The sequence below is a fragment of the Solihabitans fulvus genome (assembly GCF_008386585.1).
Lineage (GTDB): Bacteria > Actinomycetota > Actinomycetes > Mycobacteriales > Pseudonocardiaceae > Solihabitans > Solihabitans fulvus.
This window is the reverse complement of record NZ_VUOB01000016.1, coordinates 1-53,076: the sequence shown is the minus strand read 5'-3', so window position 1 is coordinate 53,076 and position 53,076 is coordinate 1. Positions and strand designations below refer to the sequence as shown.

Genomic DNA, 53,076 nt, shown 5'->3' with positions numbered 1-53,076 from the left:
GGGTGGGGGGTGTGGGTGGCGCCGGCTGGCCCTGGGGGGGCCGGGGGGGGGAGGGGGAGAAGCGGATTCCCCGGGCAAGCCGAGGGGGCCGACTTGAGGCGAACGCCCCGGCCGAGCGAAGCGAGGCCCAAAAAACACAGGTAGCTCAGAAACCGGGCAGCGAGCGAAGCGAGTCGCCGGCCGGGGCGTCGTCCTCACCTATCAAACAGCCCTACAGCGTGAACCGCAGCCGCTGACCAGGCCGAGCCTGCGCCGCACGGTCGATGTCCCGGTCGGCGAGGACGGCGATCACCGGGTAACCGCCAGTAAGAGGATGGTCGGCGAGGAACAGCGTCGGCTGCCCGGACGGCGGCACCTGGAGCGCGCCGCGCACCATGCCCTCGCTGGGCAGCTCGCCGGTGCGGGCGCGCTCCAGCGGCGGCCCGGCCAGCCGCATGCCGACCCGGTCGATCTCCGCGGTCACCTCGTACGGCTCGGTCAGCAGCCGCTTGACCGCCGCCGCCGTGAACCAGTCGTCCCTCGGCCCGAGCAGCACCCGCAGCCGCAGGTCCCCGCTCGGCGGCGGCGCGACGGGCGCGAAATCGATGCCGGGCAGCGTGCCGACCGACGGGCCGACCGGCAGCACGTCGCCTGCCCGCAGCACGGGCGGTCCGGTGCCGGCGAGCGTGTCGGTGGCGCGCGCGCCGAGCACCGGGGCGACCGCGATGCCGCCGCGGACCGCAAGATAGCTACGCAATCCTCTGGCCGGCGTGCCGAGCCGCAGTTCCTCGCCCTCGGCGAGTCGGAGCAGCGTGTTGGTCGGCTCGGGTCGGCCGTGCACGGTGATTGGGCAGGGCGCGCCCGTCACCGCGACCAGCAGCGCGGTCCCGGCCCGCACGGCGAGCCCGCCGAAGGTCACCTCGATGCCCGCGTGGCTGTCCAGGTTGCCAACCAGCCGGTTCGCCAACGCCAGCGCGGGCCGGTCCGCGGCCCCCGAGCTGCCGACCCCCATCTCGGCCAGCCCCGGACGGCCGGCGTCCTGCACGGTCGCCAACATCCCGCTGGCCAGCACTTCCAGCTGCCTTGTGGACGCCTCTGTGGACGCCTGGCCTCCGGGCACCTGACCGGCGGACGCCCGTCCGGCGGACTCCTGGCTGGCAGGCAGCTGGCCGGCGGGCAGCTGGCCGGCGGGCACCTGGCCGGCGGGCACCTGGTTTGCGGACGCCTGGCCTGCGGACATCTGGCTTGCGGTCACCTGACCGGCAGACACCTGGCCCGAGGACGCCCGTCCGGCGGACTCCTGGTCGGCGGACTCCTGGTCGGCGGACTCCTGGTCGGCGGACTCCTGACCGGCAGACGCCTCGCCTGCGGACTCCTGACCGGCGGACACCCGGCCGGCAGGCACCCGGTTTGCGGACGCCTGGTTTGCGGACGCCTGGTTTGCGGACATCTGGCCTGTGGACGCCTGACCTGCGGACACCTGGCCAGCAGGCACCTGGTCAACGGGCACCTGACTGGCCGCGCCGGCGCTAGCGCCGGCGTCCCTAGCCGCCGCGGGCTTCACGCCGTCTCCCTGAAACGCACCGTGACACCGGGGCGCAGCAGCGCGGGCGGCTGCCGCGCGGCATCCCACAGCACGGCGTCAGTCCGGCCGATCAGCTGCCAACCTCCCGGCGAACTGCTCGGATAGACCCCCGTGAACTGGTCGGCCAGCGCCACCGAACCCGCCGGCACCCGCACCCGCGAGGTGCTGCGCCTGGCCACCCGCAGCCGAGGGTCGCCGCCGACCAGGTAGCCGAACCCCGGCACGAACCCGCAGAACGCGACCCGCCACGGCGTGCCGGTGTGCGCGTCGACGACCTCGCGCTCGGTGAGCCCGGTCAGCGCGGCGACCTCGGCGAGGTCCTCGCCGTCGTACCGCACGTCGATCTCGACCACCTGGCCCTCGGTCCGCCCGCGCGGCACCCCGGCGGACGTCGCGACGGCCTCTGCGACCGAGGCGCGCCTGGCGGCCCCGCAGCCCGGCACGAGCTTGACCAGCAGCGTGCGCGCGGCCGGCACCAGGTCGGCGATCCCGGCGGGCTGGTCCTGCCGCAGCCCGTCGTACAGCGCGAGCACCGCGTCGAGGTCGGCGACCTCGACCAGCAGCGCGTGTTCGCCGCTCGGCAGGATCCTCACGGCGTCTGTCCGAACGCGGTCCGCCCGAACGCGCGCGGCTCGTGGCCCGCCTCGGTCAGCGCGGCGCGGACGGCCCGCGCCATGTCGACCGCGCCGGGGCTGTCGCCGTGCACGCAGATCGAGTTGGGCGTGACGCGGACCGGCTCGCCGTCCACGGCCGGCACCCAGCCGTCCACGGCCATCAGCACGCAGCGGGCGGCGACCTCGGCCGGGTCGTGCAGCACGGCGTCGGGCCGCGACCTGGGCACCAGCGTGCCGTCGGCGAGGTAGTTGCGGTCAGCGAACGCCTCGTGCCGGACCGGCAGCCCGGCCTCGCGGGCGCGGTCCAGCCACACCGCGCCGGGCAGCCCGAGCACCGGCAGCTCCCGGTCGAACAGCAGCACCCCGGCGACGACGGCCTCGGCCTGCGCCTCGTGCCGCACGATCGTGTTGTAGAGCGCGCCGTGCGGCTTCACGTAGCCGACGCGAGTGCCGGCGGCCCGCGCGCAGGCGTCCAGGGCGCCGAGTTGGTAGAGCACCTCGGCGGTCAGCGTGGCCGGTTCGACGTCGAGGAACCGGCGACCGAAGCCGGCGAGGTCCCGGTAGCCGACGTGCGCGCCGACGGCGACGCCGCGCGCCGCGGCGAGCCGGCAGGTGCGCAGCATCGTCTCCGCGTCGCCGGCGTGGAAGCCGCAGGCCACGTTCGCGCTGGTCACGACGTCGAGCAGGGCTTCGTCATCCCCCATCGCCCATCGTCCGAAACCCTCGCCAAGGTCGGCGTTGAGGTCCATCACTCACCCCCGGTGCTCGGTTGCTCGCCCTGACGATAGTGACCGTAGAGATTGTTCAACAATCCTTCAATACTCCGATCCGACGTTTCTTCGGTTCGATCACTAGACTCGGGGCCCACGCGGCACGGCATCGATGAGGTGGGCATGACGACCGCACGACCCGACGACTGGCTGACCTCGTTGGCAGGCGACCGACCCGATCTCGGCCGGTCGAGCACGGCAGAGCGGGTCGCCGAGGTGCTGCGCACCCGGGTGCTCGAGGGCGACCTGGCGCCCGGCCTGCGGCTGTCCGAGGAGGCCATCGGCGGTGCGCTCCGGGTCTCCCGCAACACGCTGCGCGAGGCGTTTCGGCTGCTCACCCACGAGCGCCTGCTGGTGCACGAGTACAGCAGGGGCGTGTTCGTCCGCGTGCCGACCGCGCAGGACGTCACCGACCTCTACCGGGCGCGCCGGATCATCGAGTGCGGGGCGCTGCGGCGGTGGCCGCACGCTTCGAACGTGGCCCACGCGGCGCTCGCCGACGCGGTGCGGGAGAGCGAGGAGGCCGCGGCGAGGGACCAGTGGCCGCAGGTCGGCACGGCGAACCTGAAGTTCCACCGGGCGATGGCCGGGCTGGCCGGCAGCCCACGGGTGGACGAGGCCGTCGGCCGGCTGCTCGCCGAGCTGCGCCTGGTCTTCCACGTGATGGGCGAGCACCGCGAGTTCTACGAGGCATACGTGCCGTGGCGCCGGCAGATCATCGACCTGCTAGAACGGAACGAGCTGGACGAGGCCGAGCGCACCCTGCGCGAGTACTTCGACGCCGCCGAACGCCAGCTGGTCGACGCATTCGCCAGGCTGCCAACCACCTGAGGACTCATCCCAGCAGCCCTAGGTGTGCGCGAGCAGCCCGGTAAGCACCGACAGGGTCAGCACCGAGCCAAGCGTGGAGAACACCACGGCGGCCGCGGCCTGCTGCACAGCCACCTTCGACTGCTGCGCCAGCACATAGGCCGTGACCGCGTTGGGCAGGCCGCACAGCACCACCGTGGTGTAGGCCCAGATCGGCGGCAGGTGGATCACGAAGGTCACCAGCAGCAGCGCGAGCAGCGGCATCGCCACGAGCTTCACGCCGACGGTGAGGCCGACCTCGCTGACCCGCACGCTGCCGTCCCGGAACGCGGCGACGGCCCTGCGCAGCGTCAGCCCGAGGGTGAACAGCGCGCCGGGCGCGGCGGCCCCGCCGAGCAGCTGGGTGGTGTGCGCGAGCGGACCTGGCAGGCCGATCCGCAGGATCGCGAACACGAGCCCGGCGGCCACCGACAGCGTCACCGGGTTGAGGACGACGCTGCGGGTGATGTCGCGTGTCAGTGTGGTCGTCCTGGCGGCGCCGGGACCCGCGGCTCTGGCCGACAGCACCGCGGCGACGGCGGGGTAGGAGATCATGAACGACAGGTTGTGGATGAGCTGGCCGAGCGCGACGGGCAGCGCCGCGGCGGCCCCCTGCGTGCCGACCAGCAGCGGCACGCCGAGGTAGGCGACGTTGCCGTAGCCGGCGAGCATGCCGGTGACCAGCCCGGTCGGCGCGTCGCGCCGGAAGGCCGCGCGGGAGAACAGGAACCCGAACACGTAGATCACGGCGATGGCCAGCAGGTTGGCCAGCACGAACGACCACGGAATCCCGGCGGACAGGTCGGCGGTGGCCACCGAGCTGAACAGCAGCGCGGGCAGCGCGACCCAGAACACGAAGTTGTTGATCGCCTGCGAGGTCGCGACGCTCTCGAAGGCGGGGAAATAACTTGCCGCGTATCCGACAAGCACCAGCGCGAACAGGGGAATGACGGTCCCGAGGATCGACCCGTTGCCCATTGCGTGCCCAATTCCTCTTGGTGCGGATGTCCTCTTGGTGCGGATGCGGGAGTGGGTCGTGCGGACACGCTCCCGCCCGGTTCGGCCCCGGCCCGGTTCGACGGCCGAACCGCCGAACCGGGCCGTCAGTCCTGGCTCGTTACCGTGCTCGTGACCGTTCCTCCGCCGTCACCGTTCCTCCGCCGTCCGCGCGGTCTCGCGGCTGCCGACCGCCGACCGGAGTGCCTTGTCCTGCAACACTTCCAGCGCCGTGGTCTGCACGTCCTCCAGCCGCACGATCCCGGTGTAGAAGTCCGTGACCTGCCGCAGCAGCTCGTCGAACTTGGCCCGCTTCTCCCAGTAGAGCTCGTGTTCCATCCTGGTCACCAGGCGGTTGGTCACCGCGGCGAGGAACTCCTCGTCGGCCAGGTACTCGCTCGGCAGCCCGGTGTTGGCCAGGATCTGCCCGACGGTGTCGGGGAACAGGCCGATCGGGTTGAGGAAGTAGTCGACCGGGCGGCTCACGCCGAGATAGTCGGGCACGTTCACGATGCCCGCGTTCTCGTTCTCCACCAGCATTCCGCTGACCGGGCGGTAGACGTTGGGCAACACCATGAAGACGTCTTCGGCCAGCGCCGCGGCCTTCGACAGCTTCGCGGTGTCCAACGGCGCGCCGGCCACCGTGATGCCGCGTTCGGCGAATATCTGGCTCAGCACCTCGACATTGGCCAGCCCGGCCCGGTTGCCGAAGCCGCCGACCCCGCCCTCGACCATCGCGAAGCCGTGGAAGATCGAGGCGAGGGAATTGGCGAGGCCGAGCCCCCGGTCGTCGTGCGAGTGCAGGTAGAAGGTGATGTCGGGGTTGTCGCGCACGAGGTTCGCGGCGAGCACGGCGGTGGCGTCCGGGTAGAGCGTGCCGATCGAGTCGTTGACCCTGACCAGGTCGATACCGCGCTGGCGGACCCTGGCGATCTGCTTGTTGATGAACTCGTAGCGGTCGTCGTCGATCTCGTGCGCGAAGGCGTTGAGAATGCTCGCCCGGAACGAGCCGACCCCGATGGACAGCAGCTTGTCGTGCGCCCGTTCCAGCAGGTTCTCGTCCGACCTGTACTCGACCATACCCAGGCTGACCTGGATCTTTTCCAGGTACTCGCGCGGGATCACGCGCAGCGCCTCGGACAGCGGCTCCCACGTCTTCAGCGTCAGGTTGAACACGAACTGCGTGTCGGCCGGGATGCGGCCGAGCAACTTCTGCGAGTCGAGGCAGCGCAGCAGGAACGCCGGCTCGGTGAGTCCGGAGCCGAGGTCGATATCGCGGATCCCGGCGTCGGCGAGCGCCTCGATGAGCCGCAGTTTGCGGCTGTCGTCCGCGCCGAAGAGGGCGCGTTCGCCGCCCTCCCGCATGGTCTCGTCGGACAGTCCGACCAGCTCGAAGTTCGTGTAACGAGGTTGGTGACCAGAAGGAAACGCAAGCGCCATGACGATGTCCTTAGGTTAATGGCCCCCATGGTGGCCGAATTGGTCTTTCACCGTCCAGAACGAACTCGTGCAGCGGCGAACCCCTCGGTCGCGCGGCGCGGCCGAGGCGAAGGTGTGCGTTGGTTGTCCCCAGTAATGTCGACCCCAGTTACGAGGGCAGTCTGGGAGAGCGGGCCGGTTGCTAACCACCCAGATCGGCCGTCACCGTAGACAAACCCTATCTCGAATAATTGCGACGGCTCCGGTTAGGGCATACCGCCGGACGGGTGAGTCGGCCGGTTCTGTGCGATTACTCTGTCGCCAAGAACTTCATGGGCGAGAGCATCGTTGGACAGACGTCGTACCGGTGCGCCGACTGGGCCGTTTCCCGTTGGCCAAGTTTCACTATGCGGAAAAAATATCACGATTTGACCATGACCATCGGGCGTAACCGACTCGAAACGGTGACGACATCCCTCCCACGGCCTAGCATCCGCTCACGCCTCGTCAACGGGGCTGTCCAGGGCCGCACGGAGGACACAATGCCGCCTGCTCAACCGCCTCGGGCCGGGAGCCATGACCACGGCTCCGGCCTCCGCTGGAACGCGTGGAATCTGGTGCTGTTGGCACCACTGCTGATGCTCGTCACGCCGTGGTTCAACTTCGACGGCCCCAGGCTGGTCGGGCTGCCGTTCTTCTACTGGTACCAGCTCGCGTTCGTGCCGGTCAGCGCGATCTGCGTGGCGATCGTGTACGTCAAGACCAAGGACGAGCCCACCTCCGCGACCGACCACTCCGGCCGGCCGACCGTCGACGACCTCGACAGCAGCACCTCGGACAGGAGGAAGCGCTGATGCAGTGGACCGAGCTCGTGGTGTTCTCGGCCTTGTTCCTGCTCGTGACCGTGCTCGGCTTCGTGGCCTCGCGGTGGAAGAACGCGGGCTCCAGCCTCGACCACCTCGACGAATGGGGGCTGGGCGGCAGGAAGTTCGGCTCCTGGATCACCTGGTTCATGGTCGGCGGCGACCTCTACACCGCCTACACCTTCGTCGCGGTGCCCGCGCTGATCTTCGGGGCCGGCGCGCTCGGCTTCTACGCGCTGCCCTACACGGTGATCGTCTACCCGCTGGTGTTCCTGCCGCTGCTGCGGATGTGGTCGGTCTCCAGGGTGCACGGCTACGTGACCACCGCCGACTTCGTGCGCGGCCGCTACGGCTCGCGCACGCTGGCGTTCCTGGTCGCCATCACCGGCATCGTCGCCACCATGCCCTACATCGCGCTCCAGCTGGTCGGCCTCGAGGCGGTGCTGCGCACCATGGGCCTCAACGCCGGTGGCCTGCTCGGCCACCTGCCGCTGCTGATCGCCTTCCTGATCCTCGCGCTGTACACCTACCAGTCCGGGCTGCGCGCGCCCGCGCTGATCGCGTTCGTCAAGGACGGCCTGATCTATGTGGTCATCCTCGTCGCGGCGATCTACCTGCCGAGCAAGTTCGGCGGCTGGGGCCACATCTTCGACTCCGCGTCGGACGCGCTGGCCAAGCCGGGCGCGAACGGCAAGCCGAAGGGCTCGATCTTCCTGACCGGCAGCAACCAGCTCCAGTACGCCACGCTTGCGCTCGGCTCCGCGCTCGCGCTGTTCCTCTACCCGCACATGCAGACGGGCATCCTGGCGTCCAAGAGCCGCAAGGTGATCAAGAAGAACATGATGGCGCTGCCGATCTACTCGGTGCTGCTCGGCGTGCTCGCCATGCTCGGCTACATCGCGCTGACCTCCGGCGCGAAGCCGATCGTCAACCACGCCACCGGGAAGCCCGACTCGAACACGATCTTCCCCGTCCTGTTCGACCAGCAGTTCCCGTCCTGGTTCGCCGGCATCGCCTTCGCCGCGATCGGCATCGGCGCGCTGGTGCCGGCCGCGATTATGTCCATCGGCGCGGCGAACCTGTGGACCCGCAACATCTACAAGGAGTACGTCAACCGGGGCGCCACCCCGGCGCAGGAGGCCAAGCAGGCCAAGCTCGCCTCGCTGGTGGTGAAGTTCGGCGCGGTCGCGTTCATCCTGTTCATCGACCCGCAGTTCTCCATCGACCTCCAGCTCATCGGCGGCGTGATGATCCTCCAGACGCTGCCGGCGGTCGCCGTCGCGCTCTACACGCGCTGGCTGCACATCCGGGGCCTGGTCATCGGCTGGTTCGTCGGCATGGGCTGGGGCCTGTACCTGCTGTACACGATCCCCAACCCGGCGACGAACCACGCGCACTTCGGCGGTTCGGCGCTGACCCTGGAGAAGCTGTCGCTCCTCGGCTGGCACCCGTTCGGCGGCTCGCAGACGCAGATCTACGTCGGCGTGGTCGCCCTGGCCGCGAACGCCGTGGTCGCCGTCGTGGTGACGGTGATCGCGCACGCGTTCAAGGTGTCCAACGGCCTTGACCGCACCCACCCGGCCGACTACCACGCCGAGGACGGCAGCCCCAACGTCAAGCCCATCGCCGTCCACTGACCCACCGCGGTCACGAAGGGACCCTTCAGGACACCAATGTCCTGAAGGGTCCCTTCATGTCACCCAACGTCCTGACGGAGTCCCTCAGGTCACCAGCCGGGCCGCGCCGACCAGGCCCGCGTCGCCGCCGAGGGTGGCCGGGACGACGGTGAGGCCGGCCAGGTAGGACAGCCCGGCGTGCGTGGCCAGCGTCCGCCGCACCGGCCCGAACAGCAGCTCCCCGGCCTGCGCCACGCCGCCGCCGATCACCGCGAGGTCGAGGTCGCACACCGCGGCGGTCGCGGCGATGGCCAGCCCGACCGCGCGGCCGGCCCGCTCGAACGCCGCCAGCGGGATCTCCTCGCCCGCCCGCGCCTGCTCGGCGAGTTCGGCGGCGTCCCGCGCCTGCCAGCCCTGCGCGCGCGCCCACCGAACCAGGTTCGGGCCGCCAGCCACCGTCTCAACGCAGCCCCGGCCGCCGCAGGTGCACGGCAGCCCGTCCGGCTCGACCACCACGTGGCCGAGGTGCCCGGCGTTCCCGGACCGCCCGCCGTAGGGCTTCCCGTCCAGCACGAGGCCGCCGCCGACACCCGTCGACACCACCAGGCCCACCACGAACCTGCTCTCCCGCGCCGCGCCGAGCCAGTGCTCGCCGAGCGCCATGCAGACGCCGTCGCCTGCCAGCTCCACCCGCACGCCGGGCAGCTCGTCGGCCACCCGGTCGCGCAGCGGAAAGTCCTGCCACCGCTCGATGTTGATCGGGCTGACCGTGCCGTCTCCGGTGTGCACCGGGCCAGCGCAGGCGATGCCGACCCCGGCGACGACCTCGCCGGCCAGCGCCTCCGTGATGACCGCGCGGACCTCCTGCCAGGTGCGCTCCGCGTCGTCGACGGGGGTCGGCCGCCGCGCCGACCGCCGCACCCGGCCGTCCCGGTCCACCAGCGCGCCGGCGATCTTCGTGCCGCCGACATCCAGTGCCAGCACCAGGTCCGTCACGTTCCGATCCTCCCGATTCGTCACTACCGGAACGAGCGTATAGCGGCACCCGTGACCAGGCGGAATTGGACCAAAACAGGTTCTTCACATCGTCCGAACGGGTTCTTGAAATCTCCTGATCATGCTTGAAGTCGTTGCCGGAGAACGGCTTCACCGCAGTCGATGAATTGAGGAGCTCCTGTGAAGTACGGACGCATGCTTCTGGTCGCCGGCGCGCTCGGCCTGGCCACCCTGGCGACGGCTGCCCCCTCCGCCCTCGCCGACAACGCCCCGACGATCTCCCCGCCTGCCTCGACGGTGACGCAGGCCCCGACGGACAAGGCCGGCCCGTCCTCGACCGTCACGCAGGCCCCGGACAAGCCCACGGCGGGGGTCCAGGTGCCGGACCGGCCCAAGGGCGCCCCGCAGACCGGCGGCGGCCCGGTCGAGCAGTCCGGCGTGAACGCGCCGCTGCTCGGCGGCGTCGGCGCGCTGGCCGCGGTCGCCGGCCTCGGCGCGTTCGTGCTGCGCCGCCGCCGCGCCACGGACGCGAGCTGACGTTGCGCGCCACGCCAACCGCGCGCACCGGACCAACCTCCAGGCAGGGTGGTCGCCGTCTCGGGGCGGCGGCCGCTCTGCTGGCGGTGGTGCTCGGGGTGTCCGGTTGCGGCAGCTCGGCCGCCTCCGGAGGCGCGGCCCCGACCGGCGCGGCCCCCACCGGCGGGCAGTCGGCCACGGCCGGCAACACGCAGGCCGCGACCCCGCCGACGCAGCAGCGGGTCCAGCCCGCCGGCGTCGAGGTGCCGCGCATCGGCGCGAAGTCGACGCTGGTGCCGTTGGGTCTCAACGCGGACAAGACCGTGCAGGTGCCGCCGGTCGAACAACAGATGCAGGCCGGTTGGTACACCGGCGGCCCCAATCCCGGCGAGGTCGGGCCGTCGGTGATCCTCGGGCACGTCGACGGGGCGGGCAAGCCCGGCATCTTCAACCGGCTGCACGAGGTCAAGGCCGGCGACGAGGTGCTGGTCACCCGCACCGACGGCAAGGTGCTGCGGTTCGTGGTGTCGCGCACCGAGCAGGTGGCCAAGTCGGGGTTCCCCTCCGACGCGGTCTACGGCGACACCACCAAGCCGGAGCTGCGGCTGATCACCTGCGGCGGGTCCTTCGACGGCGCCGCGCACAGCTACCGCGACAACATCATCGTGTACGCGGCGCTGGCCAGCTGACCGCACTGACCCTCGCCGTGGCGAGGAACGACGGCGGGCACCCGTCGTTCCCCCTGGCGAGGGTCAGCGCGACGCCGGCAGGGCGATCGTGAACGCGCTGCCCTCGCCGGGTGTGCTGCGCACGGTGACCGCGCCGCCGTGCGCCTCGACCAGGTGCCGGGTGATCGCCAGCCCGAGTCCACTGCCGCCGGTCTGCCGGTTGCGGGACTTCTCCGCCCGCCAGAACCGGTCGAACACGTGCGGCAGCTCCTCGGCGTCGATCCCGATCCCGGTGTCCCGCACGGTGATCAGCACCCGGTCGCGCACCGAGGCCGCCGTCACCTCGACGCTCCCGCCCGCCGGGGTGTAGCGCAGCGCGTTGGTCACCAGGTTGCCCAACGCCTGCCGCAGCCTGGTCGGGTCGCCGGTGATCTCCAGGTCCGGCTCGGCGGTCACGGACAGCGCGAGGCCGGCCGCCTCGGCGCGGGCCCGGTGCGCGGCGACCACCTGCTCGACCAGGTCGCCGACGGCGAGCGGCTCGGTGTGCAGCCGCAGCCTGCCGGCGTCGGCGAGCGCGAGGTCCTGTAGGTCGTCCACGAGGTGTTGCAGCAGCAGGGTTTCCTCCAGCAGCGAGGACACCAGCTCGTCGTCCAGCTCGGCCACGTCGTCCTGGGCCGCCTCCAGCCAGCCGCGAATGTTCGCCAGCGGCGCGCGCAGCTCGTGCGCCACGTCGCTGACCATCGCCCTGCGCTGGTCCTCGGTGCGCGCCAACTGCTCCGACATGGTGTTGAACGCCGTGGCCAGCTCGCCGATCTCGCCCCGGCCCCTGGTGCGCACCCTGGCCGAGCGGTCGCCGCCGCCCATCCTGCGGGTTGCCGACGTCAGCGCGTTGATCGGGCGGACCAGCCGGGACGCGGCCAGCATGGCCACGCCGACCGTGAGGACCAGCACGATCGCCGCCGTGCCGGCCAGCCGCCTGGTGCCGACGGTGGACAGCCCCGTCGGGGTCGCCTCACCGGTGACCTCGTTGGTGACGAACAACAGCGCGGGCGGCGAGACGAACGGCCGCAGCTGCTGGTCGCGGGCCGTGGTCACGCACGCCTTCGCCTCGGGATGGGTGTCCGCCCAGTCCTGGAGGTCCGCGACGAAGGTCGGGCTGGTCCGGTTGAGCTGCTGGTCCTTCTGTTCCTTCGCGGACGGCTTCGCGTTCGGATCCGACTGGTCGACGCCGAGCTTGGGGTCGACGACCAGTCCTGGGTGGCTGTCCCGCTTGAGGCAGTCGTTGACGTAGCCGATCAGCTGGTCGGTCGCGTGCTGCTCGGTCGCCGTGTTGGTGGTCAGGGCCTGGTCGTCGCACGACCCGATCACCCCGGGCGACTTCGTCGAGGTGGGCTTGTCCGGCGCCTGCGTCACCGTCGAACGCGGCGGCGCGACCACCTGCACGGACGCCGAGGTCGGCGCCCCGGTCGAGCTGGTCACCTGGAGGATCGGCCGCCCGTTCGGCGCGTGCGTGACGGTGCCGTTGCCGCCGTCCTTCTGGAGGCAGCCGACGGCGGCGCTGGCCGCTCGTTCGAGGCCGTCCCGCTCGTCGCTGGTGAGCTGGAACGGGCCGACCGCCCTGCTGTCGATGCCGTCCTTCGCCGCGGCGGGCTTGAACGCCGCGTTCACCGACATCGGGTCGAGCGTGGTCGTCGGGTTGGTCGGCAGGGGGCGGCCGGTAGGCCCCGCGGAGTCCAGGACGGGCGCCTTGGTCTGGCTGGTCAGCGCGATCCGCCTGCCGTACTGCGCGGCCAGCGCGCGCACCAGGTCCTGCGCGCCCGCCCACTCGTGGTGCGTCGCGGCGTACTCCATCAGCTTGTCGTAGATGCTGGTGTCGGTGTCCAGGGCCTCGCCGTACTCCTGGCGGATCGAGCCGGACGTGCTCTGCGAGGCCAGCCACGCGGTCGCCGCGATCGAGCAGCCCGCCACCACGATCGACATGGCGAGCAGCCGGATCAGCAGGCTATGCCGGCGTGCCATCGGGCCGCTCCCCCAACAGCTTGTAGCCGATGCCGTACACCGTGACCAGGCTGGCCGGTCTGCGCGGATCCGGCTCGATCTTCTTGCGCAGGTTCATCACGTGCACATCCACCGTCCGCTCGGTGATGAAGCGGTCGAGGCCGTAGGCCTGTTCCAGCAGCTGTCCCCTGGTGAACGCGCGGCCCGGCTCGGCGGCGAGCGCCGCCAGGACGCGGAACTCGGCCGGCGTGCACTCGACCGGCTCGCCGCGCACCGTCACCTCGTGCCGGACCGGGTCGACGGTCAGGTCGCCGACCTGGAGCGACCGCGCACCCGAGGCGCCGCTGCGCCTCGCCCTGCGCAACACCGTGCGGATCCTGGCGACGAGCTGGCGCGGGCTGTAGGGCTTGGTCACGTAGTCGTCCGCGCCGAGGTCGAGGCCGAGCAGCACGTCGTCCTCGGTCGAGCGGGCCGTGAGCAGCACGATCGGGATGTCGGACTCGGCCCGCAGCACCCGGCACACGTCGAGGCCGTCGACCCTGGGCATCATCACGTCGAGCACCAGCAGGTCGGGCTGGCGGCGGCGGGCCTCGTCGATGGCCGCGCGGCCGTCACCGACCAGCACCACGGCGTGTCCCTCGCGTTCGAGGTACCTGCGGAGCAGCTCGGCCTGCTTCGGATCGTCCTCGGCCACCAGCACATGCGCGCACACCCGGTCCATTGTGGCCGGTCAGGACCGGCGGGGGCGGTCGGCGCGGCAAACCCTCATAGGTTCTTCACACCGGTCACCGGTCAGTGGTCGGCGAGCCAGTTGCCGTGGAAGCCCTGCGGCACCCTGCCGGGCAGGTGGACGGTCGCGACCGGCGGGGCGGCCAGGTCGTCCGCGTCGAGGATCACCAGGTCGCTGCGGTCGGTGGCCGCGTCGTGCACGTAGGTCAGCAGCCAGCCCGCGCCGCCGGCCACCTCGTCGGCCGGCGCGAACGCGGCCTCGCCGGGGGTGCGGCCCGGCCCGAAGTCGTGCGTGCTGACCCGGCCGGTGCGCAGGTCGTGCCGGCGCAGGGTGCCGCCGGCCGTGGTGTGCCCGTGCCTCGCGGGCAGGCCGGTGAGCCGGTCGTCGACACGCGGGAACTCGGCGGGCCGGTCGTCGAGCTGCTCCTCGCGGACCGTGCCGGTGCGCAGGTCGATGGTCCAGCGCCACAGCGTCGCGTCGGTCTTCGCGGTCGCGCCGTGCTCGTCCCGCCGCCACAGCTCGGGGTAGCGCATGACGTGCAGGACGATGCGGTCGCCGTCGTCGTGCGCGTTGAGCGTGTGGAAGACGTAGCAGGGGTCGACGGGGAACCAGCGGACCAGGCCGTGTGGGTCGTCGCGGCGCAGCACGCCGAGGCGGGCGCCGTGGCCGTCGTCCCAGCGGTAGGGCATGGTGCCGCTGCCGGCCAGCGCCCGGTCGAACACGACGGGCAGGTCCATGAAGACGACGTGGGCGGCCGTGAGGTTGAAGTCGTGCGCCATGGTCGCGGCCGGCACCTCGACGGCCCGGCTGATCACCAGGTTCCCGTCGGCGTCGGCGCGGTGGTAGGTCAGGTAGGGCTCGTCGGCCATGCCGTAGCCGAAGAAGTGCAGCTCGCCGGTGGTCGGGCAGGTCTTGGGGTGCGCGGTCATCGCGGTGGTGAGCCGACCGCCGAAGTCGTGCGGGCCGACGGTGTCCAGGGCGTGCTCGCCGGCGAGGGTCAGCTCGTAGGGGTAGGAGGACTCGACGAGCGCGAGCGTGCGGCCGGCGTGCCGGATCACGTGGGTGTTGGCCGAGCCCGCGGTGAGGTCGAGGTTGCCGCGCTCGTCGCGGAGGCTGGCTCCGTCGGTGAAGGTGCGGGTGCGGATCCAGCGGTTGCGGTAGGAGACGGCCCTGCCGGCCTCCAGCCGAACGCCGTGGATCATGCCGTCGCCGAAGAACCAGTGGCCGGAGGCCGCGTCCTGCGGGTTGGGGCCGTTGCGCAGGTACCAGCCGGTGAGCGCGGCGGGGACCTGGCCGGTGACGGGCAGGTCGGTCGCGGTCAGCTCCTCGGTCACCGGGGCGTAGTTGCCGGCGAGGTGCGGGGCGGTGGTCATGTGCTGTCCTCTGTTCTGGCTCGGCCGTGCGGTTCCTGTGGCGGGTCAGCGGGTGAGCTTGGCGGCCCTGGCCCGGACGGCGGCGCTGTAGCGGATGGTGAACACCATCGGCAGGACGAACCCGGCGAGCTGCACGGCGATGGCGACGGCGGAGCCCGCGCCGCCTGCGTGGGTGATCAGGCCGAGCGCGACGGCGCTGGCGACGAAGGCCGCTGTCCACACGGACGTGATGATCACGTTGGCGCGGACGAACAGCGGCTGCGTCCAGAACTCGCGCGGCACGGACTGCTTGGCGATGCCGAGGGTGAAGGGCCTGCGGATGGCGAGCGAGACGCCGGCGATGAGCCCGAGCGTGGCGGCGGAGATCGCCGGCGAGTAGGGGTGGATGGCCGAGTCGGGGTTGGTGAACGCGATCACCGTCAGCACGGCGAAGAAGGCGGCCGAGCCGAGCTCGATGATCAGCGCGTCGGCGGAGCGGCCGGTCCGCAGCTGCCTGGCGATCACGCCGACGGCCACGACGAGGGCGGCGAGCGCGCCCCACTGCCAGTGGTCGGTCGGCACGACGGCGTAGACGATCCAGGGGAGGAAGGTGAGCAGGTAGGACATCGGGCGCTCCTCGTTCAACCTGTCTGTTCTGACATGTCAAAACTAGAACGTGCGGTGGCGACATGTCAATAGTGGAAGGTAAGGTAGGTGGCATGAGCCTGCGACACGCGTTGCTCGGACTGCTGTCGGACCATCCCGCGAGCGGCTACGACCTGCTCAAACTGTTCGACACCTCGCTCGCCAACGTCTGGCCCGCCACGCAGAGCCAGATCTACACCGAGCTGACCAAGCTCGCCGACGCCGGCCTGATCACCGTGTCCACCGAGGGGCCGAGGGGCCGCAAGGAGTACGCGCTCACCGACGGGGGCCTCGCCGAGCTGCGCCACTGGCTGGTCGAGACCCCGCCCCAGCGCACCACCCGCAGCGACGTCCTGCTGCGGGTGTTCTTCCTCAGCGTGCTCACGCCGGCGCAGGGGCACGCCTACCTCGCCGGCCTCGCCGCCATGTCCGCCGAGGAGCACGACGCGCTGCGCGCGCTGCACGACTCGATCGACTGGGACGACGGCGGGCTGTCCGTCCACGGCAGGATCGCGCTCGAGTACGGGCTGCGGTTCAACACCATGCGGCGCGAATGGGCCGAGTGGGCGGCCGAGCAGATCAAGCCCGGCTGACCGACTCCCGCTTGGGCTTGGGCCTGGGCTCCGACTCGGGCTTTGGCGACCGCCCGCGCTAGTGCCGGTGCGTGTTGTCCGGCTGGCTCGGATCCCCTGGATGCTCCCAGCCCGGCGCCAGCCGCACGTCCTCGTCGCGGCGGCGGTCCAGCCACGCGGCGAACTCCCGCAGCCTGGCCGCGCCGGTCAGCCTGCGGTCGATCTCGCCGCGCACCGCCGACAGCGGGGCCGGGCCACCGTCGTCGGACGCCAGCACGCGCAGCGCGTGCCAGCCGAGCGCGTCGCGCACCGGGCCGACCACGCCGCCGGGCTCCGCCGCGAACACCGCGTCCTCGACCGGCCCGACCAGCTCGCCGCGCCGCAGCGTCCGGACCGGCCGGCCGTCCAGGTCGTCGGGCACGCGGGGTTCGGCCAGCAGCGCGTGCCGAACGAGCCGGGACGCCGGCCGGGCGAACAGCTCGGGGTTGGCCAGGTAGAACCGCTCGATCGCCGCCGCCCCGGCCGTCACGTGCCCGGTGACCGCGCGGAACACCGCCCGCGCCGCCGGATCGTCCCGCAGCACCGCGGCGGCCACGCTGCCCACGCGCAACAGCGCGGCCCGGCTCGGCGCCAGCTCGGCCAGCGGCGGCGCGGCGCGGACGTCCAGGCCGACGGACTCCCGTGCCACCAACCGTTCCGCGACCAACACCTGCACCAGCCAGCGGCGGAACTGCCGGCCCTCGCTGGTGTCCCTGGCCGGCAGCACGGCCGCCGAGGTCGACGATCGCAGCGCGGCCTCCCGGTCGTCGACCTCGCGCAGCGGCACGGGTTCGCCCGCGACCCACGCCGCGATCAGGTGCCCATCCGCGCCGACGGCACGCGGTGTGGTTCGGCTGTCGTGGTCGGCTCGTTGCGCTGCCGTCATCGGGTCACCTCGACCGACACAGTGCCTGAGGACCGCCGGTCCGCGCAGTCACCGTGCGCTGTGGTTCGGCTGTCGCGATGGGCTCGTTGGGCAGCCGTCATCGGGTCACCTCGACCGACACGGTTTCCGAGTACAGCAGCCGACCCGCGCCGATCACCTTGACCAACGCCCACCAGCGGCCGGGCGGGGTGCCGTGCGGCGGGGCCACCAGGAAGGACAGCCGCGCGTGCCCCCGCGCCGGAAGCTCGGCGCCGATCGACCACGGGCCGGCGAACCCCCACGTGCCCCACGGGCTGATCAGTTGCGCCTCCACCGCGACCGGCGCGTGTGCCGGCGTGGCAACGGTGACCGCCAGCTCGGCGCTGTCGCCGGCGGCGACGCGCACCGCGGCCGGCTGGTCGCGGATCCACATCAGCGCCTCGGCGCCCTCCTCCGACGTGCCGATGAGGTCCAGCCCGAACGGGCCGCTGTCGTCGTCCGGCAGCACCAGCACGGCGACGTCCTCGACGACCTGCCGCCAGCTCGGCGGCAGCCCCTCACCGACGAGTTCCACCTGCGCGCGCACCGGATGCGAGCCGTCCGCGACCACCCTCGGCGCGACCACCAGCACCTTCGACGTGACGTGACCGCCGGCCGGCAGCCCGAACGGCAGCTCGTCCGGCTCGGCCAGCCAGCCGGGCGGCAGCCGCAGCCGCAGCCTGCCGTGCAGCTCCCCGTCGGTCCGGTCGGACACCACGGTCGCGTCGAGCCACAGCCGCCCGCCCGGCTCGACCGCGGCCGTCATCGGCTCCAGCCGCACCGACACCGGCAGCCCGCCGAGCGGCGCGGGCCCCCGGTTGTGCAGCCAGTACCGCGCGTACAGCGGCTGGGCGGGCTCCGCCTCCGGCGCGAGCGCCCGTTCGTCCACAGTGGACTCGACGGTGAGTTCGGGCCGCGCGAGCACCGTGCTCGTCTCGAACGCACACAGCGGCACGGCCACCTCGTCGGCGTCCGGCAGCGGATCGCCCCGCCGTTCCAGCAGGTCTGCGCCGGCCGCATCGGCGAACCGCAGCACCGGCGAGCTGACCACGGCCGTCACCGCCCGGCCGCCGGTGGCCGCCAGCCGCAGCGCGACGGCCAGTGCTGGCTCGGCGGGCTCGGCGGAGCCCCTGGTCAGCGGGTTGCCCGCGGCCTTGAGCGCGCCAAGCGTCACCGCGTCAGCCGGTTCGATCCGCAGCAGCGAACCCCGCGACGGCAGCGTGCTTGCGGCGGCCGAGCCGTTGGGCAGCACCGGCAGCAGCGGATGGCTGAACTCCGCGCTGGACCGCCCGACCCCGGCCGCCCGCCAGTCGCCCCGGCCCGACGCGATCGCGTAGTCGAACTCGTGCGTCCAGTGCTGCTGCTGGAAGTTCGAGCCGTCCGGCACCGTGCGGCGCGGCGGGTTGATCCACGTCCCGGACGGCCATCCCGTGCAGGATCGCAGCAGCGAAGCGTGCAGGGTGCCCTCGACGTCCACGGCGAAGCCGGGAAAGCCCCGGTTGCACAGCGCCACCGTCCGGTCCTCGTACCCGACCTGCCCGAGCCCTTCGGCACTTATGCGCGCCCCTGCGAGCGGGTCTTCGGTATCCATACTCGATTCCGCAGCGATCACGTGGTCCGCGAGGTCGGCGACCACCGCCTCGACGGCCGAGGCGAGGTCCGTGCCGCCGATCAGCAGCACCGGCAGCATGCCGGCGTCGCGCAGGTCCGCGCCGGGCACCCACACCTCGGCCAGCGGCCGCGTCGGCTCGATCCACCGGACCACGGACTCCTGTCGCGCCAACCGTTTCCGCAGCGAGCCGTCCCCGTCGACGCTGTCGAGCACCTCGGCGGTGAACGAGTTCTCCTCGGGGCCGCCGACCGAGATCCGCACGTCCGGCAGGTTCGAGTCGACGGCCAGGTTCCCGTAGCGCGGGCCGGCCGCGCCGCTGACCGTCGCGGTCACCCCGCACCGCGCCAACGCCACCACCAGCCCCCGCACCAGCGGCCCGGCCGTCGTCCGGTCCGGCACCACGATCTCGGCGACGCCGATGGCCCGCCGCGTCCCGCCGACCGCGACCGACGCGGCGGCCGACAGCCCGAACCAGGTGTGCGCCGGGTTGTCCAGCGTCCACGGATGCCGGCCGGAGTCGACGTCGATCAGGCCGAAACCCCGGCCAACCACGGCGTTTCCGACCTCGCTCACCGGCAGCGCGCCGCGCACCGGGCACGGCCAGCGCACCCGCAGCAGCTGGTCGGCCCCGGTGAAGTCCTCGACCCGCGTCGCGCACTCCACCCGGTCGACGCCGTGCCACAGCGTGATCGTCTGGGTGTAGCGCACCGGGCCGACCGCGCCGCGCGCCTCGATCCGCTCGCCGACCGCGCTGCGCAGCACCCGCACGGTCGCCGGGCGCGCGGCCGAGGTGCGCACCGGCCCCTTCGGCAGCAGATGCCACGGCCCCTCGCCGAATCCGGGGTGCTGCGAGTACTCCTCGTACACCGCGAGCTCATTGCCGACCCGCCCGTCCGCGATCAGCTGCCGCCCGCTCGCGCGCTCGACCAGCGAGGACACCCCGCCGCCCCTGGCCGCGTCCACCGTCAGCTCGTAGTGCTCGTTGGCGATCGCGGTGCCGCCGCCCGTGTCGTGCCACCGCGTGACATCCTCGGTCGGCCGCAGCCAGAACGTGCGCCAGCCGAGCGAGGGCACCCGGTCCGCGCGGAAGGTGACCGACCCGTTCTCCGCGACGGCGGGCAGCCGCTCGCCCGCCTCGTCGACCACCTGAACCGGCACCGGGCCGCAGCGCACCGTCACCATGCCGGACCGTTCGACGGTGAGCGGGTTCCACACCACCACGGGCCGTTCCCCGCCGGCAGTGTCCACAATGGACGTCAGTGCCGCGAGCGCGCCGTTCCGCCCTGTGGTGCCCAGCTCGTACGCCTCGCGCCAGCCCGCCAGCAGGTCGACGTACACCTGGTCGGACTCCGAGCCGGTGATGCCGTCGTGGTGCGCGCCGTAGGCCAGCTGCACCCAGGCCTTGGCGAACGCGGCGTCCGGATAGCGCGCGCCCGTCAGCAGGTTCGCGAACACCGCGAACTTCTCGGCGTCCAGCAGCGCGTGCTCGGCCGCCCGGTGCGCCTGCTTGGTGTCGATGTAGGAGACGTCCTTGCCGGTGTAGATCGGGTTCATGTCCCTGGTCTGTGGGCTGGGCTGCTGGCCGCGCTCGGCCAGGTCGGCGCGCACCCCGGCGAAGAAGTCCCTCGGCAGCGAGCAGACGAACCTCGGCCAGACGTACCGGGAGTTCCAGTCGTGGTGGATCGCGGTGACCCACTTGTTCGGCGGCGCGTAGTCGGTGCCGACGGGCAGCAGCACGTGCCGGGTCGTCGCGACCTTCTTCAGGCCCTGAAACAACTCGAGCGCGCCGCGCTCCGCGTCGGCGAGCGAGCCGGCCGAGTCCAGCCGCCAGCCCGCCGAGTAGTGGCCGGTCATATACGAGGTGAGCAGCCCGCGCCCGGACGGCGACAGCCACTCGAACTCGCTGTCGAACTGCATCCTGGTTGGGTCGCCGCCGTTGTCCATCGGCCCCCACTGGTGGAACGGGCCGCGCGCCCACGAGCTGGACGTCAGCCCGGCGTCGGCGGCCAGGCCGGGGAACGCGGGGTCGTGCCCGAAGACGTCGAGCTGCCAGGCGGTTGCCGGGTCCGAGCCGAGCACGTGCCGCTGGAAACCGTTGCCGTGCACGAAGTTCCGGATCGTCGTCTCGGGATGGGTGAGGTTGGTGTTCGGCTCGTTGTACGCGCCGCCCATGATCTCCACCCGACCCTCGGCGAGCAGCCTGCGCAGCACCGCCCGGTCGGCGGGATGGCTGTCCCAGTAGGGCTTGAGGTAGTCGACCTCGGCCAGCACGAAGCGGTAGTCCTCGTCGGCGAGCGCGAGGTCGAGGTGCGCGCGCACCAGGTCGAACCCGGCGAGCTGCCGCGCGCCCCTCGGCGAGCCGGCGAAGTCCACCTCGTCCCACCGGCTCGTGTAGGCGGCCTGGGTGTTCCACCACACCGGGTCGTAGTGGAAGTGGTTGACCAAATGCATGGTCCAGCCGGGCTCGGCGACGGTCAGCGTGAACTCCGCGGTGGCGCGCTCGGCCCCGGCCTCGACGACGGCCAGCGCAGCCAGCGTGTCGCCCGGCGCGTGGCCCGCCACGAGGACGCCGACCTCGACGACGCCGTCCCCGGCCGCCTCGGCGGCTTCCGGCGTGTCCAGCCCGGGGCCCCGCACGGACACCAGGCACCCGGCCGACGCCCCGGCCACGGTGACCCGCACGACCTGGCGCGGGGCGTCCCGTCGGCCGACGAACAGCTCGGTGGACTCGGCTGCGACCACACTCGGTGACATGTGACCCAGCTCACCATCTGTCGGGCCGGCGCGACAGGCCCCACCCAGGGGTTTTCCCCGTGACCTCGCCCGCACGCTTGACCTTGCCCGCGCCGCGCTCCGATCCTGGCCCGATGGCACCGGACGTGTTCGACCCGAGGCGCTACGCCGACGGCATCCCGCACGAGGACTTCGCCTGGCTGCGCGAGCACGAGCCGGTGAGCTGGCAGGAGGAGCACGAGGTCGGCAACTGGCCGGCCGGGCCGGGCTTCTGGGCCGTCACCAGGCACGCCGACGTGGTGCGCGTGCTGCGGTCGCCGACCGAGTTCTCCTCCTGGCTCGGCGCCACGCAGATCCGCGACCCCGACCCCGCCGACCTGCCGTTCGTCCGCCGCATGATGCTCAACCTCGACCCGCCGGAGCACGGCAGGCTGCGGCGGATCGTGAGCCGCGCGTTCACCCCGCGGCGGATCGAGCGGTTCGCCGCCGACGTGGCCGCCCGCGCCGCCGCGCTGGTCGACGCGATCGCCGCGCGCGGCGAGTGCGACCTGCCGGCCGACCTCACCGACGACTACCCGCTGCGCAACCTCGCCGACCTGCTCGGCGTGCCGGAATCCGACCGAGGCGCGCTGCTGGCGTGGACCGACCGGGTGATCGGCTACCAGGACCCCGAGCACGCCACCGGCACGCTCGGGCCCGACGGGCGGCCCGTCAACCCCCGCTCACCGGCGATGCTCGCCGACATGTTCGCCTACGCCAAGGGGCTCGCCGCGCACAAGCGCATGCACCCGGCCGACGACGTGCTGACCGCGCTCGCGCACGCCAACCTCGGCGACGGCGAACTGGAGATGTTCTTCTTCCTGCTGACCGTGGCCGGCAACGACACCGTGCGCAGCGCCGCCCCCGGCGGGCTGCTCGCGTTCGCCGAACACCCCGACCAGCGCGCGCTGCTGCTGCGCCGCCCCGACCTGCTCGACCCGGCCGTCGAGGAGACGCTGCGCTGGCACCCGCCGGTGCTCAGCTTCCGGCGCACCGCCCTGGCGGACGTCTCCCTTGGCGGGCAACGGATCGCGCGCGGCGACAAGGTCGTCGTCTTCCACTGCTCGGCGAACTTCGACGAGCGTCGGTTCACCGCGCCCGACACCTTCGACATCACCAGGGAGCCCGACGGGCACGTGGCGTTCGGCGACGGCCCGCACGTGTGCCTCGGCGCGCACTTCGTCAGGCTCCAGCTGCGGATCCTCTACCGCGAGGTGCTGTGGCGGCTGCCCGACCTCGAACTCGCCGGGCGGCCGCGCCACCTCGTGTCCAACTTCATCAACGGCATCAAGCACCTGCCGGTCCGCTACACGCCGAACTGAGTGCTAACCCTGCCCGCAGACGATCTTCGGCGACGGGTCGTAGCGCACGGTCCTGGTGTTCCGGCTGACCTCCTTGCCGGACAGGTCCTTGATCACCTTCGTGTCGGTGACCGTGAAACCGGGCGCGCCGTTGCCGGCGTGGCAGTTCTGCGCTGGCCCCTGCTTGGTCGGCGGGTCGACGAAGTTCGTCTTCTCGCCGGTGATCGACTCGACCGAGGAGTAGCGCTTGGTGCCCCACAACACGACCTTGAGCGAGGACGGCGTCCAGATCGTCTGGATCGCCACGCCGGTCGGCGAGTCGTTGGTGAACTTCAGGTCGATGACGCTGCTGCCGTCCGGGTTCTGGAACACCGTCGCCTCGCGACCGGCCGGATAGCGGGTGATCCAGTAGCTGTGCTCCTTGTGCCCGGCGTCCTTCATGCCGGCGAAGTACGCGGCGTTGTAGAGCGTCGTGGCGAACTGCGAGATGCCGCCGCCGACCGCCCTGCCCGGCGCGCCGTTCTCGATGATGCCGGCGTCCACGTAGCCCTCACGGGTGCCGCGCGGACCGGTGAAACCGTTGAGGCTGAACGTGTCGCCCGGCTTCACGATCGCGCCGTTGACCTTCTCCGCGACGAGCCGGATGTTCACCCCGGAGTCCGCGGCGAAGCCACCGGTCTCGAACTCGCCGATGACCTCCTTGATGCCGAGCTGGTTCGCGGCATCGGTGGTGATCTTCGCGGGCTTGTGCGCGTACTCCGCCTTGACCACCCGGTTGTCGGGGCGCTTGAGCACGTCGAGCAGGCCGGCCAGGCTCTTGTCCCAGTCGACGCCGACGCCGTCCACGGACTCCTTCACGGCGGGCTTGCCGCTCTCGAAGACGATCGCGGCGTCCTTGCCGTCCTTCTCCGTGTCGGCCAGCTGCGGCTTGACCACCTCGACGACCTTGCCCTGGTCGACCTTCGGGTTCAGCGCGCCGTCGGCAGGCTCGAACGTCAGCGCCTTCGCGATGGCGTCGGGGGCCAGCGTCGCGGTCTTGCCGCCCTCGCCGGTGATCGTCACCGGCCCGGCGACCGAGGGCTTGGCGACCTGCTGCAACGCCGCGTCCACCACGGCCTTGGTGGTGCGCACGGCCGTGGTCACGACCGGCAGCTCGACCTGGCGGCCGCTGGCCCAGTCGGCCACCACCGAGGGCACCGAGTTGGCCACGTCCAGCTTCTGGCCCTGCTTGGGGTCGACCGCGACGGGGTTCAGGCCGTCGAAGCGGACCGTGCCCTCGGTGGGGTCGCGGTCGGTCCGCGCGCGCAGGCCGTCCAGCGCGGCGACCAGCCTGGTCGTGTCGGCGTGCGTGGCGACGCCGACCTCGCGGCTGGTGAAGAACGAGGTGATCCTGGTGACTGGGTTCAGCGGCTGGCTGCCAGCGCGGTCCAGCGTGCCGGCCCAGTCGAGGTTCAGGCCGGCCGAGCCCGGTTCGAGGGTGGCCTGCACGTCGCCCGCCTTGAGGCCGACCGGCCTGGCCAGCCTCGGCTCGATCTGCTCGCGCAGCTTCTGCTCGGCCGCGGTCCTGGTCATGCCGCCGACCTGCACCCCGGCCACGGTCACGCCGCGCGGGACGTTTCCGTTGCTGAACAACACATCCACGCCGTAGAGCACGCCGAGCACGGCGACGGCGGCGATGCCGACCAGGCCGGCCCGCCGCGCGGCCCGACGCCGCCGGTTCGCCCTGTCCCCGTCGTCGGTCGCGGCCGTCCCCGGGTCGGACTGCTCGATCATCACCGGGCCGAAGACCGTCGTGGTCTCGTTGTCCGGGTTCCCGCCGGGCTCGCTCGCCGCGCCCTGCTCGGCCACCAGCGGCAGCGGGAAGGCGACGGTCGGGTTCGCGTCCACGTCAGCGTCCGGCTCCGGCTCGCGCGCAGGCCAGCCGAGGTCGCCACTCAGCGGGGCGTCGGAGATCTGGGTGGTCCGCTCGGTGTCGGTCTCCCGGGGCACCGCCGGCAACGAAATCGTCCGCTCGGCGTCGCCCTCCGGGTGCGTGTGCTTGTCCGGCACTGCTTGCCCTTCTGCTGTTCGACGTCGTGGGGCGTGCACGGGCCTGACTACCCGACCCCGGTCACACAGCGGGCCCGGCTCACAGGTACAGACCCGTGCCGTGGTCGGTGAGTTCCTTGGCCACCGCGTGCACGTCGCGCTCGCGCATCACCAGGTAGGTCTGCGCCTGGACCTCGACCTCGAGCTGGTCCTCCGGGTTGAACAGCACCCGGTCGCCGACCTTGACGTGTCGGACGCCGGTGCCGACCCCGAGCACATCGCCCCAGGCGAGCCGCTTCGCCATCTGTGCCGTGGCGGGAATCACGATTCCCCCGCTGCTGCGCCGTTCCCCATCCTCCGGCGAGATTCGCACCAGAACGCGATCGTGCAGCATCTGGATCTCGAGCTTGGTGTCGGGCACATCAGGAGTCTACTTGGCGAGCTGGACGGCCCTGACCAGGTGTGCTATTGATCCACTTCATCCATGCCGCCCATCAGCAGCGGGAGTCGGCGCGGGCCACCGGGCTTCACCCGAACAGGTACGCCCCAGTCCTGACGGGTGAGCCGGCACACCGGGTGCTCCACGGTCGGGTCGTCCGTGCAGCTGGCCGCCTGGGCGACGACGTGCAGGACGCCGTCGGTGAAGCCCTCGGCGATCACCAGCCTGCGGGTCAGCTCGGTGCCGACGCCGGAGCCCTCGACGAGCAGCTCCGGCGGCGAGCTGGTCACCTCGAGGCGGGTGGACGGCCCGTACCGGTCGTCCAGCTTGGTGCCGGTCGGCGGCGTGAAGATCACCGCGAGATCCAGCTCGCCAGGCGCGACCTCCGATGGCGGGCGGCGCACCTGGTGCGCGGCACCGGCGATCAGCTCGGCGCCGACACCGGGCGCGACCGGCCGTTCGAGCCGGTGCGCGGCCGAGGCCACCACGACCAGCTCGCCGTCGACCAGCACGGCGTCGGAGGGCTCGGCGATGCCGGTGGCGAGCGTGGAGACCTCGTCGGAAACGGGGTCGTAGCGGCGAATCGCGCCGTTGTAGGTGTCGGCGACGGCGACCGAGCCGTCGGGCAGCGCGGTCACGCCGAGCGGGTGTTGCAGCAGGGCCTTGGCGGCGGGGCCGTCGCGGTGCCCGAAGTCGAACAGGCCTTCGCCGACGGCGGTGTGCACGGTGCGGTCGGGCTCGATCCAGCGCAGCGCGGAGGTTTCCGAGTCCACCAGCCACAACCGGTCCCCCGCGGCGGCGAGCCCGGAGGTCTGCGCGAAGAACGCATCCTCGGCCGGCCCGTCGTGCAGGCCCTCCACGGTCGTGCCGGCGAACCGGGAAACGGTGCCGCGCAAGGGATCGAACAGACCGAGCGTGTGGTTTCCCGCCATCGCGACCACGACACCGCCGGCCGGCTGCCACCACGCGACGTCCCACGGGCTGGTCAGCTCGACCTCGGTGGCCGGGCCGTCGGTCGCGCCGTCCCGCCACTGCTCGCCGGTGCCGGCCAACGTGGCGACCTCGCCGGTGCCCAGGTGCACGCCGCGCAGCAGGTGGTTGACGGTGTCCGCGACCACCACGTGGTAGCCGACCCGCGCGGCGATGTCCGGTGGCAGCACGGCGATCCCGGCCGGCTCGGAGAAGCTCGCGAACTCGGCCGGCCCGTCGGCGCGACCGCGCTCCCCGCTGCCGATCCGCCGCAGCACGGTCTCCCCGTCCTCGGCGAGCTCGACGAGCCGGTGATGCGCGGAGTCACTCACCAGCAGCGTGCCCGAGGCCGTCACGGCGACCTTGGCGGGAAACCGCAGCTCGGTCGCGGCCGGCGGCGGCGGCACGTACGGCCCGTCCCCCCGGTGCAGCGTGCCCTTGGCGTCGTGCACGGCGACCAGCTCGGTGATCACCTGCCGCAGCGCGTCCAGGTGCCCCTCGCCTGCGGCCACGTGCACCACGTAGCCCTCGGGGTCGACCAGCACCAGCGTCGGCCACGCGCGCACCGCGTAGGCCTGCCAGGTGGTCAGCTCGGGATCGTCCAACACGGGGTGGTGCACCTCGTACCGCTCCACCGCGGCGGCGAGCGCGTCCGGGTCGGCCTCGTGCGCGAACTTCGGCGAGTGCACTCCGACGGTGACCAGCACGTCGGCGAACTCCCGCTCCAACGGCCGCAACTCGTCCAACACGTGCAAGCAGTTGATGCAGCAAAAAGTCCAGAAGTCCAGGAGCGCGATCTTGCCCCGGAAGTCGCCGAGCCGTAGCTGCCTGCCACCGGTGTTCAGCCAGCCGCGCCCGACCAGCTCGGGGGCGCGGACACGGGCACGGGACAGCCTGGAAGTGGTCACGTGAGGATCAACGCGGGCGGGCGCGACGGGTGTTCCCGTCTCACTGCGTGGACCTGGTCGAGGCGTCACCACCACGCGCCAACGGCGCCGTCCTTCGTCGCGCCGTCCGTCTTGGCGCCGGGATGCGTCACGCTGCCGAGGTTCGCGCCGCTGAGCTTCGCGTGGGTGAGGTCCGCACCGGTGAGGTCCGCGCCGTAGAGGACCGCGCGACTGAGGTTGGCGTCGGCGAGGTCCGCGTGGGTGAGGTTGGCGCCGTCGAGGCTCGCGCCGGTGAGGTCCGCGGTGACGAGGTCCGCGCCAACGAGGCTCGCGTTCACGAGGCTCGCGTCGGTGAGGTTCGCGAAGCCGAGTTTCGCGCCGTCGAGCTTCGCGTTGTTGAGCTTCGCGTTGGTGAGGTTCGCGTTGGCGAAGAACGCGCCAACGAGGTCCGCGCCGATGAGGACGGCGCCGGTGAGATTCATCCCGCGAAGATCGGCACCGCCGAGGCAGGTGCTCTGAAGATCGGTGTTGGTGGACTGGTCCTTGTCGTGGTCGCGGCGGCCGAGGACGGTCAGGGCCGCTCGCGTGTCGAGACTGAGCGACGTCTGAGCCGGGCATCCCGCCGCGACAAAGCTCCCCTGGGTCGGTTGGGGGAGGCCGCCTCGGATGAACGCGGACAACACCTCGACGATCGTCGGCTGGTCTCGAGGCGAGTCGCGAGCGAGCCGCTCAAGGGCGTACACCCCGCCAAGCCGCGTTTGCAGGTGTTCGGGGCCCTGGGTGCCGATCTGGTCGATGGCCTTGGTGTAGCGGTCGGTGATCTGCCCCTGCTCGGCCAGCGCGACCTGGTCGCGGGTCGCGTTCAGCGACTGCGCGGTGAACACCAGCGCCCCCACCGCGGTCAGCGCGGTGATCGCCGAGGTCACCGCCGACCAGTTCAACCGCCGTGGCTCCGCGGCGCTGGCAGCCGGCGGGCGAGGTCTCAGGCGGCTCGATCGGCTCCTGACCGCCTGGACCCGTGGTCGGCGGAGCCGGAGTGGGCGCGTGCGTGGCTGTCTTGTCACGGTGAGGACGTCGCGGATCGCGCCCGGTGCGCTACCGACCCGGCCCGGCTCGCGGCCTGCCAGCTCGGTCGCCTGTTCGTTTTGTTCGTTTCGGGCTAGTCTGATGGCATGGTCGCAACGATGAGCGAACGCACGGTGATGCCTCCGGCCCAACCCGAACGCCTCTCGAACGTGTTGTCGTTACTGACTCCCGAGCGGGACGGGAGAGCTGCGCTGGTCGGACCCGACGGGGTTCGCCTCGATCTTCCCGAGGAGATCTTCGAGGTTCTTCGCGATGTCGTGCGGGCGATGTCGCAGGGTCTGGCCATCACGATCGCGCCGCACCACACCGTGCTGACGACCAGTGAGGCCGCCCAGCTGCTCGGCATCTCGCGGCCGACCCTCGTCCGGCTGCTCGAAGCGGGCGAGATTCCGTTCGACCAGCCCAATCGTCATCGTCGCCTGCGGTTGGCGGATGTTCTCGCCTACCAGGAACGCTCCCACCGTGCGCGTGCGGCCGGTCTGGACCAGATGGTTCGCGACGGCGAGGCAGACGGGCTGTACGACCTGCCACTCGACGTGCCGTTCGAGCGACTACCCGTGGACGACGGGGAAAGGTGACCGGATCCGCCTTGTACCCCGTCTTTTTCGATACCTGTGTGCTACTGAAGTCCTACCTCCGCGACACAGTGCTCACGTTGGCCGAGTCCGGTGTCTACCGCCCGCTGTGGTCGTCGTCGGTGTTGACCGAGCTGGCAGTGAATCTGCGCCGGCGAGGTGCCACCGACGGCCAGATCGAGCACCGGTTGGGACAGATGAAGGCACACTTTCCTGACGCCGAAGTCACCGGCTACCAATCCTTGATCGAGGCGATGACCAATCACCCCAAGGATCGGCATGTGCTCGCGGCGGCCATCCGGGGCGGTGCAGAGACCTTGGTCACGGACAACCTGAGGGATTTCCCGACAGCGTCGACGAGCCCGTACGACACCGCGGTGGTCCACCAGGACGACTTCCTGCTCGATCAGCTCGATCTGTCGCCCGGCACGGTGATGTCCTCGCTGCACCGGCAGGTTTCGCGCTATCGCAGGGAGCCGAGGTCGGTGGCCGACCTGCTCGTCATTCTCGGCAGCCAGGGCCATGGCTGTCCCCGATTCGCCGCGGCCTGCCGAACGCGACTCTGACCGTCCGCTACGGCTTCCTGCCGACTCCCGCGAACCACGGCGTCCACTCCGTGTCCCCGTCCGGCCGCCATTCGGACAGCCGAACCACGCCCGGTTCCACCAGCTCGAAACCGTCGAACCAGGACGCGATGTCCGCCGGGGTGCGCACGGTGACCGGGCTGGCGGTGCGGTCGTAGATGCTCTTCACCGCCTCGAAGTCGGCGCGTTCGGCGGCGGACAGACCCTCCTGGGTGCCGTGCGACACAACGAGATGACTGCCCGGCGCGAGTGCATCCCGATACCTGGCAATGATTCCGGCCGGGTCGTCGCGTTCGGGCACGAAGTGCAGCACCGCCACCATGAGCACGCCGACCGGTCGGTCGAAGTCGATCAGCGCCCGCACCTCGGGGCTGGACAGGATCGCCTCGGGGCTGCGCAGGTCGGCCTGGACCGCCAGGGTTCTCGGCATGTCGTCGAGGATCGTCTGCGCGTGCGCCACCGCGATCGGCTCAACATCGACGTACACGACGTTCGCGTCGCGGGCGATCTCGTGCACGTTGCCGACGGTCGGGATGCCCGAGCCGAGGTCGAGGAACTGGTCGACGCCCTGCTCGGCGAGGTACCGCACGGACCGGCGCAGGAACGTCCGGTTGGTGCGCAGGATGGCCGCCATCCCGGGAAACGCCTGCGCCGCGTTCCGCGCGGCCTCCCGGTCGACGGCGAAGTTGTGTGACCCGCCCAAAAAGTAGTCGTACATCCGTGCCGCGTTCGGCCGGTCCACGTCGACCGTCTCCGGGCTCCACGTCGGCCGCTCAGCCACGGGGCACCGGAAACGCCAGGATCGAGTAGCCGCGCCCGTCGAGTTCGAAGCCGCCGATGCATTCCATGCCGAGCCCGTTCACGTGCACGGCCATCGAGTGTCGGTTGCTGTCCTCGACGAACAGCACGCCGACGTCGGCCTTGCCGGCCAACACGCCGAGCACTCCCTCGAACAGCGACCGCAGCAGGCCCTTGCCCCGGTACGCCCTGTCGACCACGACCGGGCCGTACACGGCTGGCCGCAGTTCGCTGACCGGGCGGCCGTGCAGGGTCAGTTGGTCCAGTTGGCCGAGCAGTTCCGCGAGGGGACCGTTGCCGGCGGCCAGGTTCTGGCTGGTGCCGGCGAAGCCGACGACCTTCCCGGACACCTCGACGACCACGACGCCGGTGTCGGCCTCCAGCGCGGCCAGCGACGAGGCGGTGAAGTCGCCCTGCACGAACCCGTACGCGTCGCGGTCCTGTTCGGTCAGGGCTTCCCGCGAGTTGCTCTCGATGAGGCCGAGAATCGTCTCGCGGTCCTCTGGTCGGGACTGGCGGACGGTGGCGGCCACGATGGTCTCGGACACGTCGCCCACCTTACGACCGTGCCGACTCGTCGGGCAGGTCACCTCGTCGGGCAGGTGACTCTGACTCGCGAGGCGACTCGCGAGGCGCCGGGCGGCTACCTGGCCGGGGTCCACGTCGGCGGGTGGCCTCGGCCGGACATGGGAAACCCCGCGGTGCTGCCAGGTCGGGGGTCCGACAGCATCGCGGGGTCACCCGGAACATCGGCACACGATCGGGGACTGTTACACCCCCACTAGGATGTGAGCCGCATCACTTTGGTTACACAGGGTCTAGATATGACTCAGCCTCCGGCACGCGGGAGGTGTGCCGGAGGCCGAATCGTCCCCCCATGAGTCTCGCTAGGCGGCAGGGCGTGACCCGGTGTCGATCGGGCGCCGCTTCGCGTGACTGGGTCAGCGGAGGGTGGTCACCTGGGCCTGGGCGATAACCATGAGCTCGTGGCGCATGGCCGGCGTAGCCGCGCCTGCGATCGCGCGGTCCACAGCCTTGCGGTTGCGGTTCTCGACACGACGGGCGCGAAGCTTCGCTGCGATGTTCATCGCTTTTACATCCCTCTCAAAATCTCTGTGGTGGAGCCGTGGCCCAAGTATGCACCCGATGACCTCGTCCGTGCACCCGTTTGTCCGGTGAGATGGGGCACAGACCGGCGAATCGTCGGTCATGTCGCGTGTCGCCTCAAGTTAACCCGTCAGACACTCGCTTCAGCCGGACAGGCACGTCCGTTTACGATCCGTTTCTCTAGATCCACTGCTAGACAGCCGTAGACAAAGCGATTCGCCTGGTCACGGCAGGGATGGCCGGCGCGGGAGCGCTCAGTCCTCGCGGCCAAGCAGGAAGCGGCCGAAGTGCGGCACGGTGAACGCGATCTGACCGCGCTCGGCCGAGTACACCAGCCCCTTCTTCATCAGGCTGTCCCGCGCCGGCGACAGCGAGGACGGCTTGCGGCCGAGGTGCTCGGCGACCTGAGTGGTGTTCACCCCGGCGTCCTTGCCGTCGGTCAGCTCGGCCATGGCCCGCAGGTACTCCCGCTCGGCGGGCGTCGCCCGCTCGTAGCGCGAGCCGAAGAACCCGACGGCCAGCTCGGTCTCGGCCTCCTGCGCGGACACCGCGACGTCCTCGGCGGTGATCGGGTCGCCGGGCGCGGCGTCCCACGCGGCCTTCGCGTAGGACTGGATGAAGTACGGATAGCCGCCGGAGGCGTCGAACAGCGCGTCCAGCGCGTGCGCGTCGATGCCAGCGTCCTCTCGCTCGATCGGGGCGAGAACCGCGCGGTCGGCCTCCCCGCGCGACAGCCGGTCGATGCGCACGTACCGGAACAGCCGCTCCGAATACGACTTGCTCGCCGACAGCAGCGCGGGCAGGTGCGGCAGCCCCGCGCCGACCACGACCAGCGGCGCGCCGGACTGGGACAGCTCGTGGCAGGCCGCGCACAGCGCCGAGATGTCCTCGGCCTGCACGTCCTGCATCTCGTCGATCAGCAGCGCGACACCGGCGCCGACGTCCTTGGCCAGCTCGGCCACGTCGGTGAACAGCTCGACCAGGTCGATCTCGATGTCCCCGGAGTCCGCCCTGCCCTGCGCGGCCGGCACGTCGATGCCGGGCTGCCACCGGTCGCGCAGCTTGGCGTTGTCCGGGTTGGCGCGCAGCGCGAACGCCTTCAGCACGCCGAGCACAGCCTCGACCCGCTCCGGCGCGCGGTGCCGGACGGCCAGCTCGCGGATCGCCCGGTGCAGCGCCGCCGACAGCGGCCTGCGCAGGCCGGACTCCGGGCGGGCCTCGATCTTGCCGGCGCCCCAGCCCCGCCGGACCGCCATCGAACGCAGCTCGCCGAGCAGCACGGTCTTGCCGACCCCGCGCAGCCCGGTGAGCACCAGGCTGCGTTCCGGGCGGCCCCTGGCGACCCGTTCGAGCACCACGTCGAAGGCGCTCAGCTCCCTGTCCCGCCCGGCCAGCTCGGGCGGGCGCTGGCCGGCTCCTGGGGCGAACGGGTTGCGCACCGGGTCCACGCTCGCACCGTATCCACATCTCTAGCGTTCGCCCGATATTCGGCCAGACACCGCTACGGCGTGTCGCCGGTCACCCGACCGGGTGGCCGACGCCGAGTCGGACCTATGGCGCAGTTCACCCACGGTGTCAACATCCCGTCCGGATCCACCGCATCGGGGTCAACACCCCGTCAACGTCGGCCGCGGACCCGGCGGACCGCCGCACAGTGCGGACGTGACAGCGCAACTAGCAGCGAAGGCGGCCGAGCCGCCGTCGGCGAGCCTCGGCGACCAACGGCACCGGCTGACCGCCGTCACCGGCATGGCCGGCCTCGGGCTCGACGCGATCGCGTCGGTGGCCTACGGGCCGGAGGCCGTGGTCCTGGTACTCGCCGGGGCCGGCATCGCCGGGATCGGCTGGACGCTGCCCGTCACGCTCCTCGTTGTCCTGCTGCTCGGCGTCCTGGTCGCCTGCTACCGCCAGGTGATCACCGCCTTCCCGGACGGCGGCGGCGCCTACACCGTGGCCACCACCCACCTCGGCCGCCGCGCCGGGCTGGTCGCCGCTGCCTCCCTCGTCGTCGACTACGTGCTCAACGTCGCCGTGTCGGTCGCGGCCGGCGTGGCCGCGCTGACCTCGGCGTTTCCCGCGCTGCTGCCGTGGACCACCGAGCTGTGCCTGCTGGTGCTGCTCCTGGTGACGCTGGTGAACCTGCGGGGCGTGGCGATGAGCGCCAAGCTGTTCGCCGTTCCCGCCGCGATCTTCGTCGCGTCCGTGCTCGCGGTGATCGTCGTCGGGCTGGTCCGCGGCGCGCCGCTGCACGCCCTGCCCGAGACCACCCAGCCGGTCGGTGTCGGGTCGGTCGGGCTGCTGCTGGTGCTGGCCGCGTTCGGCAACGGCTGTTCCGCGCTGACCGGCATCGAGGCGATCGCCAACGCGACGCCGTCCTTCCGCGCCCCGCGCCGCGCGCGGGCCCGCCGCGCCGAGGCGTGGCTCGGGCTGCTGCTCGGCGTGCTGCTGATCGGGCTCGCCGTGCTGATCCAGAAGTTCGACATCAGGCCGGTGGACGGCCGCTCGGTGCTGTCCCTGATCACCGAGGGCTCGTTCGGCAACGGCGCCGTGTACCTGGTGGTGCAGCTGGCCACGGTGCTGTTGCTGGCGCTGGCCGCGAACACCTCGTTCGGCGGGCTGCCCGTGCTGGCCGCGAAGCTCGCCCGCGACGGCTACCTGCCGCACGTGTTCGGGCTGCGCGCCGACCGGATGGTGCACCGGCACGGCGTGCTGGTGCTCGCGGTGCTTGCCGGCGTGCTGCTCGCGGTCACCAGGGGACGGGTGGACGTGCTGGTACCGCTGTTCGCGATCGGGGTCTTCGTCGGCTTCGCGCTCGCCCAGGTCGGCATGGTGCGGCACTGGCTGGCCGAACGCGGCAGGAACTGGCTCGGCCGTGCGCTGCTCAACGGCTTCGGCGCGCTGCTGACCGTCGCCGCGCTCGTCGACGTGACCGCGTCGAAGTTCCTGGCGGGCGCCTGGCTGATCGTGCTGGTGATCCCGGTGCTCGTGCTGCTGCTGATGGCGGTGCGCAGGGCGTACAACCGGATCGGCGAGCTGATCGGCGTCGGCGCCGTGCCGGACCGGCCAAGGCGGACCGGGTGCGTCGTGGTCGTCCCCGTCGTCGGCATCACCCGCCTGACCTCGGAGAGCCTGTCCGCCGCGCTGTCCATGGGGGACACGGTGATCGCGGTGCACGTGAGCTTCGACGACGAGCAGGAGCAGGCGCGGCGGTTGCAGCGCGAATGGGAGGAGTGGCAGCCGGACGTCCCGCTGGTGCTGCTCGACTCGGCGCACCGGGTGCTCGGGCCGCCGGTCGCGGCGTACGTCCGCTCGCTGACCGACGAACGGGTCGTCGTGCTGATCGGCGAGATCGAGCAGGCCAGACCATGGCAGCGCCTGCTGGGCAACCGGCGCGGCGCGGTGGTGGCCAGGCACGTCGGCCGCACGACCTCGGCGGTGGTGTGCCGGTTGCGCTTCCGGCTCGGCCAGCGTCCGACGCCGCCGACCGACCGGCGCATGCCGTTGTCTAAGGGCCTCTACCTCCACCGCTAGACACGCGGATGGTCAGCGATCGTTGCGCGTGGCCGGCCCGGCGAGTTGGCTGGCGGCATGGCAGAAGTGGTGACGACCGGGACCGGCGAGGTCGAGCGGACCGCCGACCGCGCACAGCTCTCGGTGACCTTCGAGGCGACCGGCACCGACCGCACGGACGCGGTGACCCAGCTGTCCGGCAAGGTCGCGGCCGTCGAGGAGCTGCTCGACAGGTCGGGTGTGGAGGTCCGGTCGCGCAGGCTGGCCGTGTACGACAACTGGGCCGGCGATCGGCGCGCAGGCTCGAGGGCGACGCAGGACTACACGCTGCGGATCACCGACCCCGACGCGCTCGCCGAGCTGCTGGCCAGGCTGATCATCGCCGAACCCGGCTGGCTGAACGGCCCGCACTGGGAGCTGTCGGACAAAGCCGAGGCCACCAGGGAGGCGCAGCGGCTGGCCGTCGCCGACGCCCGCACGCGGGCCCAGGGCTACGCGATGGCGCTCGGCGCGCGGCTCGGTCCGCTGTCCCGACTGACCGACGGCACCGCCGACCAGGGCGGCTTCAACCGCTCGTACGCCATGGCCGCCGCGGGGCCGGGCGGCGGGGGCCTGCCGGACACCAGCCAGCTCAACCACGTGCCGCAGCTGGTCACCGTCTCGGTCAGGTGCACGGCCGCGTGGACGCTGCTGGACTAGGCCGGATCCCCGGGCGTCTCGGCCGGCGCGACCACCCGGTCGCGCGGCTTGGCCAGTAGGCGAGTGCCCTGGCCAAGCGCCAGGAACACCACGATCCAGGCGTACAGCACCAGCGAGGGCTCCACCAGCAGCGCGGCCGGAACGGAGAGCAGGAAGACCGCAGCCGGTGCGGCCGACCGGACCAGCCACACCTGGCGGGCCCTGCGGTCGGTCAGGCCCCGCACCTCGTTCCGGTGCGCCGTCAGCGCCGCGATCGCCGCCTGTGTCAGGAAGATCGCCGCGACGTTCACCGAGTAGAGCGCCACCGACGCGTGCTCGCTCTCGTACCTGGACAGCAGCGCCGTGGGGAACGGCAGCAGCGCGACCAGCCCGAGGAGCACCAGGTTCAGTCTCGCCACCCGAGGGCTGACCACCAGCAGCGCGCGGAACTGCCGGTGGTGGCCAAGCCACAGCTGGCCGATGACCAGAAAGCTGATCAGATAGCCGCGCAGCGCCGGCACGGTGTCGCCGAGCGCGTGCAGGAACTGTTGGTGGTCAAGGCCGTCCGGCAGCCTGATCTCCAACACCAGCAGGGTCGCCGCGATAGCGAACACCCCGTCGGACAGCGCGAACACGCGTCCGACGTCCACGGAAGCCGCGTGGTCGGCGTCGACCGCGCCGTCGTTTGGGGCGCGCTCGTCACCTTCGACGATCTCGTTCTGCTCCTGGCTCACCGGCGGAGCTTAGAGCGTTCGCGCCTCGCTTTGAGCGTTCCCGCCCTACCGTTCCAGGATCGCGGTGACGCCCTGGCCGCCCGCCGCGCAGATGGAGATCAGGCCGCGCCCGCCGCCGCGCTGCGCGAGCAGTTTCGCCAGCGTGGCCACGATCCGGCCGCCGGTCGCCGCGAACGGGTGCCCCGCGGCCAGCGAGGAGCCGCGCACGTTGAGCTTCGCGCGGTCGATCGAGCCGAGCGGGCCGTCCAGGCCGAGCCGCTCCTTGCCGAAGGCCGGGTCCTCCCAGGCCCGCAGCGTGGCGAGCACCTGGGACGCGAACGCCTCGTGGATCTCGTAGAAGTCGAAGTCGGACAACGAGAGTCCGGCGCGGGACAGCATCCTCGGCACCGCGAAGGCCGGCGCCATCAGCAGTCCGTCCCGTCCGTGCACGTAGTCGACGGCGGCCGTCTCGCTGAAGGTCAGGTACGCGAGCACCGGCAGCCTGCGCCGCCGCGCCCACTCCTCGCTCGCCAGCAGCACCACGGACGCGCCGTCGGACAGCGGCGTGGAGTTGCCGGCCGTCATCGTCGCGTCAGGGCCGTCGCCGAACACCGGCCTGAGCTTCGCCAACTGCTCCACGGTCGAGTCCGGTCGCAGGTTCTGATCCCGTTGCAGTGTAAGGAAAGGCGTGACGAGGTCGTCGAAGAACCCGCTGTCGTAGGCGGCGGCCAGGTTCTGATGGCTCGCCGCGGCGAGCTCGTCCTGCTCGGCCCGGCCGATCCCCCACTCCTTGGCGGTGACCGCGGCGTGCTCGCCCATGGACAACCCGGTGCGCGGCTCGGCGTTGCGCGGGATGTCGGGAATGACGTGCCACGGCCGGAGTTTGGCGAGCAGCCGCAGCCTGCCTGCCACGCTGCGGGTGCGGTTGAGCTCCAGCAGCACCGCGCGCAGCCCCTCGTGCACCCCGATCGGCGCGTCGCTCGTCGTGTCGACCCCGCCGGCGACACCCGAGTCGAGCTGGCCGAGCGCGATCTTGTTGGCCACGCCGAAGATCGCCTGGAGGCCGGTGCCGCAGGCCTGCTGCACGTCCTGGCCCGGCGTCTCCGGCGAGAGCCCGCTGCCGAGCACGCACTCCCGCACCAGGTTGAAGTCCCTGCTGTGCTTGAGGACCGTGCCGCCGACGACCTCGCCGAGCCGCTCGCCCCGCAACCCGAACCTGCTGACCAGGCCGTCCAGGGCCGCGGTGAACATGTCCTGGTTGGAGGCGGTGGCGTAGGGGCCGTTTGACCGCGCGAACGGGATCCGGTTGCCGCCGATGATCGCGACGCGTCGAATGCCATCGGGGGCCATCTTGTCCTCCTTCGCGCGGGTGTCGACCTTTCCAGGATAACCTACCCATGAGTAGACTTACTAGCGAGTAGGGAGGCGTCGAGTGACAGACAGGTACCAGAAGTTCGCCAGGTCGGGCCTCGGTCGGTTCGTGGTCGGTCGCCTCGGGCTGCCCGACCCGTACCCGCTGCGCCGGTTCCACCCCGGCCAGCCGGTGCTCACCGGGCCAGCCCTGCTCGGCGCGGCGCCGGGCGGCAGGCTCGTCGAGCAGGCGCAGGCCGTGCTCAAGGCCGTGCAGGCCGAGACGCACACCGAGCGCGTGCCGGACCAGCGCTACGCCGCGCTGATCCTCGACGCCACCGGCATCACCTCAAGCGAGCAGCTGCACGAGCTGTACGACTTCTTCCACCCGGCGATCCGCTCCCTGGCCGCCTGCGGGCGGGTGCTCGTGCTCGGCAGCAGGCCGGAGGAGGAGCTGGACACCGCGGGCCGCATCGCCCAGCGCGCGCTGGAGGGCTTCACCCGCTCGGTCGGCAAGGAACTGCGGCGCGGCGGCACCGCCCAGCTCGTCCAGGTCGCCGTCGGCGCCGAGCACGGCATCGAGTCCACGCTGCGGTTCCTGCTCTCGGCGCGGTCCGCCTACGTCTCCGGCCAGGTCGTCCGGATCGAGCGGGCCGAACAGACCGAGCCCGCCGACTGGGACCGCCCGCTGGCCGGCAGCGTCGCGCTGGTCACCGGGGCCTCGCGCGGCATCGGCGCGGCCATCGCCGACGTGCTTGGCCGGGACGGCGCGCACGTGGTCTGCCTCGACGTGCCAGCCCAGGGCGCGGACCTGTCCGAGGTGGCCAACCGCGTCGGCGGCACCTCGCTCCAGCTCGACATCACCTCGGCCGACGCCCCGCGCAGGCTCGCCGACCACCTCGCCACCCGGCACGACGGCGTGGACATCGTCGTGCACAACGCGGGCATCACCAGGGACAAGACGCTCGCCGGCATGGACGAGGCCCGCTGGAACGCGGTCCTCGCGGTGAACCTCACCAGCCAGGAACGCGTCAACGACGTGCTGCTCGGCGAGGACGTGCTGCGGCGCGGCGGCCGGATCATCGACCTGTCCTCGATCGCCGGCATCGCCGGCAACCTCGGCCAGACCAACTACGCCACCACCAAGGCAGGCGTGATCGGCATGGTCGACGCGCTCGCGCCGGAACTGCGCCGCAGGGGCGGCACGATCAATGCGGTCGCCCCCGGCTTCATCGAGACGAGAATGACCGCCGCCGTCCCGCTGTTCGTCCGCGAGGCCGGCAGGCGGATGAACAGCCTGGCCCAGGGCGGGCTGCCGGTGGACGTGGCGGAAACCATTGCCTGGTACGCGAATCCGGCCTCGGCCGGGGTGAACGGCAACGTCGTGCGGGTCTGCGGCCAGAGCCTGCTGGGGGCGTGATGACCACCAGCCGCGAGCTGACCAGGACCCCCAATCTCGCCACGCTCTACCCGAAGGCGCTGCTCACCGGCTTCACCCGGCGCGGCGGCGAGCTGCCGGACGCGGAGTACCTGCGCACCGGGCTCACCGTGGACCGCGCGCACCTCGCCGCCTACGACCGGCTCTGCGGCTTCGGGCTGCGCGACGAGCTGCCCGTCACCTACCCGCACGTGCTCGCGTTTCCCTTGCAGGTCAAGCTGATGACCGACCCCGGCTTCCCGTTCGCGCTGCCCGGCCTTGTGCACGTGGCCAACCGGATCACCCAGCGGCGGGCGCTGTCGGCGGACGAACCGCTGACGCTGCGGGTGCGCGCGCTCGATCTGCGGCCGCACGAGCGCGGCAGCCAGTTCGACGTGCGCAGCGAGGTGCTCGTCGACGGGCAGGCCGTGTGGACTGACGTGAGCACCTACCTGCGCCGCGACGGCAGCAGCGGTGGTGGCGGTGGTGGCACGCGCGAGGGCGAGCCGCCCGCCGCCCCCGAGCCGACGGCGCTGTGGCGGATGCCAGCCGACCTCGGCCGCCGGTACGCGGCGATCTCCGGCGACCGCAACCCGATCCACCTGTATCCCTTGGCTGCCAGGCTGTTCGGCTTCCGCAGGGCCATCGCGCACGGCATGTGGAGCAAGGCGCGCTGCGTCGCCGCGTTCGAGGGCAGGCTGCCCGAGCGTCTCACCGTGGAGGCGCGGTTCAAGCTGCCGGTGCTGCTGCCGGCCACGGCGGCCTTCACCTCGGCCAGGGAGTCCGACGGCTGGCGCTTCGCCCTCCGGGACTCCCGCACCGGCCGCCCACACCTGGACGGCACGATCTCCCTGGCTTAGCTGCTCACCCCTTCGCCGGCGGATGCCAGACGCGCCCCTCCACCAGGTCGCCGAAGCCCATCCAGACGAGGTTCATCAGCCGGGACGCCACGGCGGCGGCCGACTCCTCCGGGTGGTCCAGCCACCAGTCGGCCAGCGACTCGCCGGCGCCGACCAGCGCGGCGGCCAGCCCCTCGGTGTCCCGGCTGGCGTGCCCGACGCCCTGGCTGTCGGCCGAGTGCATCAGCAGCGCGGCCACCAGGCTGATCGCCCTGCCGCGCATGTCCGCGAGCTCCTGGGCGAATGGCCCGCCCTGGGAGCTGGCCTGCCGGTGCAGCACCTGCCAGCTGGCCCGGTGCTCGCCGACGAAGCCGAAGAACGCGCGCAGACCGCACCACAACTGCACGTCGGGGGCTTCGCCGGGCCGCACGCCGTCGCCGATCGCCTCGATCATGAGGGTCGCCTCCCTGCGGATGCAGGTGGCGAACAGGTCCTCCTTGGAGCCGAGGTAGGCGTACAGCATGGGTTTGGAGATGCCGGCCACCTCGGAGATCTCGTCCATGGACGCGGCGTGGAAGCCGAGGCGGGAGAAGACCGCGACGGCGGCGTCGAGGATCTGTCGCTCCCGCACCGCGCGCGGCAGTCTCTTGGCTCGAACCGGTCGGATCGGTTCCTCTGCGTGCATTGCACCCCCTGAAGGCTGACGACAAGATTATCCGACCCCTTGCGGGGCTACCTACTGCCCAGTAGTCTTACTGACCAGTAGGTAACTGGAGGTGCCGTAATGACCGACATCGACCTCAGTACCGAGGCGATCAGCAAGCTCAGCGCCAGTGAGCTCATTGTGGCGCTCAAGCAGGTGGATCCGACCGATCCTGGGATCGCCGACATCAATATCGATGTCATCGCGCGCGGCATCGACCCGAAGAAGCTGGGCAAGGACGAGTTCGCCGACCTGCTGGCGACCCTTGGCGACCTGGCCGACGGCGGCGCGGACCTCGACCTCAGCAAGATGGACCCGCAGAACTTCGCGCGGATCATCTCGCGGGCGTCCAAGGACCAGGTCGACGCCGTCACCGCGCGGCCCGGCCTGCGCGAGCGCGTGCTCGACGAGGTGTTCCGCCGCATGGAGGTGCACTTCCGCAGCGAGCGGGCGGGTGCGACCAAGGCGGTCGTGCACTTCCGCGTCACCGGCGGGGCGGGCGAGGACGGCTACGACCGGTACGAGGCGATCATCGAGGACGCCGAGTGCACGATCAACAAGGGCGTCACGCGGGAGTCCAGGGCTACGGTCACGCTCAGCCCGGTCGACTTCCTCAAGCTGGCGACCGGAAACGCCTCCGCCCCGGTGCTGTTCATGACTGGCAAGCTGAAGGTGAAGGGCGACCTGGGTTTCGCCGCCGGTTTCATGAGCCTGTTCAACATCCCCAAAGCCTGAGTCCCGCCGACTCGACCGCGTAAGCCTGAAAGGACTCCCATGGCCGGCTTCTCCCTCGAACTGAACGAGGACCAGGAGGACCTGAGGGACTGGGTGCACGGCTTCGCCAAGGACGTCATCCGGCCCGCGGCGCCCGAATGGGACGAGCGCGAGGAGACGCCGTGGCCGATCCTCCAGGAGGCGGCGAAGATCGGCCTGTACGGCTTCGAGTCGCTGGCCACGTGGTTCGCGGACCCGATCGGCCTTTCGCTGCCGATCGCGACCGAGGAGCTGTTCTGGGGTGACGCCGGCATCGGCCTGGCGATCATGGGCACCGGCCTCGCGGTCGCCGGCATCTTCGCCTCGGGCGACCCCGACCAGCTGGCCGAGTGGGTGCCCGAGTGCTTCGGTGACGAGAACGACCCGAAACTGGCCGCGTTCTGCGCGTCCGAGCCGCAGGCGGGTTCCGATGTGGCCGGCTACCGCACCAGGGCGAGGTACGACGAGGCCACCGACGAGTGGGTCATCAACGGCCAGAAGGCCTGGGCCACCAACGGCGGAATCGCCAACGTGCACGTCGTGACCGCGGTCGTCGACCCCGAACTTGGTGCCCGAGGCCAGGCGGGCTTCATCGTGCCTCCCGGCACTCCAGGCGTGCAGAGCACCAAGAAGATCAAGAAGCACGGCCTCCGCGCCTCCCACACGGCCGACGTGTTCTTCGACGACGTCCGCGTCCCCGGCCGATGTGTCCTCGGTGGCAAGGAGAAGCTAGACGCCAGGCTCGCGCGAGCCCGCGAGGGCAAGCGCTCCGGTGGACAGGCCGCGATGGCGACCTTCGAGACCACCAGGCCGACCGTCGGCGCGATGGCGGTTGGCGTCGCCCGCGCGGCCTACGACTACGCGCTGGAGTACGCCAAGGACCGCGAGGCGTTCGGCCGAAAGATCATCGAGAACCAGTCGATCGCGTTCGACCTGGCCAACATGCGAATGGAGATCGACGCCGCCAGGCTCCTCGTCTGGCGGGCGGCCTGGATGGGCCGCAACAACGTCCCCTTCACGGCGGGCGAGGGCTCCATGTCCAAACTCAAGGCGGGCGAGGTCTCGGTCTGGGCAACCGAACGCGCCATCCACATCCTCGGCGGCGCCGGCTACACCAGGGAACACCCGGTGGAGCGAATGCACCGCGACGCCAAGATCTTCACCATCTTCGAGGGCACCTCGGAAATCCAGCGTTTGGTCGTTTCGCGCGCGATCTCCGGGATGTACATCAAGTGACGTGACCCGCGGTGGCGGTGGCCCCCACCGCAGGCCACAGGGATGCCCGGCCCCAACGGACCGGGCATCCCGCCTGTCGCCAGCCAACACGCCGCCGCCGGCTCCACGGTCGAGTGCCGCTACACCGTGCCCAAGTAGGCGCACGAGCGCCGGTCCGCGCGGCCTCACGGGCCTGTCGAAGAGCCTTCGGGTGATCGTCCGGAGAGGGCAGAATGGCGCGGTTCGCTCCGCGCTGGGGAGCCTGAGCCGGAAGGGCCGCCATGCTCTCCATCGTGATCCAGCCCGCGTTGATGGTGGCCGGGATCGCCGCCGCGTGGCTGGCCGGCCGGATACTGCGGCTGTTGCGCGCCCTGTGGCGCAGCAGTCTGTTCCGCGGCGGGAACCGGCGGGCCTCCGACGAGTTACAGGTCAACGGCCTGCCCATGGGCTGGGCGGTGGGCGGCTGGCTGCTGCTGGGTGTGCTGTTGGTCGGCGGCACGGGGTTCGGCGCGTACGTTCTCCTTGGCCGGCCACGACTTCCCACCGCGTCGGCGTTCTCGACGAGCGAGCTGCTCGACCTCCTCAAGATCGCCCTGTCGGTGGTGGCCGGGTTCGGCGGGGTCGTCGCGTTGACCGTCGCCTACCGCAGGCAGCGGGTCGCCGAGGCGACGCATCGGCTGGCGCTGATCCAGGAGCAACGGGAACACGGCAAGCTGCTGCACGAGCGCTTCGGCGCGGCCAGCGCGAACCTCGGCGACGACAGGTTCCCGACCAGGCTCGCCGGCGTGCACGCGCTGACGGCGCTGGCCGACGAGTCGCTTGAGCAGCGCCAGCAGTGCGTCGACATCCTCTGCGCGTACCTGCGCACGCCCTACCCCGACGGCGATCCGGCCGAGCGCGAGGTGCGCAACGCGGTGATCTCCGTGCTGCTCGACCGCATGGGGCGCTTCAGTTCGGCGTCCTGGGAGGACATCAACATCGACCTGCGCGGCGCCCAGTTCGTGGACCTCGACCTCTCGGACATCACCTTCTCCGCGACGACGAACTTCGACAGGGCCGTGTTCCTCGGCGACCACACGCGGTTCGACGGCGCGGAGTTCGCCGCGAACCGAACCTCGTTCCGTGGCGCCAAGTTCACCGCCGGCCACACCTCGTTTCGCGGGGCGACCTTCGCCGGGCAGCACGTCACGTTCGCCGGCGCGGTCCTCACCGGCGCGGTCGACTTCAGCAACGTGCGCGTTCGGTTGGCCTGGCTGGATTTCAGCGGCGCGCGGCTGGCCGGCGCCGTGGTCGACTTCACCGACCTGGTGCTGTCCAACGGAACTCTCGACCTGACCGACGCCGACCTCGACACCGCGCAGCTGCTGATCGACCCGAAACACCACGAGGGCCGTCTCCTGGGCTTTCCTGCGCCCGAAAACGGCCCTCGCGGCGGAACAACAACCGACTAGAACAACAACCGACTAGAACAACAACCGACTAGAACAACAACCGACTAGTACGTCATCGCCACGCCGGGATCGGCCAGCAGCGCGCCGATGTCGGCGAGGAACTGCGAACCCTGTTGGCCGTCGACCACCCGGTGGTCGAAGCTCAACGCCAGCTGGCACACCTTGCGCGGCACGACCTGGCCGTCGACCACCCACGGCATGTCGCGGATCGCGCCGAACGCGAGGATCGCGGACTCACCGGGGTTGATGATCGGCGTGCCGGTGTCGACGCCGAACACGCCGACGTTGGTGATGGTGATGGTGCCGCCGATCATCGCGGCGGGCGTGGTCTTGCCGTCCCGCGCGGTGGCGGTCAGCTCCTCCAACGCGAGCGCCAGCTCCCGCAGCGACATCCGGTCCGCGTCGCGCACCTTCGGCACGACGAGGCCGCGCGGGGTGGCCGCGGCGATGCCGAGGTGCACGTACTCCTTGTAGACGATCTCGCCTGCCTGGGCGTCCCAGGTGGCGTTCACGTCGGGAGTCCGCCGCGCCGCGAGGCAGACCGCCTTGGCCGCGAACACCAACGGGGTCAGCTTCACGTCGCGGAACTGCGGGTGGTTCTTCAACCGGGCCCGCAACTCCATCATCGGGGTGACGTCCACGGTCAGGAACTCCGTGACGTGCGGCGCGGTGAACGCGCTGTCCACCATCGCCTGGGCGGTCGCCTTGCGCACGCCCTTGATCACCACCCGACGCTCCCGGCTGGCCGCGTCGTAACCCGCGACGGCAGGAGCGGCCGACGAGGCCGCGGGCGCGTCGGCCGACGCGGCCTGGGTGATGTCCTCCCTGGTGATCACGCCACCTGGACCGGAGCCGATCAGCGACCGCAGGTCGATGCCGAGCTCCTTGGCCAGCTTGCGCACCGGGGGCTTGGCCAGCGGGACCTGCCCGCCGGGCTGCGGGTCGAGCAGCGCGGCCGGCGTGTCCGGCACGACGATCGGAGCCGGCACCGCTGCGGGTACCGCAGCCGGGGCCGGGGTGGCCGCGCGGGCGGCCTCCTCGGCCACCAGCGCCGCCGTCGACCGGATGTCGTTGCGGGGCCGGCGTTTCGCGGTGGTCGTCCTCGGGCCGTAACCGACCAGCGTGGCGATCCGGCCGCCCGGCATCTCCTCGCCGATCTTGCCAGAGCCGCCGGAACCGCCCGAGCCGTTGGTGCCGGCGTCGGCGGCCGGGGTCGACGGCGCGGCCGCGCCGCCGGGGTCGACGTCGATGGTGATGATCGGCGCGCCGACGTCGACGGTCTGTCCTGGCCGCACGAGCAGCTCGACGACGACACCCGCCCACGGGCACGGCAGTTCCACCGCGGCCTTGGCGGTCTCGATCTCGACGATGATCTGGTTCAGCTCGACCGTGTCACCCGGTTTGACGTGCCAGGTGAGGATCTCGGCCTCGGTCAGCCCCTCGGCGGTGTCGGGCAGGGGAAAGCTCTTGAAGTCAGGCATTCCTCTGTCCCCTCACCAGGCCAGCGAGCGGTCAACGGCGTGCAGCACCCGGTCGAGGTCGGGCAGGAACTCCTCTTCCAGCTTGCTCGGCGGGTACGGGCTGTCGAAGCCGGTCACCCGCAGCACGGGCGCCTCCAGCGAGTAGAAGCACTCCTGCTGCACCCTGGCGGCGACCTCTGACGCGATCGACGACTCGCTCGCCGCCTCGCTCACCACGACCAGCCGACCGGTGCGGCGCACCGAGTCGAACACCGGCGCGAGGTCCAGCGGGGACAGCGTGCGCAGGTCGATGACCTCGAGATCGAGGCCGTCCTCCTCGGCGGCGGCAGCCGCGTCGAGGCAGGTGCGCACCTTGGGGCCGTAGGCGACCAGCGTCGCCTTGGACCCGGTGCGCACCACCCTGGACCGGAACAGCGGGTACGGCGTCTGCGTCGGGTCGAGCTGGGCCTTCTCGTGGTAGCGGCCCTTCGGCTCGAAGAACAGCACCGGGTCGTCGCACTGGATGGCCTGCTGGATCATCCAGTACGCGTCGACTGGGTTGGAGCACGAGACGACCTTGAGGCCCGCGGTGTGCGCGAACAGCGACTCCGGCGACTCCGAGTGGTGCTCGACCGCGCCGATACCGCCGCCGAAGGGCACCCGGATGACGATGGGCATCTTGATCCGGCCCTGGGTCCGGTAGTGCAGCTTGGCGACCTGGCTGACGATCTGGTCGAAGCCGGGAAAGATGAACCCGTCGAACTGGATCTCGCAGACCGGCCGGTAGCCGCGGATGGCGAGGCCGACCGCGGTGCCGATGATGCCGGACTCGGCCAGCGGCGTGTCCAGCACGCGCTGCTCGCCGAAGTCCTTCTGGAGCCCGTCGGTGACGCGGAAGACGCCGCCGAGCTTGCCGACGTCCTCGCCCATCACGATGACCTTCGGGTCGGCCTCCATGGCCGCCCGCAGGCCCTGGTTGATGCCCTTGGCGATGGTGATCGTCTGCGTCTGCGACGCGGTGGACATCGCGTGGTCAATGGCTGGCGCTGCCATCAGTGCTCACCTCCGGCAAAACCCGAGACGTAGTCGAGGAATTCGTCGCGCTGGGCGTCCAGCACGGGGCTGGGCTCGGCGTAGACGTTCGAGAAGATCCGCTCAGGGCCTGGGTCGGGCATGTTGACGCAGTACTCGCGCAGTTCGGCGGCGATCGCGTCGGAGTCGGCCTGGATCTGGTCGAAGAACTCCTGGTCCGCCCACTGCTGCTTGACCAGGTGCACGCGGACGCGCTCGATCGGGTCCTTGAGCTTCCACAGCTCCAGCTCGTCGGAGAGCCGGTAGCGGCTGGGGTCGTCGGAGGTGGTGTGCGCGTCCATCCGGTAGGTGAACGCCTCGATCAGCACGGGACCGTTGCCGGTGCGGCACTCCTGCAACGCCCACCTGGTCACCGCGAGGGTGGCCAGCACGTCGTTGCCGTCGACCCGGATGCCGGGGAAGCCGTAGCCCTTGGCCCGCTGGTACAGCGGGAGCCTGGTCTGCCGCTCGGTGGGCTCGGAGATCGCCCACTGGTTGTTCTGGCAGAAGAACACCAGCGGCGCGTCGTACACCGCCGCCCACACGAAGCCCTCGTGCACGTCGCCCTGGCTGGTGGCGCCGTCGCCGAAGAAGCAGATCGTCGCCTCGCCGTCGGCGTCGCCGACCTTGCCGTCGAAGCGTTGCCCCATCGCGTAACCGGCGGCGTTGAGCACCTGGTTGCCGATCACGATCACGTAGGGGTGGAACCGCTTCTCCATGGGGTCCCAGGTGCCGTGGTCGGTGCCCCGGAAGATGCCGAGCAGCTGCGTCGGGTGCACGTCCCGGCACCAGGCGACGCCGTGCTCGCGGTAGCTCGGGAACGCCATGTCGTTGGGCTGCATGGCCCGACCGGCGCCGATCTGCGCGGCCTCCTGGCCAAGCAGCGGCACCCAGATGCCCAGCTGGCCCTGTCGTTGCAGCGCGTTGGCCTCGCGGTCGACCCGCCGCACGAGGACCATGTCGCGGTACAGGCCGCGCAGCTCCTCAGGCGTGATGTCGATGTCGAAGTCCGGGTGGTGCACGCGCTCACCCTCGGGGGTCAGCAGCTGCACCAGGTCGGCGCCGCCTTCGGTGGTAGCTCGCAAACCAGCGATCACCTGTTCCGCGGTCGGTGTGGCGGCGGTCGCGGGGGGCGCGCCATCGGGGTGCGTCCATTGCTCAGGGGACGACATCGCCTTCTCCTCGTCTGTCGAGGCCGCCCGGTCGCTCGTGACGACCGTGCACGGCTGCACCGCCAGTCTCCGTCGCCCCTGTGGGGGTCGCCGGCAACCGTCGGCGCTGACGGTGTTCTCTCCCACATCTTGACATGGCCTCACCCAAGACGGTGAGTCACGTCCCACTTCGTGACCAGGCTAGCAAGCCTCTGAGCAGCAGAAACACTAGGAAGTGCAACGGTTGGCCGTCCGACTTCGATGTTCGGCATGCGAACGGTCGTGAACCGGTCACCGTCAGCGCACGACCGCTTACCGGATCCCCGGACCGGCCTGGTCGCCGGGCTGTCGGCGACGGCGGTCGGCGGCCGGGACAGTGCCCAAACCGGGCACGGGGTGCCAGGATCGGCGCATGGATCGCTCAGCCCTGACCCGCACCGTCCGAGAGCTCTGGGACAACGAAGTCCTGCCGAGCCTGTCCGAACTGGTCGTCGTGCCGGCCGTCTCGCCTGCCTTCGACCCGGCCTGGGCGGAGCACGGCCACCTCGCCGCTGCCGTCGAGCACGTCCGGGCCTGGCTGGCCGCCCGCGACCTGCCGGGCGCGACTATCGAGGTCGTGCAGCTGCCCGGCCGCACCCCGTTGCTGCTGCTGGACGTCCCGGCAACCGAGGGCGCGGAGCCCGCCGGCACCGCGCTGCTCTACGGGCACCTGGACAAGCAGCCGCCGGTGGCCAACTGGTCCGAGGGCCTCGGCCCGTGGACCCCGGTGGTCCGCGACGGGCGGCTGTACGGGCGCGGCAGCGCCGACGACGGCTACTCCGGCTACGCCGCGACCGCCGCGATCGAGGCGCTGCGCGCGGCGGGCGGCTCGCACGCGCGGTGCGTCGTGCTGCTGGAGACCGGCGAGGAGTCCGGCAGCCCCGACCTGCCCGCCTACCTCGACCACCTGCGCGACCGGCTCGGCGAGGTGTCGCTGGTCGTCTGCCTCGACGCGGGCGGCAACGACTACGAGCGGATGTGGCTGACCACCTCGCTGCGCGGCCTGGTCCAGGTGACGATGACCGTGCGGGTGCTGGAGTTCGGCCAGCACTCCGGCATCGTCAGCGGCATCGTGCCGAGCTCGTTCCGGATCGCCAGGCAGCTGCTCGACCGGCTGGAGGACTCGGCCACCGGCGAGGTGCTGCTGCCCGAGGCGCACGCGGAGATCCCGGCGAACCGGGTCGTCGAGCTGCGCGAGGCGCTGGACGCCGCGCCGGGATCGCTGCTGGCCACGCTGCCGCTGCTGGCCGGCGTCCGCCCGATGGGCACCGACGAGGTCGAGCTCGGCCTCAACGTCGGCTGGCGGCCGACACTGTCGATCACCGGGGCCGAGGGGCTGCCGCTGCCCGACGACGCCGGCAACGTGCTGCGCCCGTTCACCAGCCTGGTGCTGAGCTTCCGGCTGCCACCGACGGCCGACTCGGCCGCCGCGCTCGCCGCGGTGCGCGCCGCGCTGACCACGGACGTGCCCTACGGCGCGATGGTCGAGCTGAGCCGCACCGAGTCGGCGGACGGGTGGAACGCGCCCGAGCTGGCGCCGTGGCTGCGCGAGGCGCTCGACCAGGCCGGCAAGGAGGTGTTCGACGCGCCGTGGCGCACGGTCGGCATGGGCGGCTCGATCCCGTTCATGGGGCTGCTGCACGAGGCGTACCCGCAGGCGCAGTTCGTGGTGACCGGCGCGCTCGGCCCGGACAGCAACGCGCACGTGCCCGACGAGTGGCTGCACCTCGGCCACGCCGCGAAGGTGACCGAGGCCGTCGCGCTGGTGCTGCACGCGCAGGTGGCGCGCGCCGGCACGGCCTGACCCGCGAGTTCTCTCGGGTCCGCCGGCAGGCGGGGAACGGCCCGCCGGCGGACACGCGGGCGCGTGCGCAGTGTCACCGGACGGGTGCGGTCCGTGAAGCTCTTGTGTGATTTCGCCCTTTGTCATCAACAATTTGCGGTTTGAATGGCGTAATCACGCAAGATTCATGCGCGCGTTGTCGGTTGTAACGCGCGCGTGCTGTGCATCACGTCTGCCGGGTGGCAGGATGCCGATCACTCGACCGACCGAGTAACGAGGAGTGACAGCGTGGCGCGTCGAACAATGCTCAAGGTGCTCGCGTTGCTGCCGGCCGTCGTGCTTGCGACCGGCCTGACGGCCTGTGGCAGCAGCGGAGGCGGCACCGCCGCCGGCGGAGTGTCCCTGGTCAAGCAGGGCCAGCTGACCACCTGCACGCACCTGCCGTACCAGCCGTTCCAGGTCAAGCAGGGTGACCAGGTCGTCGGCTTCGACGTCGACCTCATCGACCTCGTGGCCAAGAAGCTCGGCGTCAAGCAGAACATCGTGGACATCGCGTTCGAGAACATCCAGTCCGGCGAGTCCATGAACGCCGGCACCTGCGACGTCGCCGCGGCCGGCATGACCATCACCGACAACCGCAAGACGAAGTTCGACTTCTCCGACCCGTACTTCGACGCGACCCAGGTGCTGTTGGTCAAGAAGGGCTCCGACATCAAGAGCCTCGACCAGCTCAACGGCAAGACCCTCGGCGTGCAGTCGGCGACCACGGGCGCGGACTACGCCCAGGCGAACGCCAAGGGCGCCAAGATCGTCACCTTCGACGACCTCGCGCTCGAGGAGACCGCCGTCAAGTCGGGGCAGATCGACGCCGGCATCAACGACAACGGCGTGCTCTACGACTACGTGAAGGCCAACCCGGACACCGAGGTCGGCGCCGAGTTCAAGACCAACGAGCAGTACGGCTTCGGCGTGAAGAAGGGCAACTCCGCGCTGGTCTCCGCCATCAACGACGCCATCAAGGAGTCGGTCAAGAGCGGCGACTACGCGAAGATCTACCAGAAGTGGTTCGGCAAGGCGCCAACCTGGCAGCCTGGCGACAAGAGCTCGTCCACCCCGTCCAGCTGACGACCACGTCGTCCAGCTGACACCGACGTCCGACACTGTGGCCGGGACTCCGCGCCCGGCCACAGTGTCTATACCGACCCCCTGACGGGGCCACCCCCTCCGCGTCCACGCCGACCAGCCGACGGGGGCCAGCCCCACCGGGCTGTCCGAGGAGTCACATGGCAATGACCCGCCGGCAACGGGCTTCGGCGTTCCGGGCCGCGCAGTACGCGCTGCTGTTGGTCATCATCCTGGTGTTCGCGTTCACCGCGAACTGGACCCAGTTGCGGCACAGCTTCTTCAACCTGGAAGCCGCAGCCAAGCAGTTCCCCGACGTCATCACGGTGGCGTTGAAGAACACCATCGTCTACACCGTCCTCGGCTTCTCGCTCGGCCTCGCCCTCGGCCTCGTGCTCGCGCTGATGCGGCTGTCCTCGGTCGGGCCGTACCGGTGGTTCGCCAGGGCCTACATCGAGTTCTTCCGCGGCCTGCCCGCGCTGCTGATCTTCATCGCGGTCGGCACCGGCATCCCGCTGGCGTTCCCCGGCACCTCGCTGAACCGCAACGTCGCGATCATGGTGTCGCTCGGCATCATCTCGGCCGCCTACATGGCCGAGACGATCCGCGCCGGCATCCAGGCCGTGCCGCGCGGCCAGATCGAGGCGGCCCGCTCGCTCGGCATGTCGCCGGGCCGGGCGATGATCACCATCGTCATCCCGCAGGCGTTCCGCATCGTGCTGCCGCCGCTGGCCAACGAGCTGATCATGCTGACCAAGGACACCTCGCTGGCGTTCCTGCTCGCCACCACGCCCGACCAACAGGAGCTGGCGCAGTTCGCCCGGCAGGCGTTGAACACGACCCAGAGCCTGACGCCGATCCTCGTCGGCGGCCTGTGCTACCTGGTGATCACGATCCCGCTGTCGCTCGTCCAGCAACGCCTGGAACGCAGGTTCGGCGCGGGCGTCAAGCCGGGTGGAGGGGTGTGATGAGCGACAACACGGTGATCGAGGTTTCCGAGCTGCACAAGGCTTTCGGGGACCTCCAGGTGCTCAGGGGCGTCGACCTGCGGGTCGAGCGCGGCGAGGTGGTCTGCATCATCGGGCCGTCCGGCTCCGGCAAGTCGACGCTGCTGCGCTGCGTCAACATGCTGGAGCAGCCCAACGCCGGCCGGGTGTCGGTCGACGGCGTCGACCTGACCGACCCGGACGTGGACATCGACGCCGCGCGGCGGCGGATCGGCATGGTGTTCCAGTCCTTCAACCTGTTCGGCCACCTCAACGTGCTGGACAACCTCACGGTCGCGCAGCGCAAGGTGCTCAAGCGGGACAAGGAGAACGCGGAGACCGTCGCGCGCGCGAACCTCACCAAGGTTGGGCTGTCGGAGAAGGAGAAGTCCTTCCCCAACCAGCTTTCCGGCGGCCAGCAGCAGCGAGTGGCGATCGCCCGCGCGCTGTCGATGGACCCGGACGTGATGCTGTTCGACGAGCCGACCTCGGCGCTGGACCCCGAACTCGTCGGCGACGTGCTCGGCGTGATGCGTCAGCTGGCCGACGAGGGCATGACGATGCTGGTGGTCACGCACGAGATGCAGTTCGCCCGTGACGTCGCGGACAAGGTGCTGTTCATGGACGGCGGCGTGATCGTCGAGCAGGGCGACCCCGAGCAGGTCATCGGCGCGCCCCAGCACGAGCGCACCAAGTCGTTCCTGGCCCGCGTCCTCGACCCGACCCACCACGGCCCGAGCGACCCGGCGCTGTAGCGACCGTGGGCCCGTGCCTCTGGACCTGAGCGTCCGGGGCACGGGCCCGACTTTCGCCCGCAGGACCCGGCTTTCGTCCGCAGGGGCCGGAGATCGCCGGCACGCCGGCGAATACTCGGGTGTCCTCGGCGCACCAGCTGGGTACCGTCGCGCAGATGCCCGAGCTGAAGCGGCTGCACGCTGGTCATGCCCCGGCGATCCTGGCCTTCGAGCTGGCGAACCGCGCCTACTTCGCCGCCTCGATCTCCGACCGGGGCGACGACTATTTCGACCGGTTCACCGACCGGTACCGCGCCCTGCTGGCCGAGCAGGAGGCCGGCATCTGCGCGTTCTACGTGCTCGTCGCCGAGGACGGCTCGGCACTGGGCAGGTTCAACCTGGTCGACATCGAGGATCGCGCAGCGGACCTCGGCTACCGAGTCGCCCAGCACGTCGCGGGCCGCGGCGTGGCGACCGCGACCGTCCTGGAGTTGTGCCAGCTGGCGGCGGCGCGGCACAGGCTGCGCACACTGCGGGCGGGTGCCTCCACTGCGAACGTCGCGTCCCGGAAGGTGTTGACCAAAGCCGGGTTCGTCCCGATCGGCCCGGCCGACCCTGCCGACCTCGGCGGTAAGCCGGGCACCTGGTACCAGCGCGACCTGGCGCCGTAGCGGCCGGTTATCCACAACCACCCCGACCATCCACAGCCGGAGGTCCTTCGCCGGCAAGGGTCGCAGATCGCCGATACGCTGGAGCAGGGCACGCCCCCCTAGGGCAATGCCACTTACTTAGCGAGTCTGGTGTCTGACTGCGGCCGGGTTGTCGTTGATGG

47 protein-coding genes are annotated in these 53,076 nt (G+C 71.3%); 21 read left to right on the top strand and 26 right to left on the bottom strand.

Annotated features, from left to right (window positions below; all coding sequences use genetic code 11):
- Nucleotides 1-211: 211 nt before the first annotated feature.
- From F0L68_RS10010 to F0L68_RS10000, 3 genes are all read right to left on the bottom strand, one after another.
- Complete coding sequence (locus F0L68_RS10010) at nucleotides 212-1,036, bottom strand: 5-oxoprolinase subunit C family protein (RefSeq protein WP_240542963.1); 825 nt, start codon at nucleotides 1,034-1,036, stop codon at nucleotides 212-214.
- Between the two features lie 503 nt (nucleotides 1,037-1,539).
- Complete coding sequence (locus tag F0L68_RS10005) at nucleotides 1,540-2,157, bottom strand: 5-oxoprolinase subunit B family protein (protein ID WP_149849216.1); 618 nt, start codon at nucleotides 2,155-2,157, stop codon at nucleotides 1,540-1,542.
- The gene (locus tag F0L68_RS10000) at nucleotides 2,154-2,927 is read right to left on the bottom strand and encodes a LamB/YcsF family protein (protein ID WP_149849215.1); all 774 of its coding nucleotides are present in this window, start codon (nucleotides 2,925-2,927) and stop codon (nucleotides 2,154-2,156) included. Before F0L68_RS10000 ends, F0L68_RS10005 begins: the two co-directional genes overlap by 4 nt.
- A 144-nt stretch (nucleotides 2,928-3,071) precedes the next feature.
- Between F0L68_RS10000 and F0L68_RS09995 the strand changes: the two genes are divergently transcribed.
- Nucleotides 3,072-3,779, top strand: a complete 708-nt coding sequence (locus F0L68_RS09995) for a GntR family transcriptional regulator (RefSeq protein ID WP_149849214.1) — start codon at nucleotides 3,072-3,074, stop codon at nucleotides 3,777-3,779.
- Nucleotides 3,780-3,797: 18 nt separating this feature from the next.
- On the opposite strand, the gene F0L68_RS09990 is transcribed toward F0L68_RS09995, so the two are convergent.
- Nucleotides 3,798-4,775, bottom strand: coding sequence for an AEC family transporter (locus F0L68_RS09990; protein ID WP_149849213.1), 978 nt, complete (start codon nucleotides 4,773-4,775; stop codon nucleotides 3,798-3,800).
- A gap of 168 nt (nucleotides 4,776-4,943) precedes the next feature.
- On the bottom strand, nucleotides 4,944-6,233 hold the full coding sequence (locus F0L68_RS09985; RefSeq protein WP_223198650.1) for a hydroxymethylglutaryl-CoA lyase-like TIM-barrel protein: 1,290 nt from the start codon (nucleotides 6,231-6,233) through the stop codon (nucleotides 4,944-4,946).
- A gap of 521 nt (nucleotides 6,234-6,754) precedes the next feature.
- Between F0L68_RS09985 and F0L68_RS09980 the strand changes: the two genes are divergently transcribed.
- Together F0L68_RS09980 and mctP are read left to right on the top strand one after the other, a co-directional pair.
- Nucleotides 6,755-7,066 carry a DUF3311 domain-containing protein gene (locus tag F0L68_RS09980; protein WP_149849212.1) on the top strand — a complete coding sequence of 104 codons (312 nt, stop codon included), beginning with the start codon at nucleotides 6,755-6,757 and terminating at the stop codon, nucleotides 7,064-7,066.
- Nucleotides 7,066-8,712 carry a monocarboxylate uptake permease MctP gene (gene mctP, locus F0L68_RS09975; RefSeq protein WP_149849211.1) on the top strand — a complete coding sequence of 549 codons (1,647 nt, stop codon included), beginning with the start codon at nucleotides 7,066-7,068 and terminating at the stop codon, nucleotides 8,710-8,712. Before F0L68_RS09980 ends, mctP begins: the two co-directional genes overlap by 1 nt.
- Before the next feature lie 84 nt (nucleotides 8,713-8,796).
- Here mctP and F0L68_RS09970 read toward each other — a convergent pair whose 3' ends face one another.
- Nucleotides 8,797-9,687 (bottom strand): ROK family protein, encoded by an 891-nt coding sequence (locus tag F0L68_RS09970; RefSeq protein WP_149849210.1) that lies wholly within the window; start codon nucleotides 9,685-9,687, stop codon nucleotides 8,797-8,799.
- Between the two features lie 180 nt (nucleotides 9,688-9,867).
- Here F0L68_RS09970 and F0L68_RS09965 point away from each other — a divergent pair, with 180 nt between their 5' ends.
- Nucleotides 9,868-10,224, top strand: a complete 357-nt coding sequence (locus F0L68_RS09965; protein ID WP_223198649.1) for a hypothetical protein — start codon at nucleotides 9,868-9,870, stop codon at nucleotides 10,222-10,224.
- A 2-nt stretch (nucleotides 10,225-10,226) separates the two neighbouring features.
- Nucleotides 10,227-10,892 (top strand): class F sortase, encoded by a 666-nt coding sequence (locus F0L68_RS09960; protein WP_223198648.1) that lies wholly within the window; start codon nucleotides 10,227-10,229, stop codon nucleotides 10,890-10,892.
- Between the two features lie 63 nt (nucleotides 10,893-10,955).
- On the opposite strand, the gene F0L68_RS09955 is transcribed toward F0L68_RS09960, so the two are convergent.
- The 4 genes from F0L68_RS09955 to F0L68_RS09940 form a co-directional block, all read right to left on the bottom strand.
- A complete protein-coding gene (locus tag F0L68_RS09955; protein WP_149849209.1) occupies nucleotides 10,956-12,890 on the bottom strand; it encodes a sensor histidine kinase in 1,935 nt (644 codons plus the stop codon).
- Nucleotides 12,874-13,581 carry a response regulator gene (locus tag F0L68_RS09950; protein ID WP_149849208.1) on the bottom strand — a complete coding sequence of 236 codons (708 nt, stop codon included), beginning with the start codon at nucleotides 13,579-13,581 and terminating at the stop codon, nucleotides 12,874-12,876. Before F0L68_RS09950 ends, F0L68_RS09955 begins: the two co-directional genes overlap by 17 nt.
- A gap of 80 nt (nucleotides 13,582-13,661) precedes the next feature.
- On the bottom strand, nucleotides 13,662-14,972 hold the full coding sequence (locus tag F0L68_RS09945; protein WP_149849207.1) for a carotenoid oxygenase family protein: 1,311 nt from the start codon (nucleotides 14,970-14,972) through the stop codon (nucleotides 13,662-13,664).
- Nucleotides 14,973-15,017: 45 nt separating this feature from the next.
- Complete coding sequence (locus tag F0L68_RS09940) at nucleotides 15,018-15,578, bottom strand: DUF3159 domain-containing protein (RefSeq protein ID WP_149849206.1); 561 nt, start codon at nucleotides 15,576-15,578, stop codon at nucleotides 15,018-15,020.
- Nucleotides 15,579-15,670: 92 nt separating this feature from the next.
- Between F0L68_RS09940 and F0L68_RS09935 the strand changes: the two genes are divergently transcribed.
- Nucleotides 15,671-16,189, top strand: coding sequence for a PadR family transcriptional regulator (locus tag F0L68_RS09935; RefSeq protein ID WP_149849205.1), 519 nt, complete (start codon nucleotides 15,671-15,673; stop codon nucleotides 16,187-16,189).
- Between the two features lie 58 nt (nucleotides 16,190-16,247).
- Here F0L68_RS09935 and F0L68_RS43435 read toward each other — a convergent pair whose 3' ends face one another.
- A complete protein-coding gene (locus tag F0L68_RS43435) occupies nucleotides 16,248-17,093 on the bottom strand; it encodes a peptidylprolyl isomerase (protein WP_223198647.1) in 846 nt (281 codons plus the stop codon).
- 97 nt (nucleotides 17,094-17,190) lie between these two features.
- A complete protein-coding gene (locus F0L68_RS09925) occupies nucleotides 17,191-21,477 on the bottom strand; it encodes a glycoside hydrolase family 38 N-terminal domain-containing protein (protein ID WP_149849204.1) in 4,287 nt (1,428 codons plus the stop codon).
- Nucleotides 21,478-21,590: 113 nt separating this feature from the next.
- Here F0L68_RS09925 and F0L68_RS09920 point away from each other — a divergent pair, with 113 nt between their 5' ends.
- Complete coding sequence (locus F0L68_RS09920) at nucleotides 21,591-22,817, top strand: cytochrome P450 (protein WP_149849203.1); 1,227 nt, start codon at nucleotides 21,591-21,593, stop codon at nucleotides 22,815-22,817.
- Between the two features lie 3 nt (nucleotides 22,818-22,820).
- Here the strand turns inward: F0L68_RS09920 and F0L68_RS09915 are convergent, their stop codons facing one another.
- The 4 genes from F0L68_RS09915 to F0L68_RS09900 form a co-directional block, all read right to left on the bottom strand.
- A complete protein-coding gene (locus F0L68_RS09915) occupies nucleotides 22,821-24,569 on the bottom strand; it encodes a VanW family protein (RefSeq protein ID WP_149849223.1) in 1,749 nt (582 codons plus the stop codon).
- 355 nt (nucleotides 24,570-24,924) lie between these two features.
- Nucleotides 24,925-25,218: a GroES family chaperonin gene (locus F0L68_RS09910; protein WP_149849222.1), complete on the bottom strand. Its 294-nt coding sequence runs from the start codon at nucleotides 25,216-25,218 to the stop codon at nucleotides 24,925-24,927.
- A gap of 71 nt (nucleotides 25,219-25,289) precedes the next feature.
- The gene (locus F0L68_RS09905) at nucleotides 25,290-27,140 is read right to left on the bottom strand and encodes an NHL domain-containing thioredoxin family protein (RefSeq protein WP_149849202.1); all 1,851 of its coding nucleotides are present in this window, start codon (nucleotides 27,138-27,140) and stop codon (nucleotides 25,290-25,292) included.
- Nucleotides 27,141-27,205: 65 nt separating this feature from the next.
- Nucleotides 27,206-28,060 (bottom strand): pentapeptide repeat-containing protein, encoded by an 855-nt coding sequence (locus F0L68_RS09900; protein ID WP_149849201.1) that lies wholly within the window; start codon nucleotides 28,058-28,060, stop codon nucleotides 27,206-27,208.
- Between the two features lie 243 nt (nucleotides 28,061-28,303).
- Between F0L68_RS09900 and F0L68_RS09895 the strand changes: the two genes are divergently transcribed.
- Both F0L68_RS09895 and F0L68_RS09890 read left to right on the top strand, forming a co-directional pair.
- Nucleotides 28,304-28,783, top strand: a complete 480-nt coding sequence (locus F0L68_RS09895) for a helix-turn-helix domain-containing protein (RefSeq protein ID WP_223198646.1) — start codon at nucleotides 28,304-28,306, stop codon at nucleotides 28,781-28,783.
- Nucleotides 28,780-29,346 (top strand): PIN domain-containing protein, encoded by a 567-nt coding sequence (locus F0L68_RS09890; protein ID WP_223198645.1) that lies wholly within the window; start codon nucleotides 28,780-28,782, stop codon nucleotides 29,344-29,346. Before F0L68_RS09895 ends, F0L68_RS09890 begins: the two co-directional genes overlap by 4 nt.
- Before the next feature lie 7 nt (nucleotides 29,347-29,353).
- Here F0L68_RS09890 and F0L68_RS09885 read toward each other — a convergent pair whose 3' ends face one another.
- From F0L68_RS09885 to F0L68_RS09875, 4 genes are all read right to left on the bottom strand, one after another.
- On the bottom strand, nucleotides 29,354-30,145 hold the full coding sequence (locus tag F0L68_RS09885; RefSeq protein WP_149849200.1) for an SAM-dependent methyltransferase: 792 nt from the start codon (nucleotides 30,143-30,145) through the stop codon (nucleotides 29,354-29,356).
- Nucleotides 30,138-30,710: a GNAT family N-acetyltransferase gene (locus F0L68_RS09880; RefSeq protein WP_188316487.1), complete on the bottom strand. Its 573-nt coding sequence runs from the start codon at nucleotides 30,708-30,710 to the stop codon at nucleotides 30,138-30,140. Before F0L68_RS09880 ends, F0L68_RS09885 begins: the two co-directional genes overlap by 8 nt.
- A gap of 393 nt (nucleotides 30,711-31,103) precedes the next feature.
- Entirely contained in the window at nucleotides 31,104-31,250 is a 147-nt protein-coding gene (locus F0L68_RS42265) for a hypothetical protein (RefSeq protein WP_188316486.1), read from the bottom strand.
- Between the two features lie 273 nt (nucleotides 31,251-31,523).
- Nucleotides 31,524-32,717, bottom strand: coding sequence for an ATP-binding protein (locus F0L68_RS09875; protein WP_149849198.1), 1,194 nt, complete (start codon nucleotides 32,715-32,717; stop codon nucleotides 31,524-31,526).
- A gap of 214 nt (nucleotides 32,718-32,931) precedes the next feature.
- Between F0L68_RS09875 and F0L68_RS09870 the strand changes: the two genes are divergently transcribed.
- Together F0L68_RS09870 and F0L68_RS09865 are read left to right on the top strand one after the other, a co-directional pair.
- Nucleotides 32,932-34,800, top strand: a complete 1,869-nt coding sequence (locus F0L68_RS09870; protein ID WP_223198644.1) for an APC family permease — start codon at nucleotides 32,932-32,934, stop codon at nucleotides 34,798-34,800.
- 57 nt (nucleotides 34,801-34,857) lie between these two features.
- A complete protein-coding gene (locus tag F0L68_RS09865) occupies nucleotides 34,858-35,478 on the top strand; it encodes an SIMPL domain-containing protein (RefSeq protein WP_149849197.1) in 621 nt (206 codons plus the stop codon).
- Here F0L68_RS09865 and F0L68_RS09860 read toward each other — a convergent pair.
- Together F0L68_RS09860 and F0L68_RS09855 are read right to left on the bottom strand one after the other, a co-directional pair.
- Nucleotides 35,475-36,191, bottom strand: a complete 717-nt coding sequence (locus F0L68_RS09860; RefSeq protein WP_223198643.1) for a TMEM175 family protein — start codon at nucleotides 36,189-36,191, stop codon at nucleotides 35,475-35,477. The genes F0L68_RS09865 and F0L68_RS09860 overlap by 4 nt on opposite strands.
- A gap of 45 nt (nucleotides 36,192-36,236) precedes the next feature.
- Nucleotides 36,237-37,520, bottom strand: coding sequence for an acetyl-CoA C-acetyltransferase (locus F0L68_RS09855; RefSeq protein ID WP_149849196.1), 1,284 nt, complete (start codon nucleotides 37,518-37,520; stop codon nucleotides 36,237-36,239).
- 82 nt (nucleotides 37,521-37,602) lie between these two features.
- On the opposite strand from F0L68_RS09855, the gene F0L68_RS09850 reads away from it, so the two are divergent.
- Together F0L68_RS09850 and F0L68_RS09845 are read left to right on the top strand one after the other, a co-directional pair.
- Complete coding sequence (locus F0L68_RS09850) at nucleotides 37,603-38,940, top strand: 3-oxoacyl-ACP reductase (protein ID WP_149849195.1); 1,338 nt, start codon at nucleotides 37,603-37,605, stop codon at nucleotides 38,938-38,940.
- Nucleotides 38,940-39,797 carry a MaoC family dehydratase gene (locus F0L68_RS09845; protein WP_149849194.1) on the top strand — a complete coding sequence of 286 codons (858 nt, stop codon included), beginning with the start codon at nucleotides 38,940-38,942 and terminating at the stop codon, nucleotides 39,795-39,797. The genes F0L68_RS09850 and F0L68_RS09845 overlap by 1 nt, the downstream gene beginning before the upstream one ends.
- 4 nt (nucleotides 39,798-39,801) lie before the next feature.
- Here F0L68_RS09845 and F0L68_RS09840 read toward each other — a convergent pair whose 3' ends face one another.
- On the bottom strand, nucleotides 39,802-40,461 hold the full coding sequence (locus F0L68_RS09840) for a TetR/AcrR family transcriptional regulator (RefSeq protein ID WP_149849193.1): 660 nt from the start codon (nucleotides 40,459-40,461) through the stop codon (nucleotides 39,802-39,804).
- 99 nt (nucleotides 40,462-40,560) lie between these two features.
- Between F0L68_RS09840 and F0L68_RS09835 the strand changes: the two genes are divergently transcribed.
- The 3 genes from F0L68_RS09835 (at nucleotide 40,561) to F0L68_RS09825 (ending at nucleotide 43,898) form a co-directional block, all read left to right on the top strand.
- Entirely contained in the window at nucleotides 40,561-41,214 is a 654-nt protein-coding gene (locus tag F0L68_RS09835; RefSeq protein ID WP_149849192.1) for an SCP2 sterol-binding domain-containing protein, read from the top strand.
- A 39-nt stretch (nucleotides 41,215-41,253) separates the two neighbouring features.
- The gene (locus tag F0L68_RS09830; protein WP_149849191.1) at nucleotides 41,254-42,468 is read left to right on the top strand and encodes an acyl-CoA dehydrogenase family protein; all 1,215 of its coding nucleotides are present in this window, start codon (nucleotides 41,254-41,256) and stop codon (nucleotides 42,466-42,468) included.
- Nucleotides 42,469-42,728: 260 nt separating this feature from the next.
- Nucleotides 42,729-43,898, top strand: coding sequence for a pentapeptide repeat-containing protein (locus tag F0L68_RS09825; protein ID WP_149849190.1), 1,170 nt, complete (start codon nucleotides 42,729-42,731; stop codon nucleotides 43,896-43,898).
- A 44-nt stretch (nucleotides 43,899-43,942) separates the two neighbouring features.
- Here the strand turns inward: F0L68_RS09825 and F0L68_RS09820 are convergent, their stop codons facing one another.
- From F0L68_RS09820 to pdhA, 3 genes are read right to left on the bottom strand one after another with little or no spacing between them, the layout of a single operon-like run.
- Complete coding sequence (locus tag F0L68_RS09820) at nucleotides 43,943-45,379, bottom strand: dihydrolipoamide acetyltransferase family protein (RefSeq protein ID WP_149849189.1); 1,437 nt, start codon at nucleotides 45,377-45,379, stop codon at nucleotides 43,943-43,945.
- Between the two features lie 12 nt (nucleotides 45,380-45,391).
- Complete coding sequence (locus F0L68_RS09815) at nucleotides 45,392-46,411, bottom strand: alpha-ketoacid dehydrogenase subunit beta (protein ID WP_149849188.1); 1,020 nt, start codon at nucleotides 46,409-46,411, stop codon at nucleotides 45,392-45,394.
- On the bottom strand, nucleotides 46,411-47,601 hold the full coding sequence (gene pdhA, locus F0L68_RS09810) for a pyruvate dehydrogenase (acetyl-transferring) E1 component subunit alpha (protein WP_149849187.1): 1,191 nt from the start codon (nucleotides 47,599-47,601) through the stop codon (nucleotides 46,411-46,413). The genes F0L68_RS09815 and pdhA overlap by 1 nt, the downstream gene beginning before the upstream one ends.
- 391 nt (nucleotides 47,602-47,992) lie before the next feature.
- Between pdhA and F0L68_RS09805 the strand changes: the two genes are divergently transcribed.
- The 5 genes from F0L68_RS09805 (at nucleotide 47,993) to F0L68_RS09785 (ending at nucleotide 52,915) form a co-directional block, all read left to right on the top strand.
- Nucleotides 47,993-49,423, top strand: coding sequence for a M20/M25/M40 family metallo-hydrolase (locus F0L68_RS09805; RefSeq protein ID WP_149849186.1), 1,431 nt, complete (start codon nucleotides 47,993-47,995; stop codon nucleotides 49,421-49,423).
- Nucleotides 49,424-49,690: 267 nt separating this feature from the next.
- Nucleotides 49,691-50,527, top strand: a complete 837-nt coding sequence (locus F0L68_RS09800) for a basic amino acid ABC transporter substrate-binding protein (RefSeq protein WP_438672263.1) — start codon at nucleotides 49,691-49,693, stop codon at nucleotides 50,525-50,527.
- Nucleotides 50,528-50,685: 158 nt separating this feature from the next.
- On the top strand, nucleotides 50,686-51,492 hold the full coding sequence (locus F0L68_RS09795; protein WP_149849185.1) for an amino acid ABC transporter permease: 807 nt from the start codon (nucleotides 50,686-50,688) through the stop codon (nucleotides 51,490-51,492).
- On the top strand, nucleotides 51,492-52,265 hold the full coding sequence (locus tag F0L68_RS09790; RefSeq protein WP_149849184.1) for an amino acid ABC transporter ATP-binding protein: 774 nt from the start codon (nucleotides 51,492-51,494) through the stop codon (nucleotides 52,263-52,265). Before F0L68_RS09795 ends, F0L68_RS09790 begins: the two co-directional genes overlap by 1 nt.
- A gap of 155 nt (nucleotides 52,266-52,420) precedes the next feature.
- Entirely contained in the window at nucleotides 52,421-52,915 is a 495-nt protein-coding gene (locus F0L68_RS09785; protein WP_149849183.1) for a GNAT family N-acetyltransferase, read from the top strand.
- Nucleotides 52,916-53,076: the final 161 nt, after the last annotated feature.

What these genes read in the sequence shown, in the direction of transcription:
- F0L68_RS10010 (WP_240542963.1), bottom strand. Translation starts at nt 1,036, where the DNA reads ATGTTGGCGACCGTGCAGGACGCCGGCCGTCCGGGGCTGGCCGAGATG.
- F0L68_RS10000 (WP_149849215.1), bottom strand. Translation starts at nt 2,927, where the DNA reads ATGGACCTCAACGCCGACCTTGGCGAGGGTTTCGGACGATGGGCGATG.
- F0L68_RS09995 (WP_149849214.1), top strand. Translation starts at nt 3,072, where the DNA reads ATGACGACCGCACGACCCGACGACTGGCTGACCTCGTTGGCAGGCGAC.
- F0L68_RS09990 (WP_149849213.1), bottom strand. Translation starts at nt 4,775, where the DNA reads ATGGGCAACGGGTCGATCCTCGGGACCGTCATTCCCCTGTTCGCGCTG.
- F0L68_RS09985 (WP_223198650.1), bottom strand. Translation starts at nt 6,233, where the DNA reads ATGGCGCTTGCGTTTCCTTCTGGTCACCAACCTCGTTACACGAACTTC.
- F0L68_RS09980 (WP_149849212.1), top strand. Translation starts at nt 6,755, where the DNA reads ATGCCGCCTGCTCAACCGCCTCGGGCCGGGAGCCATGACCACGGCTCC.
- mctP (WP_149849211.1), top strand. Translation starts at nt 7,066, where the DNA reads ATGCAGTGGACCGAGCTCGTGGTGTTCTCGGCCTTGTTCCTGCTCGTG.
- F0L68_RS09955 (WP_149849209.1), bottom strand. Translation starts at nt 12,890, where the DNA reads ATGGCACGCCGGCATAGCCTGCTGATCCGGCTGCTCGCCATGTCGATC.
- F0L68_RS09945 (WP_149849207.1), bottom strand. Translation starts at nt 14,972, where the DNA reads ATGACCACCGCCCCGCACCTCGCCGGCAACTACGCCCCGGTGACCGAG.
- F0L68_RS09940 (WP_149849206.1), bottom strand. Translation starts at nt 15,578, where the DNA reads ATGTCCTACCTGCTCACCTTCCTCCCCTGGATCGTCTACGCCGTCGTG.
- F0L68_RS09935 (WP_149849205.1), top strand. Translation starts at nt 15,671, where the DNA reads ATGAGCCTGCGACACGCGTTGCTCGGACTGCTGTCGGACCATCCCGCG.
- F0L68_RS43435 (WP_223198647.1), bottom strand. Translation starts at nt 17,093, where the DNA reads ATGACGGCAGCGCAACGAGCCGACCACGACAGCCGAACCACACCGCGT.
- F0L68_RS09925 (WP_149849204.1), bottom strand. Translation starts at nt 21,477, where the DNA reads ATGTCACCGAGTGTGGTCGCAGCCGAGTCCACCGAGCTGTTCGTCGGC.
- F0L68_RS09920 (WP_149849203.1), top strand. Translation starts at nt 21,591, where the DNA reads ATGGCACCGGACGTGTTCGACCCGAGGCGCTACGCCGACGGCATCCCG.
- F0L68_RS09915 (WP_149849223.1), bottom strand. Translation starts at nt 24,569, where the DNA reads ATGATCGAGCAGTCCGACCCGGGGACGGCCGCGACCGACGACGGGGAC.
- F0L68_RS09910 (WP_149849222.1), bottom strand. Translation starts at nt 25,218, where the DNA reads ATGCTGCACGATCGCGTTCTGGTGCGAATCTCGCCGGAGGATGGGGAA.
- F0L68_RS09895 (WP_223198646.1), top strand. Translation starts at nt 28,304, where the DNA reads ATGAGCGAACGCACGGTGATGCCTCCGGCCCAACCCGAACGCCTCTCG.
- F0L68_RS42265 (WP_188316486.1), bottom strand. Translation starts at nt 31,250, where the DNA reads ATGAACATCGCAGCGAAGCTTCGCGCCCGTCGTGTCGAGAACCGCAAC.
- F0L68_RS09865 (WP_149849197.1), top strand. Translation starts at nt 34,858, where the DNA reads ATGGCAGAAGTGGTGACGACCGGGACCGGCGAGGTCGAGCGGACCGCC.
- F0L68_RS09855 (WP_149849196.1), bottom strand. Translation starts at nt 37,520, where the DNA reads ATGGCCCCCGATGGCATTCGACGCGTCGCGATCATCGGCGGCAACCGG.
- F0L68_RS09845 (WP_149849194.1), top strand. Translation starts at nt 38,940, where the DNA reads ATGACCACCAGCCGCGAGCTGACCAGGACCCCCAATCTCGCCACGCTC.
- F0L68_RS09840 (WP_149849193.1), bottom strand. Translation starts at nt 40,461, where the DNA reads ATGCACGCAGAGGAACCGATCCGACCGGTTCGAGCCAAGAGACTGCCG.
- F0L68_RS09835 (WP_149849192.1), top strand. Translation starts at nt 40,561, where the DNA reads ATGACCGACATCGACCTCAGTACCGAGGCGATCAGCAAGCTCAGCGCC.
- F0L68_RS09830 (WP_149849191.1), top strand. Translation starts at nt 41,254, where the DNA reads ATGGCCGGCTTCTCCCTCGAACTGAACGAGGACCAGGAGGACCTGAGG.
- F0L68_RS09825 (WP_149849190.1), top strand. Translation starts at nt 42,729, where the DNA reads ATGCTCTCCATCGTGATCCAGCCCGCGTTGATGGTGGCCGGGATCGCC.
- F0L68_RS09820 (WP_149849189.1), bottom strand. Translation starts at nt 45,379, where the DNA reads ATGCCTGACTTCAAGAGCTTTCCCCTGCCCGACACCGCCGAGGGGCTG.
- F0L68_RS09815 (WP_149849188.1), bottom strand. Translation starts at nt 46,411, where the DNA reads ATGGCAGCGCCAGCCATTGACCACGCGATGTCCACCGCGTCGCAGACG.
- pdhA (WP_149849187.1), bottom strand. Translation starts at nt 47,601, where the DNA reads ATGTCGTCCCCTGAGCAATGGACGCACCCCGATGGCGCGCCCCCCGCG.
- F0L68_RS09805 (WP_149849186.1), top strand. Translation starts at nt 47,993, where the DNA reads ATGGATCGCTCAGCCCTGACCCGCACCGTCCGAGAGCTCTGGGACAAC.
- F0L68_RS09795 (WP_149849185.1), top strand. Translation starts at nt 50,686, where the DNA reads ATGGCAATGACCCGCCGGCAACGGGCTTCGGCGTTCCGGGCCGCGCAG.
- F0L68_RS09790 (WP_149849184.1), top strand. Translation starts at nt 51,492, where the DNA reads ATGAGCGACAACACGGTGATCGAGGTTTCCGAGCTGCACAAGGCTTTC.
- F0L68_RS09785 (WP_149849183.1), top strand. Translation starts at nt 52,421, where the DNA reads ATGCCCGAGCTGAAGCGGCTGCACGCTGGTCATGCCCCGGCGATCCTG.